The 43855-nt window shown below is 51.1% G+C and carries 56 protein-coding genes and 1 pseudogene; 39 read left to right on the top strand and 18 right to left on the bottom strand.

Annotated features, from left to right (window positions below; all coding sequences use genetic code 11):
• The 14 genes and pseudogenes from KTR06_RS20605 to KTR06_RS20540 form a co-directional block, all read left to right on the top strand.
• A partial coding sequence (locus KTR06_RS20605) for a bifunctional 2-polyprenyl-6-hydroxyphenol methylase/3-demethylubiquinol 3-O-methyltransferase UbiG (protein WP_007487728.1) occupies positions 1-757 on the top strand: 757 nt, incomplete at its 5' end.
• 35 nt (positions 758-792) lie between these two features.
• Complete coding sequence (gene erm(B) / locus KTR06_RS20600; protein ID WP_004292767.1) at positions 793-1530, top strand: 23S rRNA (adenine(2058)-N(6))-methyltransferase Erm(B); 738 nt, start codon at positions 793-795, stop codon at positions 1528-1530.
• A gap of 169 nt (positions 1531-1699) precedes the next feature.
• Positions 1700-1954, top strand: a pseudogene (locus KTR06_RS24805) (topoisomerase DNA-binding C4 zinc finger domain-containing protein); the annotation flags it as partial.
• Between the two features lie 149 nt (positions 1955-2103).
• Positions 2104-2319 carry a peptide-binding protein gene (locus KTR06_RS20590; RefSeq protein WP_002321610.1) on the top strand — a complete coding sequence of 72 codons (216 nt, stop codon included), beginning with the start codon at positions 2104-2106 and terminating at the stop codon, positions 2317-2319.
• A gap of 16 nt (positions 2320-2335) precedes the next feature.
• Positions 2336-2608, top strand: coding sequence for an antitoxin (locus KTR06_RS20585; protein WP_000301765.1), 273 nt, complete (start codon positions 2336-2338; stop codon positions 2606-2608).
• A gap of 1 nt (position 2609) precedes the next feature.
• A complete protein-coding gene (locus KTR06_RS20580; protein WP_007857419.1) occupies positions 2610-3476 on the top strand; it encodes a methyltransferase domain-containing protein in 867 nt (288 codons plus the stop codon).
• Positions 3473-3712 carry an aspartate/glutamate racemase family protein gene (locus tag KTR06_RS20575; protein ID WP_071585656.1) on the top strand — a complete coding sequence of 80 codons (240 nt, stop codon included), beginning with the start codon at positions 3473-3475 and terminating at the stop codon, positions 3710-3712. The genes KTR06_RS20580 and KTR06_RS20575 overlap by 4 nt, the downstream gene beginning before the upstream one ends.
• Positions 3713-3900: 188 nt before the next feature.
• Positions 3901-4230 carry a hypothetical protein gene (locus KTR06_RS20570; protein ID WP_185150408.1) on the top strand — a complete coding sequence of 110 codons (330 nt, stop codon included), beginning with the start codon at positions 3901-3903 and terminating at the stop codon, positions 4228-4230.
• Between the two features lie 425 nt (positions 4231-4655).
• The gene (locus KTR06_RS20565) at positions 4656-5615 is read left to right on the top strand and encodes a hypothetical protein (protein ID WP_004292788.1); all 960 of its coding nucleotides are present in this window, start codon (positions 4656-4658) and stop codon (positions 5613-5615) included.
• Positions 5612-6376 carry a YjbH domain-containing protein gene (locus tag KTR06_RS20560; RefSeq protein ID WP_004322045.1) on the top strand — a complete coding sequence of 255 codons (765 nt, stop codon included), beginning with the start codon at positions 5612-5614 and terminating at the stop codon, positions 6374-6376. The genes KTR06_RS20565 and KTR06_RS20560 overlap by 4 nt, the downstream gene beginning before the upstream one ends.
• Positions 6377-6456: 80 nt before the next feature.
• Positions 6457-7659 (top strand): beta-sandwich domain-containing protein, encoded by a 1203-nt coding sequence (locus tag KTR06_RS20555; RefSeq protein ID WP_004292790.1) that lies wholly within the window; start codon positions 6457-6459, stop codon positions 7657-7659.
• Between the two features lie 529 nt (positions 7660-8188).
• The gene (locus tag KTR06_RS20550) at positions 8189-10504 is read left to right on the top strand and encodes a hybrid sensor histidine kinase/response regulator (protein ID WP_004292791.1); all 2316 of its coding nucleotides are present in this window, start codon (positions 8189-8191) and stop codon (positions 10502-10504) included.
• Positions 10492-11793 (top strand): sigma-54 dependent transcriptional regulator, encoded by a 1302-nt coding sequence (locus KTR06_RS20545; RefSeq protein ID WP_004292796.1) that lies wholly within the window; start codon positions 10492-10494, stop codon positions 11791-11793. The genes KTR06_RS20550 and KTR06_RS20545 overlap by 13 nt, the downstream gene beginning before the upstream one ends.
• Positions 11794-11819: 26 nt before the next feature.
• Complete coding sequence (locus KTR06_RS20540; protein ID WP_008673580.1) at positions 11820-11987, top strand: hypothetical protein; 168 nt, start codon at positions 11820-11822, stop codon at positions 11985-11987.
• Between the two features lie 142 nt (positions 11988-12129).
• Here KTR06_RS20540 and KTR06_RS24580 read toward each other — a convergent pair whose 3' ends face one another.
• A complete protein-coding gene (locus tag KTR06_RS24580) occupies positions 12130-12291 on the bottom strand; it encodes a hypothetical protein (RefSeq protein WP_229070398.1) in 162 nt (53 codons plus the stop codon).
• Positions 12292-12321: 30 nt separating this feature from the next.
• On the opposite strand from KTR06_RS24580, the gene KTR06_RS24575 reads away from it, so the two are divergent.
• The 4 genes from KTR06_RS24575 to KTR06_RS20525 all read left to right on the top strand — a co-directional run bounded on the left by KTR06_RS24575 (position 12322) and on the right by KTR06_RS20525 (position 15479).
• Positions 12322-12696: an RteC domain-containing protein gene (locus tag KTR06_RS24575; protein WP_229070404.1), complete on the top strand. Its 375-nt coding sequence runs from the start codon at positions 12322-12324 to the stop codon at positions 12694-12696.
• Positions 12697-12859: 163 nt separating this feature from the next.
• On the top strand, positions 12860-14323 hold the full coding sequence (locus KTR06_RS20530; protein WP_004292801.1) for an ATP-binding protein: 1464 nt from the start codon (positions 12860-12862) through the stop codon (positions 14321-14323).
• Between the two features lie 45 nt (positions 14324-14368).
• On the top strand, positions 14369-14641 hold the full coding sequence (locus tag KTR06_RS24570; protein ID WP_008673579.1) for a hypothetical protein: 273 nt from the start codon (positions 14369-14371) through the stop codon (positions 14639-14641).
• Positions 14595-15479, top strand: a complete 885-nt coding sequence (locus tag KTR06_RS20525) for a GNAT family N-acetyltransferase (RefSeq protein WP_254306448.1) — start codon at positions 14595-14597, stop codon at positions 15477-15479. The genes KTR06_RS24570 and KTR06_RS20525 overlap by 47 nt, the downstream gene beginning before the upstream one ends.
• A 100-nt stretch (positions 15480-15579) precedes the next feature.
• Here the strand turns inward: KTR06_RS20525 and mobC are convergent, their stop codons facing one another.
• The 5 genes from mobC to KTR06_RS20500 form a co-directional block, all read right to left on the bottom strand.
• Positions 15580-17589 (bottom strand): conjugal transfer protein MobC, encoded by a 2010-nt coding sequence (gene mobC, locus KTR06_RS20520; protein ID WP_004292806.1) that lies wholly within the window; start codon positions 17587-17589, stop codon positions 15580-15582.
• A gap of 172 nt (positions 17590-17761) precedes the next feature.
• Positions 17762-19009 (bottom strand): conjugal transfer protein MobB, encoded by a 1248-nt coding sequence (mobB, locus tag KTR06_RS20515; protein WP_004292807.1) that lies wholly within the window; start codon positions 19007-19009, stop codon positions 17762-17764.
• Complete coding sequence (gene mobA / locus KTR06_RS20510; protein ID WP_004292808.1) at positions 18988-19434, bottom strand: conjugal transfer protein MobA; 447 nt, start codon at positions 19432-19434, stop codon at positions 18988-18990. Before mobA ends, mobB begins: the two co-directional genes overlap by 22 nt.
• Before the next feature lie 147 nt (positions 19435-19581).
• On the bottom strand, positions 19582-20010 hold the full coding sequence (locus tag KTR06_RS20505) for a hypothetical protein (RefSeq protein WP_032539464.1): 429 nt from the start codon (positions 20008-20010) through the stop codon (positions 19582-19584).
• Between the two features lie 359 nt (positions 20011-20369).
• Positions 20370-20594: a hypothetical protein gene (locus KTR06_RS20500; RefSeq protein ID WP_229070399.1), complete on the bottom strand. Its 225-nt coding sequence runs from the start codon at positions 20592-20594 to the stop codon at positions 20370-20372.
• Between the two features lie 19 nt (positions 20595-20613).
• On the opposite strand from KTR06_RS20500, the gene KTR06_RS20495 reads away from it, so the two are divergent.
• The 21 genes from KTR06_RS20495 (at position 20614) to KTR06_RS20395 (ending at position 37004) form a co-directional block, all read left to right on the top strand.
• Complete coding sequence (locus tag KTR06_RS20495; RefSeq protein WP_155143600.1) at positions 20614-21060, top strand: hypothetical protein; 447 nt, start codon at positions 20614-20616, stop codon at positions 21058-21060.
• Between the two features lie 13 nt (positions 21061-21073).
• Positions 21074-21835 (top strand): ParA family protein, encoded by a 762-nt coding sequence (locus tag KTR06_RS20490; RefSeq protein WP_004322043.1) that lies wholly within the window; start codon positions 21074-21076, stop codon positions 21833-21835.
• Positions 21836-21839: 4 nt separating this feature from the next.
• Positions 21840-22250 (top strand): DUF3408 domain-containing protein, encoded by a 411-nt coding sequence (locus KTR06_RS20485; protein ID WP_004322040.1) that lies wholly within the window; start codon positions 21840-21842, stop codon positions 22248-22250.
• A gap of 29 nt (positions 22251-22279) precedes the next feature.
• Positions 22280-22633, top strand: coding sequence for a DUF3408 domain-containing protein (locus KTR06_RS20480; RefSeq protein ID WP_004322038.1), 354 nt, complete (start codon positions 22280-22282; stop codon positions 22631-22633).
• 2 nt (positions 22634-22635) lie between these two features.
• Positions 22636-23349: a hypothetical protein gene (locus KTR06_RS20475; protein WP_004322036.1), complete on the top strand. Its 714-nt coding sequence runs from the start codon at positions 22636-22638 to the stop codon at positions 23347-23349.
• A gap of 175 nt (positions 23350-23524) precedes the next feature.
• Positions 23525-23836 carry a DUF4134 domain-containing protein gene (locus KTR06_RS20470; RefSeq protein WP_004322034.1) on the top strand — a complete coding sequence of 104 codons (312 nt, stop codon included), beginning with the start codon at positions 23525-23527 and terminating at the stop codon, positions 23834-23836.
• Positions 23837-23877: 41 nt separating this feature from the next.
• Positions 23878-24213: a DUF4133 domain-containing protein gene (locus tag KTR06_RS20465; RefSeq protein ID WP_004322031.1), complete on the top strand. Its 336-nt coding sequence runs from the start codon at positions 23878-23880 to the stop codon at positions 24211-24213.
• The gene (locus KTR06_RS20460; protein ID WP_004322029.1) at positions 24210-26714 is read left to right on the top strand and encodes a TraG family conjugative transposon ATPase; all 2505 of its coding nucleotides are present in this window, start codon (positions 24210-24212) and stop codon (positions 26712-26714) included. Before KTR06_RS20465 ends, KTR06_RS20460 begins: the two co-directional genes overlap by 4 nt.
• 125 nt (positions 26715-26839) lie before the next feature.
• Positions 26840-27253: a DUF3876 domain-containing protein gene (locus tag KTR06_RS20455; protein ID WP_004322027.1), complete on the top strand. Its 414-nt coding sequence runs from the start codon at positions 26840-26842 to the stop codon at positions 27251-27253.
• Positions 27254-27280: 27 nt separating this feature from the next.
• Positions 27281-27919 (top strand): DUF4141 domain-containing protein, encoded by a 639-nt coding sequence (locus KTR06_RS20450; RefSeq protein ID WP_004322026.1) that lies wholly within the window; start codon positions 27281-27283, stop codon positions 27917-27919.
• Positions 27920-27922: 3 nt separating this feature from the next.
• Entirely contained in the window at positions 27923-28948 is a 1026-nt protein-coding gene (gene traJ / locus KTR06_RS20445) for a conjugative transposon protein TraJ (protein ID WP_007841019.1), read from the top strand.
• A gap of 81 nt (positions 28949-29029) precedes the next feature.
• Positions 29030-29653: a conjugative transposon protein TraK gene (traK, locus tag KTR06_RS20440; RefSeq protein WP_004322024.1), complete on the top strand. Its 624-nt coding sequence runs from the start codon at positions 29030-29032 to the stop codon at positions 29651-29653.
• The gene (locus KTR06_RS20435) at positions 29653-29919 is read left to right on the top strand and encodes a TraL conjugative transposon family protein (protein ID WP_008761198.1); all 267 of its coding nucleotides are present in this window, start codon (positions 29653-29655) and stop codon (positions 29917-29919) included. Before traK ends, KTR06_RS20435 begins: the two co-directional genes overlap by 1 nt.
• Positions 29916-31004, top strand: coding sequence for a hypothetical protein (locus KTR06_RS20430; protein ID WP_004322022.1), 1089 nt, complete (start codon positions 29916-29918; stop codon positions 31002-31004). Before KTR06_RS20435 ends, KTR06_RS20430 begins: the two co-directional genes overlap by 4 nt.
• Positions 31005-31023: 19 nt before the next feature.
• Positions 31024-32355: a conjugative transposon protein TraM gene (gene traM, locus KTR06_RS20425; RefSeq protein WP_004322021.1), complete on the top strand. Its 1332-nt coding sequence runs from the start codon at positions 31024-31026 to the stop codon at positions 32353-32355.
• A 79-nt stretch (positions 32356-32434) separates the two neighbouring features.
• Positions 32435-33433, top strand: coding sequence for a conjugative transposon protein TraN (gene traN / locus KTR06_RS20420; RefSeq protein WP_004322020.1), 999 nt, complete (start codon positions 32435-32437; stop codon positions 33431-33433).
• Positions 33430-33987 carry a conjugal transfer protein TraO gene (locus KTR06_RS20415; protein ID WP_004322018.1) on the top strand — a complete coding sequence of 186 codons (558 nt, stop codon included), beginning with the start codon at positions 33430-33432 and terminating at the stop codon, positions 33985-33987. Before traN ends, KTR06_RS20415 begins: the two co-directional genes overlap by 4 nt.
• A 12-nt stretch (positions 33988-33999) precedes the next feature.
• A complete protein-coding gene (locus tag KTR06_RS20410; RefSeq protein WP_007841022.1) occupies positions 34000-34893 on the top strand; it encodes a toprim domain-containing protein in 894 nt (297 codons plus the stop codon).
• A gap of 5 nt (positions 34894-34898) precedes the next feature.
• Positions 34899-35408 (top strand): DUF3872 domain-containing protein, encoded by a 510-nt coding sequence (locus KTR06_RS20405; protein ID WP_004322015.1) that lies wholly within the window; start codon positions 34899-34901, stop codon positions 35406-35408.
• Positions 35405-35926, top strand: coding sequence for a glycoside hydrolase family protein (locus KTR06_RS20400; RefSeq protein WP_004322014.1), 522 nt, complete (start codon positions 35405-35407; stop codon positions 35924-35926). The genes KTR06_RS20405 and KTR06_RS20400 overlap by 4 nt, the downstream gene beginning before the upstream one ends.
• A gap of 94 nt (positions 35927-36020) precedes the next feature.
• Positions 36021-37004, top strand: a complete 984-nt coding sequence (locus KTR06_RS20395; RefSeq protein ID WP_004322013.1) for a phage exclusion protein Lit family protein — start codon at positions 36021-36023, stop codon at positions 37002-37004.
• 122 nt (positions 37005-37126) lie between these two features.
• Here the strand turns inward: KTR06_RS20395 and KTR06_RS20390 are convergent, their stop codons facing one another.
• The 12 genes from KTR06_RS20390 to KTR06_RS20340 form a co-directional block, all read right to left on the bottom strand.
• Entirely contained in the window at positions 37127-37330 is a 204-nt protein-coding gene (locus KTR06_RS20390; RefSeq protein WP_008156960.1) for a hypothetical protein, read from the bottom strand.
• 60 nt (positions 37331-37390) lie between these two features.
• Positions 37391-37636 carry a hypothetical protein gene (locus tag KTR06_RS20385; protein WP_004322012.1) on the bottom strand — a complete coding sequence of 82 codons (246 nt, stop codon included), beginning with the start codon at positions 37634-37636 and terminating at the stop codon, positions 37391-37393.
• On the bottom strand, positions 37633-37851 hold the full coding sequence (locus KTR06_RS20380) for a DUF3873 family protein (protein ID WP_004322011.1): 219 nt from the start codon (positions 37849-37851) through the stop codon (positions 37633-37635). The genes KTR06_RS20385 and KTR06_RS20380 overlap by 4 nt, the downstream gene beginning before the upstream one ends.
• A gap of 11 nt (positions 37852-37862) precedes the next feature.
• Complete coding sequence (locus KTR06_RS20375; RefSeq protein WP_004322010.1) at positions 37863-38120, bottom strand: hypothetical protein; 258 nt, start codon at positions 38118-38120, stop codon at positions 37863-37865.
• Positions 38121-38147: 27 nt separating this feature from the next.
• On the bottom strand, positions 38148-39482 hold the full coding sequence (locus KTR06_RS20370; RefSeq protein ID WP_004322009.1) for a PcfJ domain-containing protein: 1335 nt from the start codon (positions 39480-39482) through the stop codon (positions 38148-38150).
• 4 nt (positions 39483-39486) lie between these two features.
• On the bottom strand, positions 39487-39909 hold the full coding sequence (locus KTR06_RS20365; protein WP_004322008.1) for a PcfK-like family protein: 423 nt from the start codon (positions 39907-39909) through the stop codon (positions 39487-39489).
• Positions 39910-39926: 17 nt separating this feature from the next.
• The gene (locus KTR06_RS20360; protein ID WP_004322007.1) at positions 39927-40520 is read right to left on the bottom strand and encodes a hypothetical protein; all 594 of its coding nucleotides are present in this window, start codon (positions 40518-40520) and stop codon (positions 39927-39929) included.
• Positions 40521-40529: 9 nt separating this feature from the next.
• The gene (locus KTR06_RS20355) at positions 40530-40820 is read right to left on the bottom strand and encodes a hypothetical protein (protein WP_004322006.1); all 291 of its coding nucleotides are present in this window, start codon (positions 40818-40820) and stop codon (positions 40530-40532) included.
• A 19-nt stretch (positions 40821-40839) separates the two neighbouring features.
• A complete protein-coding gene (locus KTR06_RS24565) occupies positions 40840-41061 on the bottom strand; it encodes a hypothetical protein (RefSeq protein ID WP_004322005.1) in 222 nt (73 codons plus the stop codon).
• Between the two features lie 11 nt (positions 41062-41072).
• On the bottom strand, positions 41073-41291 hold the full coding sequence (locus tag KTR06_RS20350; protein ID WP_004322004.1) for a hypothetical protein: 219 nt from the start codon (positions 41289-41291) through the stop codon (positions 41073-41075).
• A 225-nt stretch (positions 41292-41516) separates the two neighbouring features.
• Positions 41517-42050: a hypothetical protein gene (locus KTR06_RS20345; RefSeq protein WP_004322003.1), complete on the bottom strand. Its 534-nt coding sequence runs from the start codon at positions 42048-42050 to the stop codon at positions 41517-41519.
• Between the two features lie 267 nt (positions 42051-42317).
• The gene (locus KTR06_RS20340; RefSeq protein ID WP_217290761.1) at positions 42318-43397 is read right to left on the bottom strand and encodes a site-specific integrase; all 1080 of its coding nucleotides are present in this window, start codon (positions 43395-43397) and stop codon (positions 42318-42320) included.
• Positions 43398-43855: the final 458 nt, after the last annotated feature.

The following is a 43855-nucleotide window of genomic DNA, read 5'->3' as shown; positions in this document are numbered from 1 at the left end:
TAAAGAGGGGTTAAAAGCTGCTGGTGAATGGCATCAATTAAAACCTTTGTTTCCTTCGTTAGAAGGAAAATCTGTTCTTGACTTGGGGTGCGGATATGGCTGGCACTGCAAGTTCGCAGAAGAACAAGGAGCTACAAAAATATTAGGGATCGATTTAAGTAAGAAAATGATTGAGGAAGCACAAAAGCGCAATTCAGGAAATCAAATTGAATATCGTATTAGCGGATTAGAGGAATATGACTATCCAGAAAATGAATGGGATTGTGTTATATCTAATTTAGCTCTGCACTATATAGAGGACATAGTGGAAATATTTCAAAAAGTGTATAGGACATTAAAACCAGGTGGAATTTTTCTTTTTAATATCGAACACCCTGTTTTTACCGCAGGAGTTGGGCAGGATTGGATTTATACAGATGATGGGAAACCGCAATATTGGGCGATTGATAATTACTTTATAACAGGAGAACGAAATACACATTTTTTAGGATGTGATGTAGTAAAACAACATCACACACTTACACAGATTATAATGGGATTGCTGAACAATGGGTTTGAGCTTAAAGTTGTAGAGGAAGCAGACTTTTTAGAAGAATTTGATCCACGCTATAACGAAGAAGGTGTATCAGAACTTGATGAACAATTTGAGCGGTTGCCAGACGGACACGAAGCAAAACGCAGTTACTATTTAGGCTTCCGACAAGCACAAAGTGAAGCAAGACCAAACATTGTTATTAGTCTATTGAAGTTAAATTAGATGCTAAAAATTTGTAATTAAGAAGGAGTGATTACATGAACAAAAATATAAAATATTCTCAAAACTTTTTAACGAGTGAAAAAGTACTCAACCAAATAATAAAACAATTGAATTTAAAAGAAACCGATACCGTTTACGAAATTGGAACAGGTAAAGGGCATTTAACGACGAAACTGGCTAAAATAAGTAAACAGGTAACGTCTATTGAATTAGACAGTCATCTATTCAACTTATCGTCAGAAAAATTAAAACTGAATACTCGTGTCACTTTAATTCACCAAGATATTCTACAGTTTCAATTCCCTAACAAACAGAGGTATAAAATTGTTGGGAGTATTCCTTACCATTTAAGCACACAAATTATTAAAAAAGTGGTTTTTGAAAGCCATGCGTCTGACATCTATCTGATTGTTGCAGAAGGATTCTACAAGGGTACCTTGGATATTCACCGAACACTAGGGTTGCTCTTGCACACTCAAGTCTCGATTCAGCAATTGCTTAAGCTGCCAGCGGAATGCTTTCATCCTAAACCAAAAGTAAACAGTGTCTTAATAAAACTTACCCGCCATACCACAGATGTTCCAGATAAATATTGGAAGCTATATACGTACTTTGTTTCAAAATGGGTCAATCGAGAATATCGTCAACTGTTTACTAAAAATCAGTTTCATCAAGCAATGAAACACGCCAAAGTAAACAATTTAAGTACCGTTACTTATGAGCAAGTATTGTCTATTTTTAATAGTTATCTATTATTTAACGGGAGGAAATAATTCTATGAGTCGCTTTTGTAAATTTGGAAAGTTACACGTTACTAAAGGGAATGTAGATAAATTATTAGGTATACTACTGACAGCTTCCAAGGAGCTAAAGAGGTCCCTAGCGCCTACGGGGAATTTGTATCGATAAGGGGTACAAATTCCCACTAAGCGCTCGGGACCCCTTGTAGGAAAATGTCCTAAGTGTGGCAACAATATTGTATTAAAAAAATCGTTTTATGGTTGTTCAAATTATCCTGAATGTACCTTCACTTTAGCTGAACATTTTAGAAAGAAAAAACTCACCAAAACAAATGTAAAAGAATTACTAGAGGGAAAAGAAACCCTGGTAAAAGGAATCAAAACGAAAGATAGAAAGTCCTACAATGCCGTTGTAAAAATCGGAGAAAAGGGATATATTGATTTTATCTATGTATGAGAACGTATTTTTTGAAATGCTTGAGCGAATCATTCAATTAGAAAACGAAAAAGAATAGAATCACAAATCACAAGTGATTAATCACAAATCACTTGTGATTTGTGATTGTTGATGATAAAATAAGAGTAAGAAGAAATAGAAAGAAGTGAGTGGTTGTGGGAAATTTAGGCGCACAAAAAGCAAAACGAAATGATACACCAATCAGTGCAAAAAAAGATATTATGGGGGATAAGACGGTTCGTGTTCGTGCTGACTTGCACCATATTATAAAAATCGAAACAGCAAAGAATGGCGGAAACGTAAAAGAAGTTATGGATAAAGCCTTAGAAGAATATATTCGGAAATATTTACCTGACAAACTTTAAAAGGAGTGAAAATGAAATGGCAGTTACTTATGAAAAAACATTTGAAATAGAGATCATTAACGAATTATCGGCAAGCGTTTATAATCGAGTATTAAACTATGTTTTGAATCATGAATTAAATAAAAATGACTCTCAATTATTGGAAGTCAATTTATTAAACCAATTAAAGCTTGCAAAACGTGTAAATCTTTTTGATTATTCTTTAGAAGAATTACAAGCCGTTCATGAGTATTGGCGGTCAATGAATCGCTATTCAAAACAAGTTTTGAATAAAGAGAAAGTGGCTTAATATGGCAAATATAGTCAATTTTACTGACAAACAATTTGAAAATCGCTTAAATGATAATTTAGAAGAATTGGTTCAAGGAAAAAAAGCGGTTGAATCGCCAACCGCTTTTTTACTTGGTGGGCAACCAGGGTCAGGGAAAACGAGTTTGCGATCAGCAATTCTTGAAGAAACACAAGGGAATGTTATTGTCATTGATAAAGAGGGGTTAAAAGCTGCTGGTGAATGGCATCAATTAAAACCTTTGTTTCCTTCGTTAGAAGGAAAATCTGTTCTTGACTTGGGGTGCGGATATGGCTGGCACTGCAAGTTCGCAGAAGAACAAGGAGCTACAAAAATATTAGGGATCGATTTAAGTAAGAAAATGATTGAGGAAGCCCAAAAGCGCAATTCAGGAAATCAAATTGAATATCGTATTAGCGGATTAGAGGAATATGACTATCCAGAAAATGAATGGGATTGTGTTATATCTAATTTAGCTCTGCACTATATAGAGGACATAGTGGAAATATTTCAAAAAGTGTATAGGACATTAAAACCAGGTGGAATTTTTCTTTTTAATATCGAACACCCTGTTTTTACCGCAGGAGTTGGGCAGGATTGGATTTATACAGATGATGGGAAACCGCAATATTGGGCGATTGATAATTACTTTATAACAGGAGAACGAAATACACATTTTTTAGGATGTGATGTAGTAAAACAACATCACACACTTACACAGATTATAATGGGATTGCTGAACAATGGGTTTGAGCTTAAAGTTGTAGAGGAAGCAGAACCGCCTAAAGAGATGATGGATATTCCGGGTATGGAAGATGAACTTCGCCGCCCGATGATGTTACTTGTAAAGGCGATAGCGAAAAAATAATATCTCTATTAGGAAAACTGATATACCCCAATTTAGAGAATGGCATAGTAATTCCTAGTGATAAAGAGAAAATGATTGCACTGGCAAATAAATACATTGAAAAAGAAAATGTAGATGCACTCATTCTCGCCTGTACGGAGCTGCCACTTGCCATAAAGCCCGAAGATGTTAATGTGCCAATCGTGAATACAACCCAAGTACATATCAATGCAATTTACCAATATGCAATTCGATAAAAATAGCAAAGCCAGCCGAGCCAGTCAACGGTCAAGATGAACGGCGCATTTCATGCGCCGCCGTTGACAGCCCCGCCCGTCTTTGCTAAAGGGTAATCAAGGCGGGAAAGCCCTAAAATGGCTTCCCCGCCCATTTCAATTTTGGGAAAAGAAATGCTCCAAAATCAAAAAGAGAGCGGCCAAGCACTTTGAGGGATTGGCCGCCTTGTTCACCCATTCAGCGGAACGGCGGGCGGCGGTCAAGGCCGGGTGCAAACCCGTTCATTTCAGCCTTGACGGTTGCCTGCTGTCCTGCTACTTTTCCGGGAGTGTGGCCACACTTCGGGACACTTTGTCCACAAGTCGGAGCGAAGGACGAGGGACGGGGGCTTTCATATACCTGCCGCCGTTCTCTGAAAACAGGCCGATTTTTTGCTCATTCCCATTCGCAAAAATTCAGCCTGTTTTCCTGCCGGAGCAAACGGGGTGCAAGAAGCACCGCACCCCGTTTCCTCTGTCAGCCACGCCAGCAGGTATAACACACTACACTTTGCAAGCAAAGTCGTGTGCCAAAGGGGGCACCCCTTTGGAAACCCTAGACAACAAAACAGGCGGTATGCTGCCCTCTCCGGGAGCATACCGCCGTTTGTTGTCAGCAGCCCGTTTCACGGTCTGCGTGTAGTTCCTTGTAAACTGACCTAAGGTGGAAGCTAAAACAAAGTTTTATCATGAAGGATTATATTTGGACTAATGAAAGTGTGAATAAATGATTGGGAAAAATAAACCTTTCACCTCTTTTCTGGTGAAAGACTGAAAGGCACTTTGTGCGAGTGTCGTTTCAATGTGAGCCATCTTAGAGTAAAATCAGGATGGCTCACATTGGGTTAAAAGGATGAAGAGAAACTTGCGTTTCGTAGAAAATGTGGTAAAAGGTATCAGATGAAAGATGACCGGGATATGAACTATGACATCAATTAACAATAAAACAATTACGAGCGTATATGAAAAAATGAAAGCTTACGAGAGAATAAGCAAGAAACTGTTCATTTTGCTATTCATGCTGGTCTTTTATGGGTATTCATCCATAATTGCACAGCCGTCCATACCCGCTGGTCAGGTAGATATATTTGTAGGGGCGGATTTCAACTACCGGGATTTGTTTCACAATGGGAAAATATATGAGATTTTGCTGAATCTGACTCCCGGTGTGAAATGGAACATGGGCAAGGGGTGGCAGGCGGCAGCACAGGCATTAGTGCCGGTGTATAACGACTATGGCGACCGATACAAGAAAGTACGGTTGAACATGGCGGTGTTATCTAAAGAGGCGCATTGGCGATCCCGGTGGTTCCTGAAAGCAAGCGGCGGCTTGTTCGGCAGGGAGCGGTATGGATTGGACTTGAAAGGGATGTATGTCGTAAACCGCTGGTTGGCATTGGAAGTGCAGGCTGGATTAACCGGCTATTGTTCAATGGCAGTGGACTGGGAAGCAAGTACCCCCAAACGGATTACCGCCTTGCTGGGCACCGATGTCTATCTGAACAAATGGAATACGCAGTTCCGCGCAAGGGGCGGACGTTTCCTCTATGAAGATTATGGAGCCATAGTTGAAGCCATGCGGCATTTCAACCACTGTACGGTCGGATTGTACGGCGAGTATAGCAACGAGGGCGGCAAGAATGCCGGTTTTAAGGTGGTGATGATGATACCGCCTTACAAGCGGAAACGGCGCACTGTCAATTTCCGTCCGGCTTCTAATTTCCGCCTGACATACAGTATGGAAGGTGACGCCTATGCCAACAAAATGTACACGACCGACCCGGAGGAGAACGAACGCGAGGGCTGGTTTGACCGCAATGCCCTGCAATGGGGCAGCAACACCATGAAGCCGGACTTCTCGGAAAAGGAAGGAGGGCGGAAATGAGAAGATTATTGATTGGCCTCCTTGTCGTGATGGGCTGCATTCCGATATTGAGGGCGCAAGAGTATTCGGGCGTTACCGGCATGATCCACGTGCCCACGGCGGAAATGGCGACAGAGGGAGAAGCCCGTATCGGTTTCTTCTTCCTGAATCAGGAATTTCTTCCTGACACCTACCAGTATGAAGGAGAGAAATTCAACACGACCAACCATTTTCTGGCCATCACCCCCTTCCCTTGGATAGAAATAGCGTATGTCTGTACCATACTGAAGGGGATTGACAACGATGGCCATGTCGGACATAATAAGAAAGACCGGTACTTTCACCTGAAAGTGCGTCCGCTGAAAGAAGGCAAATGGTGGCCTGCAATTGCCATAGGCACCCAGGATCCCGGCAGCAAGGTGAACGAGTCCTATGCCGAAGGCAAATATCCGGTCAACGACTACTTCCAGAATTATTATATAGCCGCCAGCAAACACGTCATGTACAGGCGGAATGAATTTGGTTTTCATTTGACCTACCGCTATTTTACATCGGATTTCAATGCCAAATGGCGGGGCATAGCCGCCGGTATCACCTATCGCCCGTCCTTTGCCAGAAACCTTCGGGCAACGATAGAATATACCGGTGACGATATCAACATCGGCGCAGACTGTTTGTTGTGGAAACACCTCTTTTTGCAGGCAACCTTGCAGAATGGGAAACATTTCACAGGTGGCCTGTGTTTCAAGTTAAACCTGTTGGGCAAGACCCACCCTGATTGAAGACACAAACAATACGGATATAACTACTAGAATACAGAATTTCAAAATAACCTAATTTAATCGTTTAATTATTTTTAGAAATGGAAAATCTTAGAAATCTATCAAGATGGGGAATGTTCGCATTCCTTAGTGTGGCTTTGTGCACCAGTTTCGTAGGGTGCAGTGACGATGATCCGGATTACAGCAACGTGACGCCGCCCACGGTGTCCGTATCGCACAGTATCAGCGGGCGTGTCACCGGCATGGACGGCAACGGCCTTTCGGCTACCGTGAGCATGAACGGCGAATCGACACAGACCGGCGCAGATGGCACGTTCACTTTTGACGATGTGGATGCCGGAAGTTATACCCTGACGGCTTCCGCTCCGGGGAAACAGTCCAAGGAAACAACCGTCACCGTTGCAGAAAGCGGAAGCGGAGCCAATGTCGTATGGAACGTGTCATTGCCCAATGAAGGCACGACCATTGAAGTAGCCGCCAACGGCGATACGGAGGCCAACGTGACTTCAGAGACCATCGAAGGCAATGACGAGGGCGCGGTCACAGTGGCTGTCACCGTACCCGAGACGGCGGAATTGCCTGCGGGAAGTTCCATCGTGGTTACCCCGCTTTACACGCTGGATGAAGCCGAAGCCAATACCCGTGCCACTTCCCGTGCTGCCGAAAGCGTCATGCTGATTGGTACAAGCGTGGCTTGCACCGATGCGAACGCCACGCTTTCAAGTCCCATCGAATTGGCTTACGATGTGGATGCGGAAGTGGCGCAATCCATCACGGCACAGAAATACGTGAACGGGCAATGGGTGGATGCAGAATATACTGTAGAAGGCGGACAAGTAATCGTGTTTGCCGACCAGTTCACTTCCTATACGTTGCTCTTTGGAGCGGATGTGACTTCTTCCTCCACAAGCACGCCGTTGGCCTTTGAACAAGACCTGTGGGACAACCTGTATGGATCGGGTGACATGACCGTTGGTTCGGCCTCGTTCACTTATCACATCGGAACGGAAATCACTTCGTCCGGGACCAGTCGGATAACCGCTTACCTGATTGAGATTCTGGCCCGCATTGCCGGCGCAGGTGTCACTACGGCTACGGGAACTTACCCCATCAATGTGACCTTGCCCGTCGGTACGGCCTTGCACGTGGCAGGTACTCAACAAGTGACCACTTTGACCGTCTCCGCATTGAACCGTTCCGTCAGTGGAAGACAATACGGTGATGTGGCAGTCGTGACAACCTCTTACAACAGAAACCATAATGGAGGGACGAGTGACAATTGATTGTTGTTTCTCACCTTGTAGACAGATATATTAAAAAGCACTGTCTGCAATTACCTGCAAGTAGTTATAATAGCCGCCCGGAATCAGGACGGCTATTTTTGTAGCTGTATCCGAAGCAGGAAAGAAATCGTAAGTTTTCGGGAACCACAGGTACAACCTTTGCATGTGAAATGGCGACTGCAACTATGAACCCAAATGTTGTAGTCGCCATTGTTTTGTTGTACCTGTATGCAAGTAGTTGCATTGTCTATCAGACTCTCTGTGCATTTTGCATTGTCTGCACTCTTGCCGGATGTTGTAATATCCGTTCGTTCGGATGCCTGCGTTACGCTTGCATAATCCCAATGACTATTTTACAATCAAACACCCGTCATGGTGCGGCTCAATTTGTTTTGAATCGTTCTAAAAAAATAATTATTCATAAACTCTGAACCGGTCGCATGGATTGTGGTTGATAATTTCTATTTTTGCCCATAAACGAGGTAGCACATTCTGATGAGAGAATGCACTACGGATAATATGACTAGCAATGAAAGTATCCTTGACACAAAAGATATATGCCGGGAACTTCCTGTTGCTGGCCGCCATAGTCGGAATGGTGGTTATCCTCTTTCGTGAGCGTAGCCGGATGCGGGAGATAGATTTCGAAGTGCATGACCTGCAATCGGTACGGAATGACATCCATGCCGCACACCTTCACATCACCGAGCTTTCCCTGCTGGGCGAGAGCCTGATCAGCCAAGAAAATGCAGATACGGCAAACTATCGCCAGAAACGGCTGTCCACAGACAGCCTGCTGCTGGCCTTGAAGCCCCGGTGCAGGCAGCATGTACGTCCCGAACAGATAGACACGCTCCGGCACCTGCTTGCCGACAAGGAAATGCACTTGTTCCGTGTCGTGGAAGCCATCGGGATACAGGATGCTGCTGACAGTCTGCTTGTCCACCATCTGCCCAAAGTGGCGGAACGTGCCACCCGCATACGCACCGTGAGGAAAAGAAGGGACAATATACTGGGAGCGTTGGGCGCCAAGAAAACCGTCCGGGTTTTGCCTTCCGCCGGAGAACTGCACGCATTCAGTGACAGCCTGATTGCCATGCAGCAGGAAGGGACGGAGGATATGGAAACCAGTGCCGACAGCCTGTACGCCCGCAATCTGGCATTGAACGCCCGGCTGAACCACCTCATCAAGAATCTGGACAGGCAAGTGCAGGAAGCCTTCTTTCAGCGTGAGCATAAGATAATGGAAGCGCAAAGCCGTTCCACGCTCCTGCTCACCTCTACCTTGTCCACCGCCATCCTCCTTTTAATCCTGTTCCACATCGCCATCCACCGGGAAATCCGCCGCAATCATGGCGAAAAAAAGAAACGCGAAGAACTTATCGGCGAATTGCAGGCGAGCAATGAGAAGAACCGGCAATTGCTGCAATTCCGTCACAACCTGATGCAGACTGTCAGCCATGAAATGCGCACGGCCCTGACGGCGATAAGCGGCAATGCAGAACTCCTGCTCCGGGATGAAGCCCTGGAAGACCGGGTACGCCACATATTAACCGTGCGTGAATCTGCCAGCCGCATGGCTTCCATGACCACCGAGCTGCTGGAATTTTTCAGGCTGGAGATCCATAAAGAAAAGCTGCATATCCGTCCATTCCGCTCCGAGTCAATAGCAACTGTGTTGGAAACGGAGTTCGCCCCTTTGGCTGAAGCCAAAGGAATCGAATTCGTGACTGACAACCAGACGACAGAAGTGCTGGGAGGCGATAAGGAGCGCATATTGCGCATCGGAAGCAACCTGCTCTCCAATGCGGTCAAGTTTACCCGCAGCGGTCGCATTACACTCTGCACGGACTATAAGGACGGCAACTTCATCCTGTACGTGCAGGATACCGGGACGGGCATCCCGGAAGAAAAGCAGGAACAGATTTTCGCCCCCTTCGAACGTCTGGGCAATGCTGTGACTCAGGACGGCTTCGGGCTGGGCCTTGCCATTGTGACCAATCTCGTACAGCTGATGCAGGGTTCTGCTTCCGTACAGAGCAAACCTGGCATAGGAAGCCGCTTCACCGTTGTCCTGCCGCTGCCGAAAGCCGAAGAAGTACCGGAAGAAGAGAAGTCAATGGATGTCCGTCCTTCACTGGCCGGATGTTCCGTGCTGGCCATAGACAACGACCCGGTGACGCTCCGCCTGATGCGCGAGATGTACCTTCAATGTGGCGTTTCATGCGACAACTGCCTTACGTTGGCCGAGCTGACCGACAGGATACGGAGCAAGGATTATGACCTGTTGATAACAGACTTGAGAATGCCGGAAGCGAACGGCTACGAGATTCTGGAACTGCTGCGCATGTCCGACATCGGCAATTCCCGTGAACTTCCCATCGTGGCAGCTACTGCGGCCGGCTATGTATCGGAGGAGGAACTGAAAGAAGCCGGATTTTCCGGATTGCTTCCCAAGCCGTTTTCCATAGACGAACTGATGGAGGCGACACGGCACTGCATCCGTGAAAGAGGGAACCGGCAGCCGGACTTCTCCGCCCTGTTGGCTTTCGGCGACAAGCGGAAAACATTGGAGCAGCTGATTGCCGAAACGGAGAAAGAGATAGAGGAAGTCCGGAAGGCATCCGAAAGGAAAGACTTGACAGCCTTGAACAGCTGGGTACACCATTTGAGGAGCTCATGGATGGTGATACGGACGGAACGCCCCTTGCAGAAGTTGCACGAAGCCATCCACAAGGAACCGTACTCGGACGAAGAAGTCGCCTATGCAGCCCGTGCCGTGTTGGAACAAGGAGAAACCATCATAGAAGCCGCCAGAAAGGAGATGAAGAAATGGGAAAGATAATCGTAGTGGAAGACAACCTTGTGTACAGCAGGTATGTCTGCAATTTTTTGGAAGAAAACGGATACCGGACAGTCAGTACCTCCGATTGCACCGGTGCCCGGAAACTGTTTTCAATGCTGGAAGATGACGACATCGTGCTTGCCGACCTCCGGTTGCCTGACGGTGACGGCATCCTGTTGCTTGAAGAACTGCGCCGCGAGGGGAAGCACAATCCCTACGTCATCATGACGGATTATGCGGAAGTGCCTACCGCCGTGCGTTCCATGAAATCCGGAGCGGAAGACTATATCCCCAAGAAACTGCTGACCAGCCAGCTTCCCGCCATGCTCCAAGACTTGCAGAAAAGGCAGTCATTCCATGAGGAACCCCTGTTCATAAGGGAGAGCGAAGCCTACCAGAAAGTATTCGGACGTCTCCACGTCCTAGCCAAAGCCGACATCTGCGTGATGGTTCGGGGTGAGAACGGTACAGGAAAGAAACATATCGCTGAAAAGATACATGCCCAAAGCGACCGTGCGGACAAACCGTTCGTGACAGTGGACTGCGGGCTGTTATCCGAAAGTCTGGCCGCTTCCGCCTTGTTTGGGCATGAAAAAGGGGCTTTTACCGGGGCGGTCGGGCGCAAGGAAGGCTATTGGTCGGAAGCCGAGGGAGGAACGTTGTTCCTGGATGAGATAGGCAACCTTCCCCTCGGCGTACAGCAGATGCTGCTCTGCGCCATACAGGACAGGCGTTACCGTCCTGTCGGCGGCACAAAAGACAGGAAAGCCAACGTGCGCATCATCACCGCAACGAACGAGAATCTGGAAGAAGCCATATCGGAAAGGCGTTTCCGCCGGGACCTGTATTTCCGATTGAGTGAGTACACCGTGAAAGTACCCCCGCTCAGGGAATGCCCGGAAGACATCCTGCCGCTTGCTGAATTCTTCCGGGAACTTTACAACCAAGAGCATGGCAGACAGGTAAAAGGTTTCGATGCGGAGGCGAAGAAACGGTTGCTGGCCCATGACTGGCCGGGAAACGTACGGGAACTGAAACAGGCGGTCCAATCCGCCGTGCTTTTTGCCCAAGGGGAATTGGTGACGGCGGAAGAATTGAACTTGGATGAGTCCGGAAAGCCTTCCGATCCTGACATTGCCTTGAAAGGGGAATGCATGGAAAAGAAGCGGATATGCCAGGCTTTGGAAAAGGCCGGGCATAATCGGAAAGAGGCCGCCAGACTGCTGGGCATAAGCCGGAGCACGCTGTACGAGAAAATGGACCTGTATGGGATTCAGACGAAGAGGTGACATGGCAGGGGAAAGGACGAAACGGAATGGAAAAAAGCGGAAAGAAAGGGCGGTACTGTGTACGAAAAACGGACACCTGTCCGGAAGTCGGACACGGGAAGGAGGCTGCCTATTCTTCCTTAAAACAAATTTTCGTCTGCCAAGAGCTTGATTTGCAAGAAATTGCATACAAGTTCATCACCATAACATTGTAATTGGACTATCATTTGCTCCTATGGATGTATGTGCGCACATTTCATCCGAGTAAAAACAAAAAATTAGGAACAAATGGAACATCTCACCTTGACGGAAACCGAGTTTTTCCGTCTGATAAGCAATCCCGACAGCCGCACCGGGTTACGCACGGCCTACGATGAGTTTACACAAAGGGTCATCCAACTCTGTCTCATCCCGCCCGAAAGCGGACATCCGGTACACGCCCTGAGCTATGCGGAAACGGAGCTGCAATACCATGAGGCCCTGCAAGGCAGGAGCCATGAGAGCGAACTGAATCTGCATGTACACAAGGCCCTTGCCTTTGTGCGCAAGATGCTACGGTTCCTTGCCCGGGAATACCATCCGTTGCCGCCCTCCCACATGTTTACCGGCGAGAAAACCGGCGCCCCTCCTTCTGATGCCCCTCCGATATGTTGGACAGGCAGCATATCCGACCTAGTGGAATTATTGTACGGGCTCGACACCCTGAAATGTATCAACGGCGGAGAAACCGGTATCCAGGAACTGATGGTCCATTTCTCCCGATTCTTCGGCATGGAGTTGAAGCCCAGTCAGTGCTACAACGCCTATGTGGATATCCGTCGTCGGAAAAATGACAGCCGTACCTATTTCTTCGACCGGGCTTCCGAAAAGCTGAACGAGCGAATCGTGAAAGACGATGAGCGGGAACGGGCACGCAAGAGATGAAAGTTTTTCTGTCTGATTCATGACCGGGAACAAGGTGTATGGGTAGAAGCCCCTTGCTCCCGGTTTCTTTTTCCTGTTCTAGCAATGACAATTTGCAAGAAAATGCTCCAAAATTTCGTATCTGTCGGTCAAATGATTATTTTTGCCCTCCAAACGATTACGCATGAATATAACCAATATAGACGACATACGCAAACTGGCCTCCGGCGATGAAGGGGGACGGACAGAATACAAGCTGATCACCGGGCAGTTGGAGCGCGGCATGGAGACACTGTGCGCCTTCCTCAACGGCGAGGGCGGTACGGTACTGTTCGGCGTGGCTGACAACGGGAAAATCACCGGTCAGGAAGTGAGCGACAAGACGAAACGGGAAATTGCGGAAGCCATCCGCCTATTCGAGCCGTTTGCCACGATAACGGTCTCATACGCAAACATTCCCGACACGGACAAACAGGTCATTGCCTTATATGCTGAGGAACAACGCTATATGCGTCCGTTCACATATAAAGGCAGGGCTTACCAGCGGATAGAAAGCGTGACGTCTGTCATGCCGCAGGACAAGTACAACCACCTGCTGATGCAAAGGGGCGGCAAATACAGTTGGGAGGCAATCCCCAACCCCGACCTGCAAATCAGCGACCTCGACGAGAATGTCATCATCGGTGCGGTACGCGCCGGAATCAACTGCGGACGCCTGCCGGAAACCACCATTCGCGAAGAAATACCCGCCATCCTTGAAAAATTCGACCTGTTGCATGACGGGAAGCTGAACAATGCCGCCGCCGTACTGTTCGGGCGCAATCTGTACGACTATCCCCAATGCCTGTTGCGAATGGCAAGGTTCAGAGGCACAAGCAAAGAGGAATTCATAGACAACCAAAGACAGCAAGGGAACATCTACGCGCTATTGGACGCTGCCATGTCGTTTTTTTTCAAGCACCTGTCCTTGTCGGGTAAAATAGAGGGGCTGTACCGTGAAGAAAAGCTGAGCATACCTTACAAGGCATTGAGGGAATGTTGCATCAACGCCTTTTGTCACAGAGCCTACCACCGTCCGGGCGGTTCGGTGGGCATCGCCATTTATGACGACCGCGTGGAAATAGAGAGCAGCGGCGCGTTCCCTCCCGACATGACCCTTGAAAAACTGCTTGGCGGACACAGTTCAGAGCCGCCCAACCTCATCATAGCCAACGTGCTTTACAAAAGCGAGTTGCTGGAAAGCTGGGGTCGCGGCATCAGCCTGATGATAGACGAGTGCCGCCGTGCCGGCATACCCGACCCGGAATTCCACACGGACGGGAGTTCCGTATGGGTGGTATTCCGCTATGAGATGGAAACGGCTGGACAAGCATCCGACAAGCATCCGACAAGTACCCGACAAGCACCCGACAAGTACCCGACAAGCATCGTCCGGCTCATTGAACTGATAGGGGAACACACTTGCTCGCTGAAAGAAATGATGGGAATGATGGAACTGAAGGACAGGGAGAATTTCTTGGGCAATTACCTTAACCCGTCTATGGAAGCCGGATTGGTGGAACCGCTCTATCCTGACCAGCCGAAACATCCCAAGCAGAAATACAGGCTCACCGAACAAGGAAAGGCTTTGCTGGAAAGGGGTGAGTAACATGGTGAAGAAGAAAAGGAAACACGGCGGACACTACTGCAAGGTATGCGGCTGCCACAAGTCCAACGAGAGCTTCTCGGGCAGAGGACACGCGCTGCACATCTGCAAGGAATGCCAGTCGCTTCCAAAGGACGAACAGGCGGACATGATGCGCTGCAACGAGGTGGAACGCGCCGCGTTCCGCTTCCCCATGAGGCGGCAGGACTGGGAACTGCTGGAAAAATATGCCAAGAAGTACAAGGACAGGGAGTCGGGAAAATTCGCGCAGGAGATGCTGGACATGAAACGGGGCGTTTTTGTGCCGGAAGAGGACGATGAAGAAGCGGATGAATGGAACAACGACATTTTTCAGGTAGCGGAAACCCCGTTTTCGGAATTGGAGGAAGACACCCGTACCGCCATGGAGGAACTACTGGAGGACAACATCAACGAGTACATGATACACAAGGACTATATCCCCGAAGGGAAGGACTTGCAGGACATAGCCGATTGGGTGTTGAAGGAAACCAATGACACGTTTTACTTGAAAGCCGTTCCCGATGACGCCTACCGCAGGCTGGTGGATGATACCGTCCGGAAGATGGTCAAGGAGTGGAAAGACGACGGCTTGGAGATAAAGACCTACGCCGAGTCGCTCACGATCATGGAAACGGAACGGCTCGTCATCCGCAAAATCACCCGCAAGGACACGGGCGCGTTGCTCGCCCTCATGGGCAAGTCGGAAGTCATGTACGCATGGGAACACGGCTTTGACAAGAAGGAGGTGCGCCAATGGGTGAACCGCCAGTTCTCCCGTTACCGCAAGGACGGCTACGGGTATTTCGCCCTTGTGTTGAAAGACGGGGGCAAACTTATCGGACAGGCCGGGCTGATGAAAAGCGTGATAAACGGGAATGAAGCGGTGGAACTCGGCTACATCCTGGACAATGCGTATTGGCACAACGGCTATGCCACGGAAGCCGCCCGAAGATGCCTGCGGTACGCTTTCGAGAAACTGGGCTTGCAAGAGGTCTATTGCAGCATCCGTCCCGAAAACACGTCCTCCATCCGTGTGGCGGAAGCCATTGCCATGAAACCTTGCGGCAGCCATACCATTATATACAATGGAAAAGAAATGCCCCATCTGCTGTATAAAACGGAGAAACCAATGCAGTAATTTTCATTTCAATTGTCAATCAACGAGAAAAGGACAATCCTTAACCCGGTCTGAACATCCAGCCAAGTTAAGGATTTTCCTTTTTTCGCCTATGGCGTTTTTACTTGCCCTGCAAGAGGTGTTGCAGTTCCGGGTCGGACTGGATGCGCTGCAACTCGTCGGCGACAATCTGCCGCACTTCCGCCTTGATGCGGTTGTAGTTCTCCTGTATCATTTCCTTCATGCGGTCGTTGCCGTCGGCATCGGTGAAGTCCGTGATGACGGGGATGGGCTTGTAAGCCTGTTCCTCGCGCTTCACCTTCTCCACGTCCACCACAATCTCGCAATGAAAGATTTTCTGCTCGATGCGCTCGTTGAAGTTGTCGGCCACCGCGCCCACGAACATGCCCTGCGTCAGCGTGGAAATCTTGCTCGCGGGTATCAGGCTCTCCATCTGCGTGTTGATGGAGGTGGACTTGTCCTCCCGGTTGATGGTGACGCTCTGCCGCTTCTGCAAGATTTTGCCGAAACGCTCGGAAAGCGTTTTGGCGGTCTCACCAACGACTTGACCCGAAAAGATGTTTCCCACCGTGTTCATCACGACCGCCGCTTCTTTGTCCCCATAATCGCGTTTCAACTGCGAAAAGTCCTGAAAGCCGAGGCAGACCGCCACCTTGTTGCTTCGGGCAGTGGCGATAAGATTATCCAATCCCTTGAAGTAAATCGTAGGCAGCTCGTCGATGATTACCGCCGACTTCAGCTTGCCCTTCTTGTTAATGAGCTTGACAATTCGGGAATTGTACAGACCCAACGCCGCGCCGTAGATGTTCTGACGGTCGGGATTATTGCCGACGCAGAGAATCTTAGGCTCATCCGGGTTGTTAATATCCAACGTAAACTCACTGTCTGACATGACCCAATAAAGCTGTGGGGAAATCATGCGCGAGAGCGGTATCTTCGCTGATGCGATTTGCCCCATCAACTGCTCGGCTGCACCTCCCTGCCAAGCGTCCATAAAGGGCGAAAGATAGTTTTCCAACTCCGGATAGCTGGTGAGAATAGGGAAAACATCCTCATAACGTCTGTTCAGCAACTCAATGGCGTGTGGGAAGGTGCAATACTTTCCATCCTGATAAATCCGTAAAAACCAGATAATACTGGCAAAAAGTATAATCGGACTCTCCACGAAGAAGTCGCCTTGCTTTTGCACCCAAGTTTTGTTCAAATTTAATAAAATGGTATAGGCACTTTCGTAGGCATCGGTGATGTCCTCCATGAAATCCGGGTGAATGGGATTGCAGCGGTGGCTCCGGCGCGGGTCGTCGAAGTTAATGACGTAGAACTTCGGCTTGACCTTGTAGCCGTCGCCGTGGTTCATCAGGTGGTTGTAAGCGATGGTGGAAAGGTCGCTGAACTTGAAGTCATAGATGTACATCGAGTAAGATTTTTCAATCATCTGCTTGATAAAGCTGTTTACCACGGCATACGACTTTCCGCTGCCCGGAGTGCCCAATACGATGGAAGCGCGGAACGGGTTTACCACGTTGATGTACCCGTCGTTCCACTTCTTCCTGTAATAGAAGCGCGTAGGCAGGTTCACCGAATACTCGTTCTCCATGAGGCGCGTCTCCTGCATGAAGCTCTCGTTTTCCACGTTGAACACGTCATCCATGAGGTTGGTGCGCAAGAGGCGGCTCATCCACGTGCCGGACATCAGGAGGCAGACATAGCCCGCCGCCATCGAAGCGGCATAGAAGGCTACGTTGGCTTCCACGGGCAGCGGCAGGGAGAGCATCCACCAGTTCAGGAAGAACAGGGCCAGCCCTGCGGCAAGCACCGTCCAAATCCTGCCCCACGTGATTTTTTCCTCCTTCACGCCCTTTGTACCCAAGCAAGAGAGAGCCAATAGCAACAGCGCAAAAAGTTTTGTGTAAAGGATATGGTGGAACAGTCCGGCGGTGCGGTCGAAATTGACCAGCACCCGGTCCACGACACCGATGTCGATGCCCCACAGCCTTACGGCTTCATACCCGTACCAATAGAGGTGGACGACCACCAGAATAATGCTCACGGCGCGGAGAAAGTCCATGATTTTCGCCAACGCCCTCAAATCGTCTTCCTGTTGTGACATAAATCTGTTTCTGTTTTTAAGTTGAACAATATGTCCGCAAGGCTTTCCCCGGACATAAGCATACCTCAAGTCCGACCTGAGCCTATCTCAAGTCCGAGGTGAGGCTACCAAAGGTCTGACCTTAGATAGCCAAAGGTCTGACCTTTGCTTGGATGCCCTGCGGACGGATAATTTATAATCCCAAACCCTTCCGGCGTTTCTTCCGCTTGCGTTTGAGTTCGCGCTCGAAGGCGGCTTCTTCCGCCTGTGCGCCCGATGCGTCGCCGCCAAGCAAGCCCAAGCCCGTGGAATGGCTCTCGCCGTGTTCCACATAGGTATGGGCTTCCGCCTGCGGTTCGTCCCGTGTAAGGGTGAACGGCATCGGCGGCGTGTCCGCATACGGCAAAGTGAAGTGCTCCTGCAAGGCGTTGGCGGAAAATTCCCTGCCCAGCCGGGAGCCGTTCAGCACACAGCCCGTGCGGTGGTCGATGAAGGTCGCCCCGTAGATGCGCCCCCCGTCCGTGTGGCGGAACACCACATCCACGCCCTTCGCTTTGAGCAGGGCGACAAATTCATCCTTGCGGTACGTCCTGTCCAATACGGCAGCGACGGTCTTGCGCGTCATGTCCGCCAGACGCTTGTCGCGGATTTGGGCATTGGGATACTCAAACCTGCGCAGCACGGCTTCATAGCCGACGGACTTCCCGATGCAGGATGCCTTGAAGGGATTGCCGACCTTGTTCCCGCCATCATCGGTGGCGGAATAGACCAGTCCGTGATACTCGCGTCCGTTCACCATGCCACGGGCTTCCTCCACAGTGACGTTGTAGAGGGAGAGCAAGGCGCGGTATTCGCCCATTGTCCGGAACTTGTAGGTAGCCATCACCGCCTTGACGGTGTTCGACACCTGACGCTTCACGTCTCCCTGCGAGGCATCCACCTTGCGCAAGGAATTGTCGTTACGGTGCTGCCTGCGGTCGGCGGGGTGCAGACCGTACTTGCGTTCCAGCTCCGTGGTGATGCGCTTGCTGCGGCGATGGATGAAATCCTTGTTCAACCGCCTGCCATTCTCGTCCACATTGACGGAGACGATATGCAGGTGGTGGCGGTTGATGTCCTCATGTTTGAAAATTAGATAAGGCTGGTCGCCGTAGCCCAGCTTCTCCAGATACTCCCGCGCGAGACTTTCCATCTCCATGTCCGTCAGGCGGTCGTCGGGATGCGGATTAAGGGAGATATGGATGACCTTGTTCCGTGTGCGGACGTTCTCCGGCATGTACCGTTTGAAATCCTGTTCGGCACGGGCGATGTCCACCCGTCCGCTGCCATCGTCGAAGACCTTGTTCCCGGCGAGCAGCTTCCCCTCGCCCTCGTTCACTTTCATGCCGTTGTAAGCCAACGCCCCGTACAGCGACGTGCCTACCGTGATTTTTGCGACCATCTTTCCTGAAACTCCCTTGAAAGTTCAACGACCTGCCGCGTGATTGCGGCCAGTTCCTTCGTGCATTGCTCCAGCTTGTAGAGCAATGCCATCGCCTTTTTCTCCGAGAAATGGCAGCGCAGCTCCTTGACCGTCTGGTTATAGTTGTTCCCCACCATGCGGTACTGCGCATGGAAAGCGGACAGCTTCGTGCAGTAGTCGAGCAGCGTCTTGTCCGTGACCAGTACCCGGAACGGCTGTCCGAAGAAGTGCGCCTTCAGGAACACCGCCCTCGCCTCCACGCCGGACTTGCCGTGCATAGCGAGGAACCTGAGCCATTCCCCGTCGTCGAAACGCACCATCACGCAGTGCGACTTGCGGCTTTCCCGTGGATGCCGCCCCCACTTGGGACTGTCAGTCCCGTTCTTTTTCTTGTTCTCGTTCATATTACAATGGATTTAGTGGTGTCACGGCATAAGCGTAGCTTCGGCAACCGCACCGCAGGTGGAAACAGGCTTCCCGACTTCGGAGAGGAAGCCCTCCCCGTGAGGGGCAAGGTCGTTTCGGGAGTAACCCGAAACCCTTTGAGTTACTCAAAGGACACCTTGCTGTGTCTTTGAGGACACAAAAATCCGTGGTAAACGGATTGGGGATAGACCTGCCATTACCCATTTATAAGGCATCGGTCGCCCGATACCTTTCTGCTGCCCAAAAGAAGGACGGAGCCGGGGTCTGCGGTGCGCGCTTTCGGCTTTGCCCTGCCGCTTGGGTGCAAAGGTAGGGTGTTTTCCAAGTCTGAAATACGGCTCAAAAACGCCACAAGCTGCCACGACAGCGCCAAATGCTGCCACGCAAGTGAAAAAAACATAGTTGCCTGCCTGTCCGTTTTCAGATTTGCGAACCGGAAGGCATTCTTGCCCGCCTGCCAGTTCACCTGCCTGCCTGTCAGTCTGCTTGCCCTTGTGCCTGCCTGCCGGCACGCTGGCATACAGGCATTGGAGCGGGGAAATGCCAAAGAGCATAAACCAGCCAAACAAAGAAACTGTTGGAAAGCGATGGAGGAATGTGCTAAGATGTCCACGAGACTACATTTAGCACAAGTGAAAAAGAGTTCTTCATGTTTGTAGTCAATATGTTTGCGAATCCGCAAGCATTCTTGCCCGCCAGCCTGCTCACCTGCCTGCCAGTCTGCTTGCCCTTGTGCCTGCCTGCCGGCATACAGGCATTGGAGTGCTGAAATGCCAAAGAGCGAAAATCAGCCAAGCAAGAAAACTATTGGAAAGCGATTGGTAGGAATGAATTAAGATGTTCATGAGTCCACATTGGCCACAATAGAAAAAGTTCTACCTATTTGTGGCCAATATGCCTGCGAACCTACAAGCTAGCATTCTTCCTTGCCAGGTGGCAGGCATTCTTGCCCGCCTGCCAGTTCACCTGCCTGCCAGTCTGCTTGCCCTTGTGCCTGCCTGCCGGCACGCTGGCATACAGGCATCGGAATGGTGAAAATGCCAAATAACGGCCACAAGCCAAACGCAAGATGAGTGGCGATAAGGCCGGGTAAAGAACGCCACAAGCTGCCACGACAACGCCAAATGCTGCCACGCAACGGCAAAAGGATACAACCTTTGAGAAAGCCCCTTTCCTTTGCAGGCGAAACGGTCGGCACGCCTGCCTGCTTCCGGGCTGACATCCTTGCCAACCTGCCTGCCAGTCCGCCAGCCCTTGTGCCTGCCGGCACACAGGCATACAGGCAAAGGCTTGGTGGAAAGGCAAAGGGCGGATGCCGTTTCAATGGGCCAAACGCCAGGAAAAGCGGTGGAAAGGGTGGCCAAAGAACGCCACAAGCTGCCACGACAACGCCAAATGCTGCCACGCAACAGCAAAGAGACACAACCTTGGCGAAAGTCATTTTCCTTTGCAGGCGGAATGGTCGGTATGCCTGCCCTTATGCTTGCCTGCCGGCACACAGGCATGGATGGGAACAGGCATACCGGGAGGGATGCCGGACTGCCTGCTCGCTTACCGGGCGGATGGCTGCCGACCGGACCAAGAAACGGATGTCTAACAAATAAAAAAGAAGAAAGCATGAAAAAAGAACCTTTGTTCATCGCCTTCTCCACCCAGAAGGGAGGAGCAGGCAAAACGACACTCACCGTACTGATGGCGAGTTACCTGTATTACGTGAAGGGATATGACGTGGCGGTCGTGGACTGCGACTATCCCCAGTTCAGCATCAAGGACATGCGCGAACGCGACTTGAAAAGTATCGAGCGCAACCCGTACCTGCGCAAGCTGGCATACGAGCAGTTCAAGCGCATCGGCAAACGCGCCTACCCGATTGTGGGGAGCCGTCCCGGCAACGCGATTGAAACGGTCAGGCCATTTGTCGAGTCGGCGACACCGCCCGACTTCATCTTCTTCGACCTGACGGGTACGGTGAACAACCTCGACCTGATCCGGACAGTAGCGACGATGGACTACATCTTCTGCCCGATAGCCGCAGACCGTTTCATCATGGAAAGCTCGCTGAAGTACGCGGGCGTCATCAACGACACGCTGATCACTACCGGCAAGTCGAACATCAAGGGCATCCGCCTCTTGTGGAACATGGTGGACAAGCGCGAGAAGACCGACCTGTACGACATCTATGACAAGGTGATAGCCGGGATGGGGCTTGAAGTGCTGGACACCAGTCTGCCCGACAGCAAGCGTTTCCGCAAGGAAGGCTCTGAGGAAGGCGACCGCCCGTTTTTCCGCTCCACGCTGCTGCCGCCGGACAAGGCATTGGCGAAAGGGAGCGGCATCGATGCCCTCGCGGAAGAAATACTCGGCATCGTAAAGCGTTGAACCGATGGCCAAGAAACTCGATGTCGATATTGACCCCGGCAAGTTCCTGGATTCGTTCCGTCCGGAAATGCCCGCGCCCGCCTCCCCGGGGAGCCTCGGAACAGATGGCAACACTTCCGCAAAGGAGGCCAGGCTGGCGGAAAAACCGAAAGCAAAGGTGGGCAAGGATGCCACGGAAAAGGAAGAGGAATACCTGGAACGCTTCCTCCATGCACCGAGAATCCCCGTGTGTTCGGGCAAGACCGCCTACATCCGCAAAAGCTACCACGAGCGGATACAGCGTATCGTGCAGGTCATCGGGAAGAACGGGCTTACGTTGTCGGTCTATGTGGACCGTGTGCTGGAGCAGCACTTCCGCGAATACGAGGAAGTGATCCGCCGACTTTACAAGAAAAATTACGAGGACATTTATTGATTTTATTCACCCTAAAAAACGAAAACAAGATGGGATTTTTCAATTCGAGAATGAAAAAGAAGGGGAATGGCAACCCGAAGGCGGACACTCCCCAAGTGAACAATCTGGAAAAGGCGGACGTAGTCATCCACATTGTGGACGACACCCAATTAGAAAAAGCGGCGGTGTTCCTCCGCTATCTGACGCCCAGACAAGGAGCGCACCGCCAGTGCATTTACCTCAGCCGTGAGATGCACGGGAAGCTGTCCCGCATTGTGCGGACACTGGGCGGGAACGGCAGCACCATTGGCGGGTACATCGAGAATGTGCTGGAAGAGCACTTGCAAACCTATGGGGACGACATCAATGCCCTGTTACGCCGTGAAACCTCGCAACCGCTCTGACGATGGCCGAGCTGCTCATCGTGCTGATGATGGCCTTCAACCTATGGATGGTCATCTACCTGACTTGGGAACGCCGGGAAGAAAACGTACCCAAGGAGGACAAGGAAAAGGATGTGGGCGCACCGGAAAGGTCCGGCGACATCATGGGGAAAAGCCTGTTCCGGATGCCTGAACGAAAACCGCAGGCTGCTGCACCGATGTCCAATGCCACCGTGCAAGCCCCCGGCGAGGAGGTGGACGAGAAGGACGTGGCCTTTGACGATGAAACTGCCTCCCCCAATAGCCGGCTTTCGGGAGCCAGGCCGTCGCGCCAAGTGCCCGACGAGGAACTGGACGAGGTGTTTGCCGACAAGCGTGTTTCCGACATCGGGGCGGAATATGACGAAGACGGAGATGATGACGGCGAGCCTCATGAAGCGGGAGGCATGACCTTCGAGGACATCGACCTTGCCATGCGGACGGTGAAGAAACCGAAAGCCACGAAAGAGGAACGCCGTCACGCCGGAATGGTGTTCTGCGACATGAAGGGCAACGAACTGTTCGCGATGATAGAAAAGAGTTCGGAAGCGACCCGCAGGAAACTGGACGAGCTGATGGACTACTATCTGGACTCCGTGTCGGCGGCGCAGGCAAACACTACACCGGTGATTATGCCCAAGAAAGCGCCCGCAGTTCCGGACAACTTCGAGGACTTCAACATCCGCGACTATGTATAACAAGTAAAAACGTAACAGCAATGCGAAAAAAGAAAATCGACTACGGCTAAACCATCGGCTTGCCACCGAGACCACTAAATCCCAAAAGCCGGCTTCATCCAAAGCCGCAAGAATTAAAACAAGTATCAACCGCCAATGGGAACATCCAACCCGGAGGCACAAAACAGAAAAGATTATGACAAAGACATTGAAGAAAAAGCAAATCATCCTCGCGGCCCTCCTGCTGGCTGCCAACATCCAAGTTTTCGCGCAAGGCAACGGCATGGCGGGCATCACCGAAGCCACCAGCATGGTCACTTCCTACTTTGACCCGGCGACGAAACTCATCTACGCCATCGGCGCGGTCGTCGGGCTTATCGGAGGCATCAAGGTGTACGGCAAATTCAGCGCCGGCGACCCCGACACCTCGAAGACCGCCGCAAGCTGGTTCGGCGCGTGTATCTTCCTGATTGTAAGCGCGACCATCCTGCGCTCGTTCTTCCTCTAACAAACGGGTATCCTATACATATATAATAAGGTATAAGGACAATGGCTGAGTACCCCATCAACAAGGGCATCGGCCGTCCGGTGGAGTTCAAGGGCCTGAAGGCGCAGTACCTGTTCCTGTTCGCGGGCGGGCTGCTCGCCGCCTTCATCCTCTTCATCATCCTCTACATGGCAGGCGCGGGCCAGTGGCTCTGCATCGGCTTCGGCGCGGTATCCGCCTCGTCGCTCGTGTGGCTCACGTTCCGGCTGAACGCGAAGTACGGCGAACACGGGCTGATGAAGTTGGGCGCGGCACGGATGCGCCCACGCCATGTGCTCCACCGCAGACGGGTGTCCAATCTGTTAAGACGAAAAAAGAAGAAAGGAAGAAACGTATGAGAAACATCATGAAAGCCACCACGCTGGAAAGCCGCTTCCCCCTGCTTTCGGTGGAACACGGGTGCATCGTCTCGAAAGACGCGGACATCACCGCCGCCTTCGAGGTGGAGCTTCCGGAGGTCTATACCGTCACGGCGGAGGAATACGAGGGCATCCACGCCACGTGGTGCAAGGCAATCAAGGTACTGCCCGACCATTCGGTGCTGCACAAGCAAGACTGGTACGTGAAGGAACGGTACCGCCCCGACCTCGGCAAGGAGGGCATGGGCTTCCTCGCCCGCAGCTACGAGATGCACTTCAACGAGCGCCCGTTCCTGCACCACAAGTGCTACCTGTTCCTGACGAAGACTACGAAGGAGCGCATGAGGCAGCAGAGCAACTGGAATACGCTGTGCCGGGGGCATATCGTACCGAAAGAAATACAGGACAAGGAGACGGCGGTGAAGTTCATCGAGGCGGTGGAGCAGTTCGCGCGTATCCTGAACGATTCGGGGCATATCAAATTGCGCCGCCTCTCCGATGACGAGCTTACAGGCACGGACAAGGAGACGGGCATCATAGGCAGGTACTTCGCCCTGTCGCTGGGCAACGCGGACTGTCTGGAGGACATCGAGATGACGGCAAGGGAAATGCGCGTCGGCGACAACCGCCTGTGCCTGCACACCCTGTCGGACACGGAGGACCTGCCCGCAGCGGTGGCCACGGACTGCCGTTACGAAAGGCTGTCCACCGACCGCTCGGACTGCCGCCTGTCCTTCGCCGCGCCGCTGGGACTGCTGCTGCCCTGCAACCACATCTACAACCAGTATGTCTTCATCGGCAACAGCGACGAGGAACTGCGCCGCTTCGAGAAAACGGCGAGGAACATGCAGTCGCTCTCCCGGTACAGCCGCCAGAACGCCATCAACCGCGAGTGGATTGAAGAATACCTGAACGAAGCGCACTCGCAGGGGCTGAAGTCCGTCCGCGCCCACTTCAACGTGATGGCGTGGAGCGACGACGCGGAGGAGCTGAAACGCATCAAGAACGACGTGGGCAGCCAGATGGCAAGCATGGGCTGTGTGCCGCGCCACAACACGACGGACTGCCCGACGCTGTTCTGGGCGGGCATCCCCGGCAACGCGGCGGACTTCCCGGCGGAAGAGTCGTTCCACACGTTCATAGAGCAGGCGGTGTGCCTCTTCGCGGGCGAGACCAACTACAAGGACTCTCCGTCCGCCTTCGGCATCCGCATGGCGGACCGCATCAGCGGCAAGCCCCTGCACATCGACATCTCCGACCTGCCGATGAAGCGCGGCGTGACGACCAACCGCAACAAGTTCGTATTGGGTCCTTCGGGCAGCGGCAAATCGTTCTTCATGAACCATCTGGTCAGACAATACTATGAGCAAGGCTCCCATGTGGTGCTGGTCGATACGGGCAACTCCTACCAAGGGCTGTGCGAGATGATACACCGCAAGACCAAGGGAAAGGACGGGGTTTATTATACCTATACGGAGGACAACCCGATTTCCTTTAATCCGTTCTACACGGAGGACAAGGTGTATGACATCGAAAAGAGGGAAAGTATCAAGACTTTGTTGCTGACGCTGTGGAAGAAGGACAATGAGCCTGCTACCCGTGCGGAGGAGGTTGCACTTTCCAATGCCGTGTCGCAGTACATAGGACGTATTAAGGAAGACAACAGCATTGTCCCATGCTTCAACACGTTCTACGAGTTTATAGACACGGATTATCGCAAGGTATTGGAAGATAAGAAAGTGCGTGAAAAGGACTTTGACATTGCCAGTTTCCTGAATGTGCTGGAGCCGTACTACAAGGGCGGTGAATATAATTACCTGCTTAATTCGGACAAGGAACTGGACTTGCTACACAAGCGGTTCATCGTCTTTGAAATCGACCAGATAAAAGAGCACGCCATCTTGTTCCCGGTTACGACAATCATCATTATGGAGTTGTTCATCAACAAGATGCGCCGTCTGCAAGGTATCAGAAAGATGATAATAATTGAAGAGGCTTGGAAGGCGATTGCTTCGGCGAATATGGCTTCCTATGTAAAGTATCTTTATAAGACGGTCAGAAAGTATTTCGGCGAGGCAATAGTGGTGACGCAGGAGGTGGACGACATCATCAGCTCGCCCATCGTCAAGGAGTCCATCATCAACAACTCGGACTGCAAGATACTGCTCGACCAGCGGAAGTTCATGAACCGCTTCGACCAGATACAGGGATTGCTGGGGCTGACGGAAAAGGAGAAGTCGCAGATACTTTCCATCAACCAGTCCAACGATTCGTCCAGACGATACAAGGAGGTGTGGATAGGCTTAGGCGGCACACAGTCGGCGGTGTACGCCACGGAGGTGTCCATACACGAATACCTTGCCTATACAACGGAGGAAACGGAGAAGATGGAAGTCCGCGAACTGGCGGGGAAGCTGGGCAGCGACATGGAAGCCGCCATACGGCAGATTGCGGAGAAACGTATGGACGAAGAAAAGTAACCGATGGAAACATCACCCGACCACAGACGGCGTTTGAGGCCACCTTATACGGCATATAAGGGTGTATCAAACGGCGTATGAGGTCAAGACACATTTTATCAACAAAAAAACAAGAATTGAAGATTATGAACATTGAACTGACAAAGACACAACGGCTGCTGCTTTGCGGCGGTCTGATAGGCTTGGCGTCGCTGATGCTGCAAGCCTGCGAGACGGTAATGAAAGAAAACGAAGACATCCGCGAGAAGATTTGCGGCAACTGGCAGAGCGTGGAGGGCAAGCCCGACATATTGGTGTACAAGGAGGGCGCACTTTACAAGGTGACGCTGTTCCGCAGGGCGGGCGTCCACCGGAAACTGAAGCCGGAGACCTACCTGCTGCAAAGGGAGGCGGACGGTAACCTCTACCTGAACACGGGCTTCCGCATCGACGTGGCATACAACGAGGAAACGGACATCCTGTCCTTTTCGCCTAACGGCGACTATATCCGGGTGAACACGGATGAAACAGCCAATGGCGAAAAGAAGAAAGAACAATAAGAATGTACCACTAAATCCAATGTGAATATGAGACAAAAACTGAAAATGCCATTGGTGGCAGCCTGCCTGTGCCTTGCAGGTGCAGGCACGGCAAACGCCCAATGGGTGGTGTCCGACCCGACGAACCTCGCGCAGAGCATCATCAACTCCGCCAAGGAGATGGTGGAAACGGCGGGCACGAAAGCCAACACGCTCAACGGCTTCTTGGAAACCAAGAAAGTGTTTGAGCAGGGAAAGAAGTATTACGACGCGCTGAAATCCGTACATGACGTGGTGAAGGGCGGCGTGAAGGTGTCGAAAAGCATCGGGTTGGTGATGGAAATATCAGAAATCTATGTGGATAACTACCAGAAGATGCTCTCTGATGAGAACTACACGCCGGAAGAGCTTGCCGCCATATCGTCGGGCTACACCATGCTGATAGACGAGAGTTCGGACGTGCTGCAAGACCTGAAGAACGTGGTGAACGTGACGGGGATGTCGCTCACGGACGCGGAACGGCTGGCGATTATCGACAACGCCTACCGCAGCCTGATGAACTACCGCAACCTCGTGCGCTACTACACGAACAAGACCATATCGGTGTCCTACCTCCGGGCAAGGAAGAAGAACGACATGGACCGGGTGATAGGACTCTACGGAAACCCCAACGAAAAATACTGGTAAGTTATGGGAGAGTTCGACAACCTTCACCAGATACTCCTTTCGCTCTACGACGAGATGATGCCGCTGTGCGCGGACATGACGGGCGTGGCGAAAGGGCTTGCCGGGCTGGGCGCGTTGTTCTACGTGGCGGTGCGCGTGTGGCAGTCGCTCGCCCGCGCCGAGGCGATAGACGTGTACCCGCTGCTCCGCCCGTTTGCGCTCGGTTTGTGCATCCTGTTCTTCCCGACCATCGTGTTGGGTACGATGAACAGCGTGTTAAGCCCCATCGTGCAGGGCGTACACGGCATCCTCGAAGAACAGACCTTCGACATGAACGAGTACCGGGAGCAGAAAGACAAACTGGAATACGAGGCGATGATGCGCAACCCGGAGACCGCCTACCTCGCCAGTGATGAGGAATTTGACCGCCAGTTGGACGAGCTGGGCTGGTCGCCCTCGGACTTGGTGACGATGACGGGGATGTACATGGACCGGGCGGCGTACAACATCAAGAAGACGGTGCGTGACTGGTTCCGGGAACTGCTGGAACTGATGTTCGCCGCAGCCGCGCTCATCATCGACACGCTCAGGACGTTCTTCCTCGTGGTGCTGAGCATCCTGGGACCGGTAGCCTTCGCCTTTGCCGTATGGGACGGCTTCCACTCGACGCTCTCGGCGTGGTTCAGCCGCTACATACAGATTTACCTGTGGCTTCCCGTGTCGGATTTGTTCAGCACCATACTGGCGAAGATACAGATTCTGATGTTGCAGAACGACATACAAGCGATGCAGACCGACCCGAACTTCTCGGTGGAGGCGAGCAACGGGGTGTACATCGTGTTCCTCATCATCGGCATCGTGGGCTACTTCACCATCCCGACGGTGGCAGGCTGGATCATCCAAGCAGGTGGCGGCATAGGCAGCTACAACAAGAACATCAACACCGCCGGGGCTTTGGGCGGCAGCGTGGCGGGAGCCGCCGCAGGAAACGTGGCAGGCCGCGCGGGCAAGCTCATCAAGGGAACGGCGGGAAAGCTGTTCCGAAGATAGGCATTCCGGACAATCCGTTTCCGTGAGTTGCCCGACCCTTAAAAACGGATTATTGAACAATTAAAAGACGAAAAGAAGAAAATGGAATTCAAATCACTCAAGAACATCGAGACGAGTTTCCGGCAGATACGTCTGTTCGGCATCGTCTATACGGCGGCCTGCGCCCTCGTGGTGGTCTGCTCGGTGGTGTGCGCCTTCCGCTTCGCCGAGGCGCAACGGCAGAAGATATACGTCCTCGATGGAGGCAAGAGTCTTATGCTCGCGCTCTCGCAGGACCTGTCGCAGAACCGCCCGGCGGAAGCCAGGGAACACGTGCGCCGCTTCCACGAACTGTTTTTCACCCTCTCGCCGGAGAAAAGCGCGATAGAGCACAACGTGAAACGCGCCCTGCTCTTGGCAGACAAGAGCGCGTACAACTATTACGCCGACTTCGCCGAAAAGGGCTTCTACAACCGCATCATCGCCGGGAACATCAACCAAGTGTTGCAGGTGGACAGCGTGGTGTGCAATTTCGACCGCTATCCCTACGAGGCGCGGACATACGCCCGTCAGATGATTATCCGCGAGAGCAACGTGACGGAACGGACATTAGTAACCGCCTGCCGCCTGCTCAACGCGAGCCGCTCGGACGACAACCCAAACGGCTTCACCATCGAGGGCTTCACGGTATTGGAGAACAAGGACATCCGGACGATTGAAAGATAATGCGTATGGGAAAGATGAAAAATCTCATTGAAAAGTGGACCACCGGGCTGAAAGGTTGGTTACGCAATAGGCTGGACGCCCTGCCGCCCAAAGCACGGCTTAGGATAGTCCTTGCGGCATTTGCCGTGTTCGCCTCGCTCTGTCTCTACATGACTGCCGCCGCAATCATCGGCTTCGGCAAAGGGGAAGAGGCATTGGAGATACGGCACATCGAGAAGTTAGAAATATATAATAAGGTGTATCACTCAAATTTGAATCCACAATGAAATTATCAGATTGGATATGGGAAAAGATGGAAAACTTGCAGGATGCCGGATTCCGATGGAAACCGACCTTGAAGTTCTGCCATCAGGTGCTTCGCTTGGATTACAATGCCATTGCCGATTCCATCGTAAGGAACGGGCATCGCCCGGCAATTACGGAAGAGCAGGCAAAAATACTCTGGGATTACCGTTTCTTCCGGAATCTGGACCAGACGGAACGCAGCGGCTGGCACAAGGTTATGGATGTACTGCAACAAACCGATTGGGGCAAACAGCAGGTCTGGTTGTTGTCCGGATTGAAAATGGGGAATGAAACACTTCCCCAAAAACTGAATGCCATGTACACGCTGCTTTGTAGTGCCCATACGGGTAAAAGCCATACCCTATGTCCTCTGCCCAATCCGGAAGAAGTGGCTACCGCCCATAAGCTGGTAGGGTATTGCATGAAGGACGAGGAACTCGACTACTTGAAGCGGCTTGCCCTGCATGGGGAATATCCGGGAGACCTGACCGCCATCAGGCATGGTCTGATGGATATGTACCAAAAGATAGAGGACCTCGAATGGGAACGGGCCAAGGAAATGCGTGCGGACAATCACTGGTCGGCGGACTCCATCGATGCGGCCATCCAGGAGGAAAAAGGACGGATTATGCGCAGTGCCTCCGATTTGTACGAGCAGAAAGTGCAGGGCAAGTTCCCGGACGACTATCGGAAAGCCCTGCACCGGGAACGGATGGTGCTTCATGGACTCTCTCAAAAGGGATGGGACGGGCAGACAAAAATTCCGAAACCTCTGTTGGTCAAGTATGGGTTGGCGGAATCATTCGGAAAAATAAGCGATGCGTTGATGGATTACATTATCCGTTGTGACATGGGAGACGATACTTATCCCAAGCATATGGTAGGGCATCATAACCGCATCATCAAAGAACAGTCCCGGATAGGATTGGAACGCTTGGAACACAGGTTGTTTCCGGATAAAAACAAACCAAAGCTCCATCCGGCTTCTTTGGGTACGCATAAAATGCCCATTCGCTTACAGAATCAGGTAAGCAAAGAGAATAAAGGTATAAAAATCAGACTTTGACAAGCTAATTGAACTGATGATGGAAACAAAAGAACAGAAGAATGAATCAAGAACAAAAGAGAAAAAGCCGCTGACGGAACAACAGCGTCAGCAAAGGCAGAAGATGCTGGTCTATCCGCTGATGGTGCTGCTGTTCGCCGGGTGTATGTGGCTCATCTTCGCGCCGTCCTCCGAGGACAAGGAGAAAGAACGGCAGGGACAGGGATTCAACACGGACATGCCCATGCCCGAAGACTCCAAAATCATCGGGGACAAGGCGAAAGCCTACGAGCAGCAGGATTTGGAAAACAAGCGGAAGGAACGCCGGGGCATGGTGGGCGACCTCTCCGCGTTCTGGAACGACAGCGACGGTGACACGCCAACGGACGATGCCGACACTTCGGACGATTACCGCCTGACACGGACGGAAACGACCGACGGGGAAACGGCGGACGAAAGACAGGCGGGCATCCGCACTTCCGCTGCCGCCTACCAACGGCTGAACACCTCGCTGGGCACGTTCTACGAGCCGCCGAAGGAGGACACGGAAAAGGAGGAACTCCGGGAGCGCATCGACGAACTGGAAGCCATGCTGGTGGCGCAGGATAGCAAGCCTTCCACGATGGAGGAACAGGTCGCCCTGTTGGAAAAGTCCTATGAGCTGGCGGCGAAGTACCAGAATGACAACAATGCCGGACAAGCCGCACAGCCCGATGAAACGGGAGGTTCTGTGAGTACAGGCGAAAAGAGCATGAAGGCAGAACCCGTAAGCGATGTAAGGCGGACGGTGGTGTCCGCCCTGCCGCAGCCCATGACAGACTCGGCGTTCATCGCGGACTATTCGGGGGAACGCAACTACGGCTTCCACACCGCCATCGGTGCGGAGGAAACGACGGGGAAGAACACCATCGCCGCCTGTGTGCAGGGCGACCAGACGCTGACGGACGGGCAGACGGTGAAGCTCCGGCTGCTGGAGCCGATGCGCGTGTCGGGGCGCGTCATCCCCCGGAACACGCTCCTTGTGGGCGCGGCACGGTTGCAGGGCGAAAGGCTCGGCATCGGCATCACCTCGCTGGAACACGGGGGAAACATCATCCCGGTAGAACTGGAGGTGTACGACAGCGACGGGCAGGCGGGCATCTTCATACCCGGCTCGATGGAGATAGACGCGGCAAAGGAAATCGGGGCGAACATGGGCAGCTCGCTCGGAAGCAGCATCAACATATCGACCGACGCGGGGGCGCAGCTCGCCTCCGACTTGGGGCGAGGGGCGATACAGGGCATCTCGCAGTACATCTCGAAAAGGATGCGCACGGTCAAGGTACATCTGAAGTCAGGGTACAGGGTATTGCTCTACCAAGAAAAGGAATGAACAGTCCAAAAACATAAAGGCAAAAAAAGAAAAAATAATCAACAAACTAATTTTTATTTACCACTAAATCCAACGTAAAATGAGTATCAAGAAAGTAATGACAATGTTTGCCCTGCTGATGGGCATCGCCTGTGCGAGCTACGCGCAGGGAGTGACGAACGACAGCACTGCCACCGCCAAGGAGGACGGGCTGGAACTGGTGAAGGACGTCTATCCGCAGACGGAGGAGGACGGCGACCTGTACCACGGTCTGACGAAAAAGCTGATGTTCGACCGCATGATACCGCCGCACGGCTTGGAAGTCACGTATGACAAGACCGTCCACATCCTGTTTCCGGCGGCGGTGCGCTACGTGGACTTGGGTTCGCCCAACCTGATAGCGGGCAAGGCGGACGGTGCGGAGAACGTCATCCGTGTGAAGGCGACGGTCAAGAATTTCCGCAACGAGACGAACATGAGCGTCATCACGGAGGACGGGTCATTTTACACATTTAATGTGAAATACGCCGATGAGCCGCTTATCCTGAACGTGGAAATGAAGGACTTTATCCACGACGGCAGCACGGTGAACCGACCGAACAACGCGCAGGAAATCTACCTGAAGGAACTGGGCAGCGAAAGCCCGATGCTGGTACACCTCATCATGAAGTCGCTGCACAAGGAGGACAAGCGCAAGGTGAAGCACATCGGCTGCAAGCGTTTCGGCATCCAGTACCTGCTGAAAGGGATTTATGTCCACAATGACCTGCTGTATTTCTACACGGAGATAAAGAACCAAAGCAATGTGCCGTTTGACGTGGACTACATCACGTTCAAGATTGTGGACAAGAAGGTGGCGAAGCGTACCGCCATGCAGGAACAGGTGCTGTTCCCGCTCCGCGCCTACAACTACGCCGTCCGTGTAGCCGGGAAGCGGTCCGAACGCACGGTGTTCTGCCTTCCGAAGTTCACCATCCCCGACGGCAAGCAGCTCGTGGTGGAGATGAACGAGAAGGACGGCGGACGCCACCAGACGTTTACCGTGGAGAACGAGGACTTGGTACAGGCTGAAACCATCAACGAACTGCGCGTGCGATGAAAGGAAAGGTACTGTTTATTGTAACGCTTCTGTTCGTCCTCCTGGCAGGACGGGCGGAAGCCCAACGGTGCCTGCCGAAGATGCGGGGCATCGAGTTGAGAGCCGGGCTGAACGAGGCGGACGGCTATGTGCTGGGAGCCATGCTTTCGAGCTACGCGAAAGGTGGGAACAAGTGGGTGTACGGGCTGGAATACCTGAAAACCAGCCACGGATACCGGAGTACGACCATCCCTGCGGCACAGTTCACGGCGGAGGGCGGTTACTACTACAACTTCCTCTCGGACGCGAAAAAGGTGGTGTTCTTCTACGCTGGCGCGTCAGCCCTTGCCGGGTACGAGACGGTGAACTGGGGCGGAAAGACGCTGTACGACGGGGCGAGGCTGAACAACAAGGACGCCTTTGTCTATGGCTGCGCCGCCACGCTGGAAATGGAGCTGTACCTCGTGGACTTCATTGCGCTGACGGCCTCGCTGCGTGAACGCTTCCTGTGGGGCGGCAGCATGGGCGTGTGCCACACGGAATACGGGATAGGCGTGAAGTTCATCATCAACTGAATGTGCGCCTATATGGATATAGAAGCGATGAAACGCTATCCGCTGGAGGACTTCCTTGCACGGCTGGGGCATCATCCCGTGCAAAGACGTGCCAACGCCATCTGGTACAGGTCGCCGTACCGGGAGGAACACACGCCTTCCTTCAAGGTAAACCCGGAAAAGAACCTCTGGTTTGATTTTGGCGAGGGCAAGGGCGGTAACATCTTCGCCCTTGCGGGGGAGTTCATCCAAAGCGGCGACTTCCTCACACAGGCGAGGTATGTGGCGGAGGTGGCGGACATGCCGTTGCAGGACTATGAGCAACGCCGCACCCCCGAAGTGCGGCAACCAGCCGGACACAGCTTCGAGGACGTGGAAGTGCTGCCCTTGCAGAGCCGGGCGTTACTCCATTACCTGCAAGAAAGGGGCATACCGTCCGCCATAGCCATCGCGAACTGCAAGGAGATGCGCTACTCCACGCACGGGAAACGGTATTTCGCCGTGGCTTTCGGCAACTGCGGTGGCGGCTACGAGATACGCAACCCGTTCTTCAAGGGCTGTGTGCCGCCAAAGGACGTCACCCTGCTGCCGTCAGGCTCTGCCGTTTGCAACGTGTACGAGGGCTTCGTGGACTACCTTTCCGCCCGTGCATTAGGCATCGGCGGCGGGGAGGACCACCTTGTCCTCAACTCGGTGTCCAATGTGGCGAGGGCGTACCGGCATCTGGACGGCTACGGAACGGTGCGGTGCCACCTTGACAACGACGAAGCCGGGCGGCGGACATTGGAAGCCCTGCGCACACGTTACGGCGAAAGGGTGTCGGACTGCTCCGGCATCTACGGCGGATGCAAGGACTTGAACGAGTATCTGCAAAGCCGTCTGAAACAAAACGAGAAGAACAACAAGAACATCAAACTTAAAATGTAACGGTTATGAACATGAACAAATTAAACAATACACGGAAAGTGAAAAGAAACATAGTAAAATCATTGGCAACCCTTTGTCTGGGGCTGCTCTCTGTATGCTTCACCGCCTGCGATGACGATTTGGACGTGACGCAAGCCTATCCGTTCACGGTGGAAGCCATGCCCGTGCCGAAGGAACTGGCGCAGGGCGAGACGGCGGAAATCCGTTGCGAACTGGTACGCGAGGGCGAGTTTGACGGGGCGGTCTATACCATCCGCTATTTCCAATACGACGGGGAGGGCACGTTGAAGCTGGATAACGGCTTGGTGTTGCAGCCCAACGACCGCTACCTGCTGGAGAACGAAAAATTCCGCCTATATTACACCTCGGAGTGCGACGAGTCGCAAAGCCTGACCATCACGGTGGAGGACAATTTCGGCAATGCCTGCGAGTGGGAATTGGAGTTCAACAACGACTCGGACGCGGAAACGGAGGGAGGCGTCGCTGTGTCTGACACCTTGAACGCCAGCCGATGATGCGCAAGGCGTTGCTCCTGCTGCTGGCGGCTGCCCTCTGTGGCAGCCTGCCGGCACAAGACACGGACAGCATGGCGGAACTGCTGGCATCGTTTAACAATCATCCCAAGGCTGACATCGCCGTTGAACTGATAAAAAAGTACGAGGGACTGCACGACCGTTCCGATTACCCCTACTACGGCTACGGGCATCGCAGGTTGCCCAACGAAAACCTTTCCTATGACATGACGGAGGCGGAAGCCGAAGCCCTGCTCCGCAAGGATTTGGCGGTGCGCTACAAGCTGTTCCGCAAATTTGGTAAAGATGCCTTGCTTCTTACCGTATTAAGTTTCAATGTGGGTCAAGGGGTATTGCTTGGTCACGGCGGACACCCGAAAAGCAAACTCATCCGCAAGCTGGAAGCCGGGAATCGAGACATTTACCGTGAATATATCGCTTACTGCCGGTACAAAGGAAAGCAGCACGCCATGCTATTCAATCGAAGAAAAACAGAATTTGCGTTGCTATATATTCCGTGATATGATTAAAATTCCTTGCGGTAAATAATTTCGCAAGGAATTTTTGCTTCCAATACAAATAAACATATTATCTTTACAAATAAATTTTCGAAAAATGAAAGAGCCGAAAGAAATCTATTATTTACCTGTAGAACAGTTATCTGATGATGTTATTCAATATATTGAAAAAGTTTTTGAGTTATTAGATGCTGTAAAAAATGATTGCAATAGCAATAATTTTTCTCGCCGATTTACTTTCATAAGAGATGAGAAAGCTATTAGTGATGTTGCGGAAATTAAAAAAGATAATAATAAATTAAATCATATATATATCAACGAAAATTTCTGTCAGTATTTATGGTCTGTTTGTGTCTATCTTATCGCATATTTTGAAAATGTTATACATATCCCTATGATGGATGCTGTTGGTATTAATAAAAATGGATATAAGCCCAATATGATAGATGTAGAATATGGCAATGATTGTTTTTTCAGAGGACGGCAATTATTACATAACTTTAATAGAGATGCATATTGGGTTACTCCAAATATCTGTAATCCGCAGCAATTTGAAAATATTATAAGCCATGCGAATGATGTCTATTGTGCTGCAATAGCATTTATATATGCTCACGAGTTTTCACATAATTATTTGGGGCATACACAAATACAGCAAACGCTTTCTCGTTCAATAAATGATGAAATTGCAGCAGATGATATGGCAATTAGCTTTATTCAAACTGAATATAACTCTGCATGGGGAAGAACCTATAAGGCAGGAATTGCAACTACATTAGCAGCCCTTTTATTAATGGGAGAGGATTCTATTTCTGGTGGTGGAACCCATCCAGATATGGATGTTCGAATAGAAAATTTGGTTACTAAACTGGAATTGCACGAAATGGATCTTCTTTGGGGCTATTTAGGGGTTGCTTTAAGATTATGGCTTCTTGTTTTTGATGGCTTATCCATCAAAGAGGATATGCAGCAACCGGGGTTTGGTTCATACAAAGAGATATATTTATATTATATAGAAAAATTAAAGATTGTCAGGCAACAACGTTATCCTACAATTATCAAACCAGACTGGGATATATAATTAATGACTTCATTGGATTTTTCCATCTTATCGAAGATGGGGGCAACGGTTTCTTTGCTACTTTCTTATCCGCCGACCTGCTCATGAAAGAAAGTAGCGGGCGGCAAGCCTGCCGCCCGATTTTACCGCTTTATCCTTTGCAGCACACGCTCAAGTGTGCGCTCGGCAATGGGGCGTGTGTCCTTGTTCCAAAGGTTATACCCGTGTACGGATATTCCCACGCTCCGCAAATCTCGGATATAACCGGACGCTTCATCTTGCGTGGGCAGGTAAACGAACTGCACCCATGCGTCCCTGCCGTCTGTCAGTATGAAATAGTATTTCATTTCGCTTGTTTTTTCAGTTGTTACGAATGGAGTGTGGGCGGTGTTTCCACCGCCACGCACTCAAAATTCCTTTATGTCGGCGATAGCCGTGCAGCGTGTGAGCCATTCCTTTACGCAGGGCATGTTGTATTCGGAAGTGATGACTGCCGTATGCCCGTTTATCTGCGTAAACCTCGTACTTTCATAGTCCTCCACCCATCCTTTGAGGCTGTCCGTTCCCCATGCGTCCGCATCGGCGAACATATTGTCCAAAACCTTGATAGGGTCGCTGAACGTCACTATCAGCGTTTCATATCCTGCGCTCATCGTCTGCCCTCCTTCGCTTTAATCCATTCGTCACGCAACCGCCTGCACTCGTCCAATGTGGGTTTCACGCAGGAGAACAGTTCTCCCGTTGTGGTGTCCCGATAGTCATATTGGTACATCGTGCGGACTTTGCGCCCGATTTTCAGTTGGAATTTCTCGTATTTCTCACCTGCCGTGCAGGTGCTTACTCCGTTAATAGTCATTCTTGTTGTCATAGCCTTATCAATTAAAATTCAACAATCAGTAATCTGTTCTCCAAACATTGGTCGGGGTCGGATGCCTTTTTCTGTGTCACCCACAGATGGTGTGCGCCATACCCGAATGCGAAAAGGGCGTTGAAAAGTTTCTTTCGGGCGAACACCTCCATTACCCCCCTTACATCCTGCTCGTCCTTTGTCAGTACAAGCGTGTTCAACAATTCGATGAACATTTCAGGCAGTTTCTCGTGCCACCCGAAAATCATGTTTTCTATTCTCACTTCCATATCAATAAGTATTAAGTTGTTAAACGATTACGCTGCTTCTTTCATCCGTTTCCGTATCTGCTCGGCATTGTCCTCCACCAATTTGATGATGCGGTCGTGGTATTCGGTGTTGGAGTTGCATACGCCACGGCTCTGCACCACTTTTAATGTCCGCAAGTCCACCTCCACTGTCTCGATGCGTCGCTCGTCTATCCGTGCGGAAAGTATCAGGGAGTTCTCATTGTTGTAGTAGGCGTTGGCATAGACGCAATGGTGCATGGCTTTCCCCTCCTCGTAGAACTCGTCCACGCTTTGCAGCACCTTGACGATGATTAGACCGTCCGTCAGTACAAGGTTGAGGAATGCGGCTTTCTTTCGGATATACTCGTCTTTCTCTTTCGCCATTTCTTCCAGACGCTTCCGCTCACGCTCCAACCGCTCGGCTTCCCACTCCCTGTGTTGCTGCTGCCGTTCACGCTCCAATTGGACTTGCCGTTTCCCCATATACAGGTCGTGAGCCGCCTTGAAATCGGGCGGGCATATGAAACGGGGGTTGCGCAAATCTTTTCCCAATCTCTCTAAGAGATATACGAGGTCGCACCACAATGAGATGTCGGTTATGGCATATTTATTCCGCATGGCTATCTTGTACGAGTTCCAACATCTGTCAAGTACCTGCGGACGGGAGAGGAAATAGCGCAAGTGTTCGATGTTGCCCGACTTCAGCAATGTTTCCGCACGGCTGTCCGAAAGGATAGCCTTGAAGAAGTCGTAAGGCAGTATGCCGTGCAGGTTGCCGTCAAAGCCATTTCGCTTAATTTCGGGGATAATCCGTCGGCGTGGATAGGTGCATATCGGGTCAATGTCATACACCTTATGCTGGTTGTTCCTGCGGATTTCCATCGGGCTGTCCTCGTTCCACAAGTCGTAGTAGAGAAGTGAAAAGCCACGCAACCTTGCCACTGTCTCGGACTTGCCGTCAGGAGCAATCCACCGCTGTGCCACCTCAAAGATGGAATACTCCGCCTTTTGCCCGACTTTCTGACGGCTCCTGACGAAAAAGAAACGTATTACCTGGTAGCCTTTGCAGGTGGTGATGATGGAGAAATACTCGTTGTCCACGAACACCCTCTTTCGGGTGTCCGTGATTTCCAATGCCGTGCCGCAGTTCGGGCAGGTGCATCCGCAAAGCGTGTCGGCAAGGCTGTGTCCGCTTTTCCATGCGTGTCCGCACTCCGTGCAGGTAATGACGCCTTTTGCAGTCCGCCTGCCGTAGTGCTTGAAACAATGGTGGAAAGCGTAGGTTCTCTGTGCGTTTGTCAGTTCGGGCAGGGTTGCGCTCAGACGGATGACTTCTTTCTGTATGGGTGTCTTGGGTTTCATAGGTTCAGAATAATGAAAGTTCAACTTGTTGTGCGTTTGTCTTTTGGTTCGCCTTAGCCTTGTTCCGGTTTTGCATCTTGCGCAGTTCCTCGTCTTGGTATTGGCGGATGGCTCTCTGCCTTGCTTCCGCCTTTTCCTCGTCCGTCAGTTCAACTCCGCATACCATGACTTGGCACGGGATTGGTTTGCCGATGTCGATGTCGTCCTCGTCAAAATAGTGTACCGCTTGCGACAAGACTTCCCCTGCGGTAACGCCTATGCCGTTGCCTCCATTGCATTGGCTTTTCGCCCAATGCAACAAATAGGTGATGCAATCGTCCATGTTCTTGTTCGGCTTGCTGTAACTTGCTGCAAACAGCTTGTCCTCCGCCGCACGGCTGTCCAAATAGGCTTGGATGGTCCGCTTGAAATGGTCTGTTCCGTTCATATCTGTATGTATTTTAGTTATTTGAAAAATTCTCCGTTGGATAAAAACTCGTATTCGTTGGCTTCGCAATCACGCTCAAAGGCTTCCTCGTTGCTAGCATATTCCACATCATCCCTGCAAAAGCGGAAAAAGCTGTCGATGCAGTCATTCATCAAGTCATACAAGTTCGTATGCTTGTCGGGGACTTTCAGAAAGTCGTATATGGGTTTCAGTATGTCCATGTCCGCACAATAACCCGTCAGCACACAATCATTGGTTACGGATATCCGACTTCTGCGCTGTTTGTGGAAGTCCTTTTTGTGCCAATAGGTCTTGGGCTTGAAAAGGTTGTGCCAATAGTTGTTCACGATGAATTTCAGCAACCGCACACCGCACAGTTCTTCCTCTTCCCCGCTGTAATTTGAGATGAATTGGAAATTATAGGTACAGGCATCATAATTCCACCTGCTTACCTTTACCTTGAAAATCTCCTCAAAGGCTTTCAACGTTGCCCTGTTGTCGGATGCGTCATATTCAAAGCCTTTCAACCACTTCCAATAGGCGTTCTCTTTCGCCTTGTCCGAAAGCTCGTCCACCTTGTAAACTTCGTATTTCCTCGTTTCCGTTCTCATAACTTTGCTCTATTGTTCGTCCAACATATTGTGATAAAACAACTCGTCATCCCGTCCGTAGATTTCCATCGTAGGGTTGTTGTCGTTTTCCGCAGGGGACAGTCCTTCCACCGTTTCGGGGTTCAATTCGTAGTCGCAATAGATGACGTTCTCGTCCATACCGATATGGCTGTTCACGTCTTTATCTTCCCATGAAAGAATGATGGATTTGGCTTCTTCATAGCTGTTCGCTTTGATGGAGAAGCGGGTACGTTCCCAGCAAGTTACCTTGCAATCCATATAAAAGTCAAAAGTTTCCATTGTCTGTAATTTAAGATGGTTATACGGTTTTCTGTAAAATCTCTATGTGGTATTGGGGCGGGCATTCCAAGATGAGAAAGGCGATGAAGTCCTTTCTTGCCTCCTTGTTCAACTCGTGGTACAACCTCCTGAATGAGGAAAAGTTACCGTTGATGCACACCTCTACCATATACTCGAAGATGTTGTCCACCTCGTAATACCTGCATTGTTGTGCCACTGTCTTGCTGTGTCTTTTCGCCATATCCGTATGAATTAAAGGGTTAATAACCAAATGAAAATTCCGATAGCTGCCACTACTGAAAGCAGGGCGGTGAGGATGCCGAACATGAAGTTCAACATACCCAGCAGGATTTCCCCTGCGATGCCCACCGCCAAACCTCCTGCGCAAAGGGTAATGCCCCATGCTGCTCTCACCATTGCGGACAATACGCTCCGCATAGCCTTTCCGATGTCGTTCAATGTCATTCTCATATCTTCCAATTTTTAGATTGTTGTTACTTGTCTTGCTCGGATGGGGAGGTCGGGTCGAGTCCTTTTTCTTTTCGCCTCTCCGTATGTCCGATGTCTCCTTGTGACGTCTTCCGACCGCGCACCGGTCGTTTTCGTTTCAGGGGAAAAAGCAAAGGTCAGGGGAGTAGGTTCAGCAAATTTTTTCGACAGAATACTACCTGAGCCTGCGAAGTGTGGAGATTGTGGCTAAAAAATTTGTGTTCCTAATCCCGTCTTTACCTTTGCCCCTGCAACGAAAATGACCACTGATGCCGTCTGGAATGGCGGCATGGGGACATTGGCATACACTTGGAGAGACGGAAAGGAAAAGGGGGAAGTATGTGAAATGGCGCAACGCGCCACAGGAAAATCGAAAGGGCGGCGCAACTGACAAGGGAAAGCCTCGCTTTCCTGCCGCCGTGACGGAAGTCCCGTGACCGTCATTGTCATGCGGGCATGGCTTGCGGTCGCGGGTGTTCCTCCGGCGGCATCTGTCTGAAAATGGTCTTGCCTGCCATTGCTCCGATTGGCAACGGCAGGGCAAGACGGTTGGAAGACAGGCCACACATGACAGCCGGGAATAGTCGCAGGAGCAGATTCACGCTTGCCGTGTCCTGCATCCGGCGGCATTTCCGGCTGACAACGGAAACGAAAAAAGAAAAACGAATAAGACGGTCTTGGCCGTTCAGCACAAGCACATAAAAGAAGTGTCCGCGACGATGGCAGTGTCACTGGTGACATTGTGGTCGTCGTGGGCTTTTCTTTGCTTGTGCTGCTTCTGAAATGGGCTTGCGCACATCAAGCCGGAAGCCGTTTTCAGAACAGGAAAAATGATGGAGGATAAAATTTGCGGGCGAAATAAAATTGCGGGAAATTTTGCAAAGACGGGGACTGTTTTGTACCTTTGCAAAAAGTAAGGACGTTCTTTCGCTTGATGCAAAATGAGGCAGATTATAGAAGTTCGCTGGTTTCTAAACCGTTAACAAGTCTGTTTTGTTTCTCTGTTAATTATCTCATAGCTTGAAAGATACAATTTTTATTGTGTCTTCTTTGATGATAGGTCAGGTTCTTCCTAATTCCGCAAATATCAGCGAGTTCCTTCAGATATGCGTTCATCTTCTGATTGCTCGGCATGGGCAGGGCACGGTGGTCGGGCTGTTTACCCTTGTACTTTTGCAGGATGCGCAGGGGAATGTCCAACAGGCGCACGTTGATGGGCACACCGGTCTTATGGCGCTTGGAGATAATCCAATAGTTGCCGTCCAGATACTTCTGGATATGTTCGTCTTTGAGCAGATATACGTCTATGTACGCCAACCCCGTCCAACAGGAAAATACAAAGACGTCGCGCACCCGTTGCAGGCGTTCCACTTCAATCTCCTTGTCCATAATGCTCTGGAGTTCGTCCATTGTCAGAAAGCCTTTGTCCACCTGAACGAAGGTGATGGGCTGCGTGAATGGGTTGAACTGGATAAGACCGGCGTTCCTTGCGCGGGTAACGGCTTTCTTGAACAGTTGCATCATCTTCGAGGTGGCGTTGTGGCCGACCTTCTTGTCCACACGCAGGAAGTTGCGGAAGCCGTTGATAAATTCCTCGTTGATTTCCGTCAATGGAATGTCTTTATACTTTTCTTTCCTGAACCTGAACTGAATGTATTCTTCCATACGGCGGTATGTCAGGTCGTATTTCTTGTAGGTGTTCTGTGAGAGCGACGTGCCCACTTCCTTCCGCTTTTCCTCGTTCATCTTCTTGAACACGGTCAGCAACGTGTTGGCTTTCGTTTCAATGCCCAGATAGATGTTCTTCAGCTTCAGCGGTGAAGGGTAGCGGTTGTTTTCGATTTCCTTTTCGTAGATGCGGGTAATGTCGGTCTTGATTTTCTCTATCTGCGTGCGCAAATACACCGCCGTCGCACTACGACCGACTACGCCACCGTCCTTCCACATCTTCTTATCCACCATTAACTGTGAGTTGAACTGTACCTGTTCGCTGTCAATGGTGATGCGAACCATGATAGGATATTGCTTGTCCTTTCCTTGTTCCCTTTTCCTTGCGTAACAAAGTACGCTGAATGTGTTCCGTTTCATGCGCTTTTAAGTTTTTTGTTGCAAAAATACTGTTTGACAATCACTTGACGCAATCCACAGGCGGACACTTGGCGGCTATGAAACAGACATTTGAGGGTCATTGTCGTGTATCCTCATGAAATGAATCGTAAACGTGCCGGTTGTTTCCTTTTTCTGCTCAGGATTTTAGGTTACGGCGTGTCGATAAAATTGAACGTAAACAACGACAAATCAACGACATATCTACGAAGTCGTAACCAAAATTCCCGTTTTTTTTCTTGGTTACGATTTGGTTACTCGATTTGTCCAATTTTCGACTTCCAACGGGGTATTCATCTGTCGTGGTATAACAAAAAAATATCCCCAAAGTTACTGACTTTGAGGATATTGTCTTCGACTTTCTTATTTCAGTCTTTTTTCGTAGGCGGTGCGTACGGGACTCGAACCCGTGACCCCATGCGTGACAGGCATGTATTCTA

It is taken from the genome of Bacteroides sp. MSK.20.12 (assembly GCF_019052435.1).
GTDB classification, from domain to species: domain Bacteria; phylum Bacteroidota; class Bacteroidia; order Bacteroidales; family Bacteroidaceae; genus Bacteroides; species Bacteroides xylanisolvens.
This window is presented reverse-complemented; position numbering and strand designations above follow the sequence as displayed.

Bases quoted from the DNA above. Each gene is read 5' to 3' on its own strand.
- mobA (WP_004292808.1), bottom strand. From the start codon at position 19,434: ATGAACGAGAACAAGAAAAAGAACGGGACTGACAGTCCCAAGTGGGGG.
- KTR06_RS20375 (WP_004322010.1), bottom strand. From the start codon at position 38,120: ATGGAAGTGAGAATAGAAAACATGATTTTCGGGTGGCACGAGAAACTG.
- KTR06_RS20560 (WP_004322045.1), top strand. From the start codon at position 5,612: ATGAGAAGATTATTGATTGGCCTCCTTGTCGTGATGGGCTGCATTCCG.
- KTR06_RS20365 (WP_004322008.1), bottom strand. From the start codon at position 39,909: ATGAACGGAACAGACCATTTCAAGCGGACCATCCAAGCCTATTTGGAC.
- KTR06_RS20585 (WP_000301765.1), top strand. From the start codon at position 2,336: ATGGCAGTTACTTATGAAAAAACATTTGAAATAGAGATCATTAACGAA.
- KTR06_RS20350 (WP_004322004.1), bottom strand. From the start codon at position 41,291: ATGAGAATGACATTGAACGACATCGGAAAGGCTATGCGGAGCGTATTG.
- traN (WP_004322020.1), top strand. From the start codon at position 32,435: ATGAGTATCAAGAAAGTAATGACAATGTTTGCCCTGCTGATGGGCATC.
- KTR06_RS20415 (WP_004322018.1), top strand. From the start codon at position 33,430: ATGAAAGGAAAGGTACTGTTTATTGTAACGCTTCTGTTCGTCCTCCTG.
- KTR06_RS20430 (WP_004322022.1), top strand. From the start codon at position 29,916: ATGAAATTATCAGATTGGATATGGGAAAAGATGGAAAACTTGCAGGAT.
- KTR06_RS20370 (WP_004322009.1), bottom strand. From the start codon at position 39,482: ATGAAACCCAAGACACCCATACAGAAAGAAGTCATCCGTCTGAGCGCA.
- KTR06_RS20460 (WP_004322029.1), top strand. From the start codon at position 24,210: ATGAGAAACATCATGAAAGCCACCACGCTGGAAAGCCGCTTCCCCCTG.
- KTR06_RS20475 (WP_004322036.1), top strand. From the start codon at position 22,636: ATGGCCGAGCTGCTCATCGTGCTGATGATGGCCTTCAACCTATGGATG.
- KTR06_RS20345 (WP_004322003.1), bottom strand. From the start codon at position 42,050: ATGTCACCAGTGACACTGCCATCGTCGCGGACACTTCTTTTATGTGCT.
- KTR06_RS20540 (WP_008673580.1), top strand. From the start codon at position 11,820: ATGGAAAAAAGCGGAAAGAAAGGGCGGTACTGTGTACGAAAAACGGAC.
- KTR06_RS20465 (WP_004322031.1), top strand. From the start codon at position 23,878: ATGGCTGAGTACCCCATCAACAAGGGCATCGGCCGTCCGGTGGAGTTC.
- KTR06_RS20390 (WP_008156960.1), bottom strand. From the start codon at position 37,330: ATGAAATACTATTTCATACTGACAGACGGCAGGGACGCATGGGTGCAG.
- mobB (WP_004292807.1), bottom strand. From the start codon at position 19,009: ATGGTCGCAAAAATCACGGTAGGCACGTCGCTGTACGGGGCGTTGGCT.
- traK (WP_004322024.1), top strand. From the start codon at position 29,030: ATGGAATTCAAATCACTCAAGAACATCGAGACGAGTTTCCGGCAGATA.
- KTR06_RS20400 (WP_004322014.1), top strand. From the start codon at position 35,405: ATGATGCGCAAGGCGTTGCTCCTGCTGCTGGCGGCTGCCCTCTGTGGC.
- KTR06_RS24565 (WP_004322005.1), bottom strand. From the start codon at position 41,061: ATGGCGAAAAGACACAGCAAGACAGTGGCACAACAATGCAGGTATTAC.
- traJ (WP_007841019.1), top strand. From the start codon at position 27,923: ATGGGAGAGTTCGACAACCTTCACCAGATACTCCTTTCGCTCTACGAC.
- KTR06_RS20455 (WP_004322027.1), top strand. From the start codon at position 26,840: ATGAACATTGAACTGACAAAGACACAACGGCTGCTGCTTTGCGGCGGT.
- KTR06_RS20555 (WP_004292790.1), top strand. From the start codon at position 6,457: ATGGAAAATCTTAGAAATCTATCAAGATGGGGAATGTTCGCATTCCTT.
- KTR06_RS20395 (WP_004322013.1), top strand. From the start codon at position 36,021: ATGAAAGAGCCGAAAGAAATCTATTATTTACCTGTAGAACAGTTATCT.
- KTR06_RS20580 (WP_007857419.1), top strand. From the start codon at position 2,610: ATGGCAAATATAGTCAATTTTACTGACAAACAATTTGAAAATCGCTTA.
- KTR06_RS24575 (WP_229070404.1), top strand. From the start codon at position 12,322: ATGCTACGGTTCCTTGCCCGGGAATACCATCCGTTGCCGCCCTCCCAC.
- KTR06_RS20450 (WP_004322026.1), top strand. From the start codon at position 27,281: ATGAGACAAAAACTGAAAATGCCATTGGTGGCAGCCTGCCTGTGCCTT.
- KTR06_RS20485 (WP_004322040.1), top strand. From the start codon at position 21,840: ATGGCCAAGAAACTCGATGTCGATATTGACCCCGGCAAGTTCCTGGAT.
- KTR06_RS20470 (WP_004322034.1), top strand. From the start codon at position 23,525: ATGACAAAGACATTGAAGAAAAAGCAAATCATCCTCGCGGCCCTCCTG.
- KTR06_RS20385 (WP_004322012.1), bottom strand. From the start codon at position 37,636: ATGAGCGCAGGATATGAAACGCTGATAGTGACGTTCAGCGACCCTATC.
- KTR06_RS20480 (WP_004322038.1), top strand. From the start codon at position 22,280: ATGGGATTTTTCAATTCGAGAATGAAAAAGAAGGGGAATGGCAACCCG.
- mobC (WP_004292806.1), bottom strand. From the start codon at position 17,589: ATGTCACAACAGGAAGACGATTTGAGGGCGTTGGCGAAAATCATGGAC.
- KTR06_RS20490 (WP_004322043.1), top strand. From the start codon at position 21,074: ATGAAAAAAGAACCTTTGTTCATCGCCTTCTCCACCCAGAAGGGAGGA.
- KTR06_RS20530 (WP_004292801.1), top strand. From the start codon at position 12,860: ATGAATATAACCAATATAGACGACATACGCAAACTGGCCTCCGGCGAT.
- KTR06_RS20505 (WP_032539464.1), bottom strand. From the start codon at position 20,010: ATGCTCTTTGGCATTTCCCCGCTCCAATGCCTGTATGCCAGCGTGCCG.
- KTR06_RS20545 (WP_004292796.1), top strand. From the start codon at position 10,492: ATGGGAAAGATAATCGTAGTGGAAGACAACCTTGTGTACAGCAGGTAT.
- KTR06_RS20550 (WP_004292791.1), top strand. From the start codon at position 8,189: ATGAAAGTATCCTTGACACAAAAGATATATGCCGGGAACTTCCTGTTG.
- KTR06_RS20380 (WP_004322011.1), bottom strand. From the start codon at position 37,851: ATGACAACAAGAATGACTATTAACGGAGTAAGCACCTGCACGGCAGGT.
- KTR06_RS20355 (WP_004322006.1), bottom strand. From the start codon at position 40,820: ATGGAAACTTTTGACTTTTATATGGATTGCAAGGTAACTTGCTGGGAA.
- KTR06_RS20410 (WP_007841022.1), top strand. From the start codon at position 34,000: ATGGATATAGAAGCGATGAAACGCTATCCGCTGGAGGACTTCCTTGCA.
- KTR06_RS20360 (WP_004322007.1), bottom strand. From the start codon at position 40,520: ATGAGAACGGAAACGAGGAAATACGAAGTTTACAAGGTGGACGAGCTT.
- KTR06_RS20525 (WP_254306448.1), top strand. From the start codon at position 14,595: ATGCTGGACATGAAACGGGGCGTTTTTGTGCCGGAAGAGGACGATGAA.
- KTR06_RS20405 (WP_004322015.1), top strand. From the start codon at position 34,899: ATGAACATGAACAAATTAAACAATACACGGAAAGTGAAAAGAAACATA.
- KTR06_RS24580 (WP_229070398.1), bottom strand. From the start codon at position 12,291: ATGCAGATTCAGTTCGCTCTCATGGCTCCTGCCTTGCAGGGCCTCATG.
- KTR06_RS20565 (WP_004292788.1), top strand. From the start codon at position 4,656: ATGACATCAATTAACAATAAAACAATTACGAGCGTATATGAAAAAATG.
- KTR06_RS24570 (WP_008673579.1), top strand. From the start codon at position 14,369: ATGCGGCTGCCACAAGTCCAACGAGAGCTTCTCGGGCAGAGGACACGC.
- KTR06_RS20340 (WP_217290761.1), bottom strand. From the start codon at position 43,397: ATGAAACGGAACACATTCAGCGTACTTTGTTACGCAAGGAAAAGGGAA.
- traM (WP_004322021.1), top strand. From the start codon at position 31,024: ATGGAAACAAAAGAACAGAAGAATGAATCAAGAACAAAAGAGAAAAAG.
- KTR06_RS20435 (WP_008761198.1), top strand. From the start codon at position 29,653: ATGCGTATGGGAAAGATGAAAAATCTCATTGAAAAGTGGACCACCGGG.